Source organism: Marinomonas sp. SBI8L (genome assembly GCF_001624705.1).
Lineage (GTDB): Bacteria > Pseudomonadota > Gammaproteobacteria > Pseudomonadales > Marinomonadaceae > Marinomonas.
On sequence record NZ_JSEO01000002.1, the window covers coordinates 230,686 to 288,356 of the forward strand.

General features: G+C 38.0%; 47 protein-coding genes (1 of these 47 running past the window's edge). 32 read left to right on the top strand and 15 right to left on the bottom strand.

The features are described from left to right. Positions 1-47: 47 nt before the first annotated feature. The gene (locus OA91_RS03130) at positions 48-803 is read right to left on the bottom strand and encodes an IclR family transcriptional regulator (protein ID WP_157196938.1); all 756 of its coding nucleotides are present in this window, start codon (positions 801-803) and stop codon (positions 48-50) included. A gap of 187 nt (positions 804-990) precedes the next feature. On the opposite strand from OA91_RS03130, the gene purU reads away from it, so the two are divergent. The 6 genes from purU to OA91_RS03160 are packed head-to-tail and all read left to right on the top strand — an operon-like array spanning position 991 to position 7,849. Beyond that, entirely contained in the window at positions 991-1,845 is an 855-nt protein-coding gene (gene purU / locus OA91_RS03135) for a formyltetrahydrofolate deformylase (RefSeq protein WP_046017441.1), read from the top strand. 18 nt (positions 1,846-1,863) lie between these two features. Beyond that, entirely contained in the window at positions 1,864-2,727 is an 864-nt protein-coding gene (gene folD / locus OA91_RS03140; RefSeq protein WP_063337118.1) for a bifunctional methylenetetrahydrofolate dehydrogenase/methenyltetrahydrofolate cyclohydrolase FolD, read from the top strand. Positions 2,728-2,772: 45 nt separating this feature from the next. Then, a complete protein-coding gene (locus OA91_RS03145) occupies positions 2,773-4,020 on the top strand; it encodes an FAD-dependent oxidoreductase (protein ID WP_063337119.1) in 1,248 nt (415 codons plus the stop codon). Positions 4,021-4,029: 9 nt separating this feature from the next. Beyond that, the gene (locus tag OA91_RS03150; protein ID WP_063337120.1) at positions 4,030-4,341 is read left to right on the top strand and encodes a sarcosine oxidase subunit delta; all 312 of its coding nucleotides are present in this window, start codon (positions 4,030-4,032) and stop codon (positions 4,339-4,341) included. Beyond that, positions 4,338-7,259, top strand: a complete 2,922-nt coding sequence (locus tag OA91_RS03155; RefSeq protein WP_063337121.1) for a 2Fe-2S iron-sulfur cluster-binding protein — start codon at positions 4,338-4,340, stop codon at positions 7,257-7,259. The genes OA91_RS03150 and OA91_RS03155 overlap by 4 nt, the downstream gene beginning before the upstream one ends. Then, a complete protein-coding gene (locus tag OA91_RS03160; RefSeq protein WP_063337122.1) occupies positions 7,259-7,849 on the top strand; it encodes a sarcosine oxidase subunit gamma in 591 nt (196 codons plus the stop codon). The genes OA91_RS03155 and OA91_RS03160 overlap by 1 nt, the downstream gene beginning before the upstream one ends. A gap of 162 nt (positions 7,850-8,011) precedes the next feature. Here the strand turns inward: OA91_RS03160 and OA91_RS03165 are convergent, their stop codons facing one another. Next, positions 8,012-8,383 carry a hypothetical protein gene (locus OA91_RS03165; RefSeq protein WP_046017311.1) on the bottom strand — a complete coding sequence of 124 codons (372 nt, stop codon included), beginning with the start codon at positions 8,381-8,383 and terminating at the stop codon, positions 8,012-8,014. A 520-nt stretch (positions 8,384-8,903) separates the two neighbouring features. Between OA91_RS03165 and OA91_RS03170 the strand changes: the two genes are divergently transcribed. The 7 genes from OA91_RS03170 to OA91_RS03200 all read left to right on the top strand — a co-directional run bounded on the left by OA91_RS03170 (position 8,904) and on the right by OA91_RS03200 (position 19,848). Next, complete coding sequence (locus OA91_RS03170; RefSeq protein ID WP_063337124.1) at positions 8,904-9,218, top strand: hypothetical protein; 315 nt, start codon at positions 8,904-8,906, stop codon at positions 9,216-9,218. A 457-nt stretch (positions 9,219-9,675) separates the two neighbouring features. Further along, positions 9,676-10,362 carry a PAS domain S-box protein gene (locus OA91_RS03175; protein WP_063337125.1) on the top strand — a complete coding sequence of 229 codons (687 nt, stop codon included), beginning with the start codon at positions 9,676-9,678 and terminating at the stop codon, positions 10,360-10,362. 544 nt (positions 10,363-10,906) lie between these two features. After that, complete coding sequence (locus OA91_RS03180) at positions 10,907-14,845, top strand: protein kinase domain-containing protein (protein WP_063340092.1); 3,939 nt, start codon at positions 10,907-10,909, stop codon at positions 14,843-14,845. A gap of 2 nt (positions 14,846-14,847) precedes the next feature. After that, positions 14,848-15,381: a hypothetical protein gene (locus tag OA91_RS03185; protein WP_046017314.1), complete on the top strand. Its 534-nt coding sequence runs from the start codon at positions 14,848-14,850 to the stop codon at positions 15,379-15,381. A 17-nt stretch (positions 15,382-15,398) separates the two neighbouring features. Continuing rightward, the gene (locus tag OA91_RS03190) at positions 15,399-16,592 is read left to right on the top strand and encodes an amidohydrolase family protein (protein ID WP_063337128.1); all 1,194 of its coding nucleotides are present in this window, start codon (positions 15,399-15,401) and stop codon (positions 16,590-16,592) included. 4 nt (positions 16,593-16,596) lie between these two features. Next, positions 16,597-18,777, top strand: coding sequence for a YcaO-like family protein (locus OA91_RS03195; RefSeq protein WP_063337129.1), 2,181 nt, complete (start codon positions 16,597-16,599; stop codon positions 18,775-18,777). A gap of 99 nt (positions 18,778-18,876) precedes the next feature. Beyond that, entirely contained in the window at positions 18,877-19,848 is a 972-nt protein-coding gene (locus OA91_RS03200) for an FHA domain-containing protein (RefSeq protein WP_063337130.1), read from the top strand. Between the two features lie 53 nt (positions 19,849-19,901). Here OA91_RS03200 and OA91_RS03205 read toward each other — a convergent pair whose 3' ends face one another. The 5 genes from OA91_RS03205 to bhcA all read right to left on the bottom strand — a co-directional run bounded on the left by OA91_RS03205 (position 19,902) and on the right by bhcA (position 25,466). Beyond that, complete coding sequence (locus OA91_RS03205) at positions 19,902-20,762, bottom strand: isocitrate lyase/PEP mutase family protein (protein ID WP_063337131.1); 861 nt, start codon at positions 20,760-20,762, stop codon at positions 19,902-19,904. 212 nt (positions 20,763-20,974) lie between these two features. Next, positions 20,975-21,961 carry an iminosuccinate reductase BhcD gene (bhcD, locus tag OA91_RS03210; protein WP_063337132.1) on the bottom strand — a complete coding sequence of 329 codons (987 nt, stop codon included), beginning with the start codon at positions 21,959-21,961 and terminating at the stop codon, positions 20,975-20,977. A 67-nt stretch (positions 21,962-22,028) separates the two neighbouring features. Continuing rightward, the gene (bhcC, locus tag OA91_RS03215; RefSeq protein WP_063337133.1) at positions 22,029-23,177 is read right to left on the bottom strand and encodes a 3-hydroxy-D-aspartate aldolase BhcC; all 1,149 of its coding nucleotides are present in this window, start codon (positions 23,175-23,177) and stop codon (positions 22,029-22,031) included. Positions 23,178-23,273: 96 nt separating this feature from the next. Further along, entirely contained in the window at positions 23,274-24,245 is a 972-nt protein-coding gene (bhcB, locus tag OA91_RS03220; RefSeq protein ID WP_046017320.1) for a beta-hydroxyaspartate dehydratase BhcB, read from the bottom strand. Between the two features lie 39 nt (positions 24,246-24,284). Beyond that, on the bottom strand, positions 24,285-25,466 hold the full coding sequence (bhcA, locus tag OA91_RS03225; RefSeq protein WP_063337134.1) for an L-aspartate--glyoxylate aminotransferase BhcA: 1,182 nt from the start codon (positions 25,464-25,466) through the stop codon (positions 24,285-24,287). Between the two features lie 312 nt (positions 25,467-25,778). Between bhcA and OA91_RS03230 the strand changes: the two genes are divergently transcribed. The 8 genes from OA91_RS03230 (at position 25,779) to OA91_RS03265 (ending at position 35,886) form a co-directional block, all read left to right on the top strand. Next, entirely contained in the window at positions 25,779-26,543 is a 765-nt protein-coding gene (locus tag OA91_RS03230) for an IclR family transcriptional regulator (RefSeq protein ID WP_046017322.1), read from the top strand. 140 nt (positions 26,544-26,683) lie between these two features. Then, complete coding sequence (locus OA91_RS03235) at positions 26,684-27,115, top strand: GlcG/HbpS family heme-binding protein (RefSeq protein ID WP_046017323.1); 432 nt, start codon at positions 26,684-26,686, stop codon at positions 27,113-27,115. 260 nt (positions 27,116-27,375) lie between these two features. Continuing rightward, the gene (locus tag OA91_RS03240) at positions 27,376-28,440 is read left to right on the top strand and encodes a linear amide C-N hydrolase (protein ID WP_082827762.1); all 1,065 of its coding nucleotides are present in this window, start codon (positions 27,376-27,378) and stop codon (positions 28,438-28,440) included. Between the two features lie 377 nt (positions 28,441-28,817). Beyond that, on the top strand, positions 28,818-29,627 hold the full coding sequence (locus OA91_RS03245; protein ID WP_157203782.1) for a pentapeptide repeat-containing protein: 810 nt from the start codon (positions 28,818-28,820) through the stop codon (positions 29,625-29,627). A gap of 186 nt (positions 29,628-29,813) precedes the next feature. Next, positions 29,814-31,085 carry an O-acetylhomoserine aminocarboxypropyltransferase/cysteine synthase family protein gene (locus tag OA91_RS03250; RefSeq protein ID WP_063337136.1) on the top strand — a complete coding sequence of 424 codons (1,272 nt, stop codon included), beginning with the start codon at positions 29,814-29,816 and terminating at the stop codon, positions 31,083-31,085. 378 nt (positions 31,086-31,463) lie between these two features. After that, positions 31,464-33,347 (top strand): methyl-accepting chemotaxis protein, encoded by a 1,884-nt coding sequence (locus tag OA91_RS03255; protein WP_063337137.1) that lies wholly within the window; start codon positions 31,464-31,466, stop codon positions 33,345-33,347. 481 nt (positions 33,348-33,828) lie between these two features. Then, positions 33,829-34,194, top strand: coding sequence for a VOC family protein (locus OA91_RS03260; RefSeq protein WP_046017328.1), 366 nt, complete (start codon positions 33,829-33,831; stop codon positions 34,192-34,194). 303 nt (positions 34,195-34,497) lie between these two features. Next, complete coding sequence (locus tag OA91_RS03265; RefSeq protein ID WP_063337138.1) at positions 34,498-35,886, top strand: hypothetical protein; 1,389 nt, start codon at positions 34,498-34,500, stop codon at positions 35,884-35,886. Between the two features lie 59 nt (positions 35,887-35,945). Here the strand turns inward: OA91_RS03265 and OA91_RS03270 are convergent, their stop codons facing one another. The 4 genes from OA91_RS03270 to OA91_RS03285 all read right to left on the bottom strand — a co-directional run bounded on the left by OA91_RS03270 (position 35,946) and on the right by OA91_RS03285 (position 39,381). Then, positions 35,946-36,863, bottom strand: a complete 918-nt coding sequence (locus tag OA91_RS03270) for a DMT family transporter (protein WP_063337139.1) — start codon at positions 36,861-36,863, stop codon at positions 35,946-35,948. Between the two features lie 126 nt (positions 36,864-36,989). Beyond that, entirely contained in the window at positions 36,990-37,700 is a 711-nt protein-coding gene (locus OA91_RS03275; RefSeq protein ID WP_063337140.1) for an AraC family transcriptional regulator, read from the bottom strand. 88 nt (positions 37,701-37,788) lie between these two features. Continuing rightward, positions 37,789-38,979, bottom strand: a complete 1,191-nt coding sequence (locus OA91_RS03280) for a hypothetical protein (protein ID WP_063337141.1) — start codon at positions 38,977-38,979, stop codon at positions 37,789-37,791. Positions 38,980-39,057: 78 nt separating this feature from the next. Further along, the gene (locus OA91_RS03285; RefSeq protein ID WP_063337142.1) at positions 39,058-39,381 is read right to left on the bottom strand and encodes a hypothetical protein; all 324 of its coding nucleotides are present in this window, start codon (positions 39,379-39,381) and stop codon (positions 39,058-39,060) included. A gap of 104 nt (positions 39,382-39,485) precedes the next feature. On the opposite strand from OA91_RS03285, the gene OA91_RS03290 reads away from it, so the two are divergent. The 4 genes from OA91_RS03290 (at position 39,486) to OA91_RS03305 (ending at position 42,636) form a co-directional block, all read left to right on the top strand. Further along, positions 39,486-40,217 (top strand): helix-turn-helix transcriptional regulator, encoded by a 732-nt coding sequence (locus tag OA91_RS03290; protein WP_063337143.1) that lies wholly within the window; start codon positions 39,486-39,488, stop codon positions 40,215-40,217. Positions 40,218-40,374: 157 nt separating this feature from the next. After that, complete coding sequence (locus OA91_RS03295) at positions 40,375-41,484, top strand: hypothetical protein (protein ID WP_063337144.1); 1,110 nt, start codon at positions 40,375-40,377, stop codon at positions 41,482-41,484. Positions 41,485-41,674: 190 nt separating this feature from the next. Continuing rightward, positions 41,675-42,241: a flavodoxin family protein gene (locus OA91_RS03300; RefSeq protein ID WP_063337145.1), complete on the top strand. Its 567-nt coding sequence runs from the start codon at positions 41,675-41,677 to the stop codon at positions 42,239-42,241. A gap of 38 nt (positions 42,242-42,279) precedes the next feature. Beyond that, on the top strand, positions 42,280-42,636 hold the full coding sequence (locus tag OA91_RS03305) for a DUF5329 family protein (RefSeq protein ID WP_197477726.1): 357 nt from the start codon (positions 42,280-42,282) through the stop codon (positions 42,634-42,636). A gap of 238 nt (positions 42,637-42,874) precedes the next feature. On the opposite strand, the gene OA91_RS03310 is transcribed toward OA91_RS03305, so the two are convergent. Both OA91_RS03310 and OA91_RS03315 read right to left on the bottom strand, forming a co-directional pair. Then, the gene (locus OA91_RS03310) at positions 42,875-44,860 is read right to left on the bottom strand and encodes a methyl-accepting chemotaxis protein (RefSeq protein ID WP_063337147.1); all 1,986 of its coding nucleotides are present in this window, start codon (positions 44,858-44,860) and stop codon (positions 42,875-42,877) included. Between the two features lie 338 nt (positions 44,861-45,198). Further along, positions 45,199-46,674, bottom strand: coding sequence for an HD domain-containing phosphohydrolase (locus OA91_RS03315; RefSeq protein ID WP_063337148.1), 1,476 nt, complete (start codon positions 46,672-46,674; stop codon positions 45,199-45,201). A 349-nt stretch (positions 46,675-47,023) separates the two neighbouring features. On the opposite strand from OA91_RS03315, the gene OA91_RS03320 reads away from it, so the two are divergent. The 6 genes from OA91_RS03320 (at position 47,024) to OA91_RS03345 (ending at position 53,173) form a co-directional block, all read left to right on the top strand. Then, entirely contained in the window at positions 47,024-47,383 is a 360-nt protein-coding gene (locus OA91_RS03320) for a nuclear transport factor 2 family protein (protein WP_063337149.1), read from the top strand. Positions 47,384-47,492: 109 nt separating this feature from the next. After that, on the top strand, positions 47,493-48,698 hold the full coding sequence (locus tag OA91_RS03325) for a bifunctional alpha/beta hydrolase/OsmC family protein (RefSeq protein ID WP_063337150.1): 1,206 nt from the start codon (positions 47,493-47,495) through the stop codon (positions 48,696-48,698). 92 nt (positions 48,699-48,790) lie between these two features. After that, positions 48,791-49,804 (top strand): helix-turn-helix transcriptional regulator, encoded by a 1,014-nt coding sequence (locus OA91_RS03330; protein ID WP_063337151.1) that lies wholly within the window; start codon positions 48,791-48,793, stop codon positions 49,802-49,804. Between the two features lie 122 nt (positions 49,805-49,926). Then, positions 49,927-50,322, top strand: a complete 396-nt coding sequence (locus tag OA91_RS03335) for a RidA family protein (protein WP_063337152.1) — start codon at positions 49,927-49,929, stop codon at positions 50,320-50,322. 827 nt (positions 50,323-51,149) lie between these two features. Further along, positions 51,150-52,085 carry a hypothetical protein gene (locus OA91_RS03340; protein WP_063337153.1) on the top strand — a complete coding sequence of 312 codons (936 nt, stop codon included), beginning with the start codon at positions 51,150-51,152 and terminating at the stop codon, positions 52,083-52,085. A gap of 629 nt (positions 52,086-52,714) precedes the next feature. Next, positions 52,715-53,173, top strand: a complete 459-nt coding sequence (locus OA91_RS03345) for a DUF302 domain-containing protein (protein ID WP_063337154.1) — start codon at positions 52,715-52,717, stop codon at positions 53,171-53,173. A gap of 87 nt (positions 53,174-53,260) precedes the next feature. On the opposite strand, the gene OA91_RS03350 is transcribed toward OA91_RS03345, so the two are convergent. Beyond that, positions 53,261-55,306: an MFS transporter gene (locus tag OA91_RS03350; protein WP_063337155.1), complete on the bottom strand. Its 2,046-nt coding sequence runs from the start codon at positions 55,304-55,306 to the stop codon at positions 53,261-53,263. 407 nt (positions 55,307-55,713) lie between these two features. Here OA91_RS03350 and OA91_RS03355 point away from each other — a divergent pair, with 407 nt between their 5' ends. Next, positions 55,714-57,000 (top strand): DEAD/DEAH box helicase, encoded by a 1,287-nt coding sequence (locus OA91_RS03355; protein WP_063337156.1) that lies wholly within the window; start codon positions 55,714-55,716, stop codon positions 56,998-57,000. A 68-nt stretch (positions 57,001-57,068) separates the two neighbouring features. Here OA91_RS03355 and OA91_RS03360 read toward each other — a convergent pair whose 3' ends face one another. Further along, positions 57,069-57,671, bottom strand: the final stretch of a protein-coding gene (locus OA91_RS03360) for a methyl-accepting chemotaxis protein (protein ID WP_063337157.1). Its footprint extends 1,287 nt past the window's final position; 603 of the gene's 1,890 nt are visible here — the last part of the coding sequence; the start codon falls outside the window, past its right edge; the stop codon is at positions 57,069-57,071.

Genomic DNA, 57,671 nt, shown 5'->3' on the forward strand with positions numbered 1-57,671 from the left:
TAAGAGTTATACAAATGATTAATAAGGAGTGGGTTAGAAGGATAGAGCTAAGACGCTAGCCTAGATATGGCGCTAGCTGTTGCGAGTAATTGTTCTTTTGCATTTTCAAACTGGTCTTGGTTGTTCATGATCTGATCGGCACCTGAGATATTAATTGCCGCTATTGTCTGGCCAAGGTAGTTGGTAATAGGCGCTGCAATGGCTGTGGCATTATCAGAACGATTACTGGAGAAACCTTGCCCCCATTCTACTTTTAAAAGTTTTTTAAGCTCAGGTAGGGACTGCGGATGTGGTCCTGGATAAATATCAAGCTGAAGCGTTTGATACATCGCATTTAGTTCAATATCACTAAGCTGCTGTAATAAAACACGACCCATAGCATTAGTATGACAAGGTAGTCTTGAGCCAAGAGGAATATTAACAGATAAGCGTTGAGATGCCTGAGCGCGATAAATGTAAATGGTTTCTAAGCCATCACGAATACCAAGGTGACAAGAAATAGAGGCATTGTCTCTAAGTTCATTGATGTATGGTGATGCGATATCAACTAAATCTCTGCCAGCTAGGAATGCAAAGCCACGGGAGACAACTTGTGGTCCTAGTTCATAGGCATTTCTCGTTACCTTCTTTAAATAGCCCATATCTAACAGTGTTTGCACAATACGGTAGGTTGAGGAAGCACTAACACCAAGATGTTCAGCAAAATCTTGCGTATTTAATACTCTTTTATCTCTATTAAACATCTCAATGATCTGTAGTCCTCGAGATAATGCTGGTACGTGGTATTCAGGGCTATTACTCATAGTTAATTCCATATTTGATCAAAAATTTCATATATAAATTACTTTTTGCATTTTATGCCATTTTTAGAGTTTTTACTTTCAAAAATGATTTATTTAAATATATTTGAATCTAATGGAATTGAAAAGCATGATTTTTGTGTTTTTAAATTCATATTTGAATAAAAGCTTTATATGTGGGGATATTGTTGTGGCTAAAGAGTTCGTATTAAAAGCATCTTGTGATGCAGCTAGCGGTATTGTGGCTGCTGTTTCAACTTACTTAGCAGATCATGGTTGTTACATTGCAGAAATGCACCAGTTTGACGATGAAGATAGTCAGCATTTTTATATGCGCGCTGTTTGTCGAATTGAAGGTGATGACAACACGATTGCATCAATTCGAGATGGTTTTAATGAGCAGGTTTCTCGATTCAATATGGATTGGGAAATCGTTGGTAGTGATGAGCCGGTTAAAGTGCTGATCATGGTGAGTAAATTTGACCACTGCTTGGACGATCTTTTATATCGCCATCGTAAAGGCGAGTTGCCAATGGAAATTACTGCGATAGTGTCGAACCATAAAGATCTGAGACCTATGGCAGAGCGTGAAGGAATTCGTTTTGTTCACTTACCTGTTAATAAAGAAAATAAAGCGAAGCAAGAAGCGGCTTTATTAGACATTATTTCTGAAACAGAGACAGATCTCGTTGTATTAGCCCGTTACATGCAAATTCTATCTGATTCGCTTTGTCAGAAACTAAACGGTAAAGCGATCAACATCCACCATTCATTCCTACCAGGCTTCAAAGGTGCTAAACCATATCACCAAGCACATGAGCGTGGCGTTAAGCTTATTGGTGCAACTGCACACTATGTCACATCAGATCTAGATGAAGGTCCAATCATCGAACAATCTGTACAACCTGTTGATCATACTTATTCTCCAGAGCGCCTTGTAGCAGTTGGTCGTGATACTGAAACAGTTGCACTTGCAAATGCGGTAAGAATGCATCTTGAACATCGTGTTTTCATGTATGGCAATAAATCTATTGTTTTCAAATAGGCTTGTGGGGTAGGTGTTATGACAGTTCGGATTGATGGTAAAGCCCTGGCCGATGAAATTGTTGAAAAAGTAGCGCTCGATGTTGTTGCTTTTAAACGTGACCATAAGGTTACGCCTGGATTAGCTGTTGTGCTGGTGGGTGAAGATCCTGCAAGTGCAGTGTATGTACGAAATAAAGTAAAGAGAGCCAATCAGGCTGGCTTAAACTCAACAGAGCACTATTTGGCAAAGGATACCAGTCAAGAAGAGCTGGATAACCTAATTAGCCAGCTTAATAAGGATGAAAGTGTTCATGGTATTTTGGTACAGCTGCCTTTACCAAAACATCTAGATGAAAGCCATGTTATTGAAGCAATTTCACCGGCTAAAGATGTAGATGGTTTCCATCCGCAGAATGTCGGTAATTTAGTGACTGGTCAGAAGTCACTTATTCCATGTACCCCTTTAGGTTGCATGATCATGCTTAATCGCGAAATTGATGATTTATCTGGAAAAAATGCGGTGGTAATTGGCCGTTCAAATATTGTTGGTAAACCAATGGCAAGTTTGCTTTTACAGGCGAATTGTACGGTAACGACAGTCCACTCTAAAACTCAAGATATTGAGTTGGTTTGCCGTAATGCTGACATTTTGGTTGCCGCAGTAGGTCAAGCTCTTCTTGTAAAAAAAGAATGGGTTAAGCCTGGTGCAGTGATTATTGATGTAGGGATAAATTCAGTTGTGGTAGAGGGTAAGAGACGTTTGTTAGGGGATGTTGATTACGATCAAGTCTCAAACATAGCGGGAGCGATTACACCTGTGCCCGGTGGTGTCGGGCCAATGACTATTGCATGTCTGATGCAAAATACTTTAACCGCAGCTCAGCACCAATTAGGTGTTTAAAAAGACTGATGTTAATTCGATTTTTTCTTTAACGAGGATTTTTTCATGCCTTTTTCCTTGCTGAAATATGGTTTAAAAAACGATTATCCATTTGAAAATGATGTGGATTTACCTGCACCAACAGATTTAAAAAAACATTATGACGTTGTCATAATTGGCGGTGGTGGTCATGGTGTTGCAACTGCTTATTATCTTGCTAAGTATCACGGTATTACAAATATCGCGATTTTAGAAAAAGGATATCTAGGTGGCGGTAATACGGCACGTAATACGGCGGTTATTCGATCTAATTATCTAACCTCAGAAGGGGTGAAGTTTTATACCGAATCAGTTGATCTATTTAAACAGCTATCGAACGAGTTTGACTTTAATATCATGTATTCATCTCGTGGTCAGTTAACACTTGCCCATACCGATGCTGCGGTAAGATCTTTTAGGCAGCGAACTGAAGTGAATACACATTTTGGTGGCAAAACTGAGCTGGTTGATCCACAGCAAATCAAAGAGCTTGTACCCACTTTGAATATGAATCCAGCTGATATGCCCGTCTTGGCTGGCTTATGGCATATCGATGGTGCGACAGCTCGCCATGATGCTGTGGCTTGGGGTTATGCAAAAGGTGCGACTCAAAGAGGTGTTGAATTGCACCAACTCACTGAAGTTGTGGATGTTATTACTGAGAATAACAAGGTTACTGGCGTTAAAACTAACCGAGGCACAGTGAATTGCGGTTGCGTTGTGCAAGCGGTAGCAGGGCATAGCTCAATTGTTGCTGCAATGGCAGGCATTAAAATGCCAATTACCACTTATCCCCTGCAGGCTATGGTAACTCAACCGGTTAAACCATTTCTTGACCCGCTAGTTAGTTCCTCTGCATTGCACTGCTATGTTCAGCAAACTGGACGGGGTGAAATTGTTTTTGGTGGTGGTTCAGATCCGTATCCTCTTTATAACACTCGCTCTACCTTAGATTTGAAAGAAAGCTTGTTGGCTAGTGCGATTGAAATGTTCCCTTTCATGGCGAATTTGAAGCTTATGCGTCAATGGGCGGGTATCACAGACATGACATCAGACTACAGCCCTATTATGGGGTTAAGTCCTGTTGATAATTACTACCTAGATGCAGGTTGGGGGACTTGGGGTTTCAAGTCGACACCTATTTGTGGAAAAACAATGGCAGAACTGGTCGCAAGTGGTGGCAAAGTGCCTGATTTAATTAAGCCATTTTCTATGGATAGGTTCGATGTTTTCCGTCAGGTAAATGAAATGGGCGCAACGGCTGCTAGCCATTAAGGGGTTATTATGAAAATTATGAATTGCCCACTAAACGGACCACGAAATATCAGTGAGTTTGTTTATGGTGGAGAAGTTAAGCCTATGCCTGACATGGTTAATTGTTCAGATAAAGAATGGGCTGAATACGTTTTCTATTACGACAATACGATACGTATCGTACAAGAGTGGTGGTTTCATTCCCCATCTGGGTATTGGTTTATTGCGGAAAGACACACTGCAAGTGATGAGATTTTGAAAACTTATGATCCTTCTGAAATCTTCAAAGAGAGGGTTGATTTCGAGATGAAGGCTAAGCCAGCTCAGGAGGTTGTATCATGAGAGGCTATAACAGATTACCAAATTCAACAGGTTTATTTATTAATCCTGAGAAGCCTGTCAACTTTACTTTTGAGGGTAAAACCTATCAAGGCGTAGAAGGTGACACAATAGCCAGTGCTTTGATTGCTAATGATCAATGGCTAATGTCTCGCTCATTCAAATACCACCGCCCGCGTGGGCCGTTAACAATGGCAGGGCAAGATGCTAATACACTCGTTCAGTTAGAAAATGAGCCAAATGTACTAGCCGATAGATCAAGCATTGTTAATGATATGAATGTTTTAGGCCAGAACTATAATGGTTCCCTAGAACATGATAAGGATGACAAGCTGGGATATGCCGGCCGCTTTATGCCTGTTGGTTTCTATTACCGTGCTTTTTATAAGCCAAAAGGTGTTTGGGATAAGTGGGAGCCCGTCATCCGTAAAAAAGCGGGTTTAGGTTATGCTGATTTAAGTTTTACACCTACTTATCATGATAAAGCGTATCTGTTTTGTGATCTTGCAGTTATTGGTGCTGGTCCTGCAGGTTTAGCTGCAGCCTTGAAAGCAGCTGATGCTGGTGCAAATGTATTGCTTGTTGATGAGAACCCAATTATTGGTGGTGCTCTAACTTATCATAGGTTTGATATTCCTGGTAAAAAAGCACAAAGCCTAAGAGAAGAACTAACAGAAAAAGTTCTTAACCATGCCAATATTCAAACACTGACGAATGCGACTTGTAATGCTTGGTTTGCTGATAATTACTTACCAGTAATTCAGGGCAATCGCATGTATAAAGTGCGAGCTAAACAATGTGTGATTGCTTCAGGCGCTTTTGAACAGCATGTAGTATTCCGTAATAACGATGTACCTGGCGTTGTGATGTCTAGTGCAGCAATGAGACTGATGTCTCAATATGCTGTTAAACCTGGTAATAAAGCGGTTGTATTAACGGGTAATGATGATGGTTACTACTGTGCTCTAGAGCTTGCTAAGAATGGTGTCGATGTTTCACTAATCATTGATATGCGTAAAGAGGGCGCTTCATCAGAGTTACAAAGTGCTGTTGCGAGTATTGGTTTAGAAGTGCGTCTAAATTCGACTGTCTATGAAGCACTTCCAAGCTCAGATAAAAAGCATTTATCTGGTGTGATGGTTCATGACATTAGTGGTAAGGGAAGCGTATCCCAAAAAGGTGTTAAAGTAGACTGTGACTTATTATGTATGTCGTCTGGCTACATGCCTGTATACCAGCTTTTATGCCAAGCCGGTGCTAAGTTAAGTTATAACGATGACTCAGCTTTATTCTCCCTAACAAACTTACCTGATAACTGCCAAATTGCTGGATCTGTAAATGGTATACATGATCTCGATGCAGTTGTAAGAGATGGTGAGCTTGCGGCTCACTATAGTTTGTTATCTTTAGGCTTGGAAACAGTAGAACCACAACCGGTTCACTGCAAGGTTAAAACTAATTTTGAATGGCCAATTTTCAAACATCCAAAGGGTAAAGACTTTGTTGATTTTGACGAAGACCTTCAAGCTAAGGATATTGTTAACGCGACACGATTAGGCTACAGGGATATTCAGTTAGTTAAGCGCTTTTCAACCGTTGGTATGGGGCCGTCCCAAGGTAGGCACTCAGCACTACCAACAGCTCGCTTGGTTGCTGATGCAACGAATAGAACTGTTACTGAGACAGGTGTTACCACAGCAAGACCACCATTTGTGCCTGAAAAGTTGGCGAATATTGCTGGTCGAATTTTCAACCCGCATAAATATACGCCTATGCATAAGCGCCACCTAGAGCTTGGTGCTCATATGATACCGGCTGGTGTGTGGCGTAGACCTGCTTACTATGGTTCACCTGCTGAACGTGATGATGTCATTCAACGTGAATCTGTGATGGTCCGTAATGCTGTTGGCATGATAGATGTGAGTACCCTGGGTGGGTTAGAGGTTAGAGGTCCTGATGCGGCTGAATTTGTAAACAGAATATATACCTTTGCTTTCTTAAAACAGCCTGTAGGTAAGACGCGCTATGCAGTCTTAACTAACGAGCAAGGAGTCGTGATTGATGATGGTGTTGCCTGTCGTATAGAAGATGATCACTATTATATTACAGCGACAACGAGTGGTGTTGATGCAGTTTATCGTGAAATGACGAAGTGGAATGCTCAATGGCGCTTAGATGTAGATATCGCAAATGTAACCTCTGCATTCTCTGCTGTGAACGTGGCGGGTCCATTGTCTAGAAAAGTACTTGAGAAAGTCTGCTCAGACGTTGATCTTTCTAACGAAGGTTTTCCTTATCTTGGTTATCGTGAAGGCACGATACAAGGTGTGCCAGTGAGACTATTGAGAGTGGGTTTTGTCGGGGAGCTTGGTTATGAGATTCATATGCCTAGTCTATTTGGTGAAACACTTTGGGATCTCCTAATGGAAGCGGGTAAAGAGTTTGATATGAAACCTTTCGGGGTTGAGACTCAGCGACTTTTGAGATTAGAGAAGGGGCATATTATTGTCAGTCAAGACACGGATGGTATGTCTCATCCTGGAGAGTTGTCATTAGACTGGGCAATAAGTCGTAAGAAACCATTTTTTATCGGTAATCGTTCAGTTGATATCGTAATGGCTCGCGAACAAACCCGTAAACTGGTTGGTTTTAAATTAGATGCTAAATCAAGCAGACCTAAAGAAGGCCACATAGTGTTGGCTTCAAATACACAAGTAGACTGTGCTATTACGGGTAATGTTACCTCATCTGAATTCTCAACGACTTTAAATGCGAATATCGGTATGGCCTTTGTTGGCATCAATCAGCAAGAAATTGGTTCTAAGTTCCCAATTCGTGTTGATAATGGTGAGCTTGTTATGGCTGAGGTTGTGCCTTTACCTTTTTATGATGTAGATAATGCCCGTCAGGAGGTGCTGTAATGGATTTCTATAACCTAAGCTCGGCTGTAGAGCTTCGTCGCAGTCAATTGGCTGTTGGCTCACCTGAATTAATAAACTCAAAAATCAGTATGCATGATCATACCTTATTCTCGAGAGTCGGTTTTAGAGGAAGGGGTGTAGCGTCTTTTCTGAGAGAGCAAGGTATCAGTGTACCTAATGTTCCAAATCAATCTGTTGTAACTGCAGCTGGCGTGCTTGTATTGCGCCTCAGCAACACAGAGTTCTGGCTAATTGATACAGATAAATCACAGCATGAGTTTATTGAAGCATTAGAACTTGCATCAAAGGGTGTTACTAATGTTTATCGTTTATATTGTCAGCATAGTCACGGATGTTTTTTGGTTAAAGGCAAAAATACACCGAATATGTTTGCCAAAGTGTGTGGGGTTGATTTGAGCGAGAAAGTATTTGAATGTTCAAGTATTGCTCAAACTTCTGTCGCCAGAGTTAACGCAATTATCGCTAAGCAAGTTATATTAGATGAAGAAGGGTATTTTGTTCTATCGGATATCGCTGGCTCACAACACTTGTGGAATGCTATTTCTGATGCGAGTGCGGAATTTAATTAATGCTACAGGGTTGATGCGAGTAGCTACTTAAGCGCAGACACTATCAGAAAACTGTATAAACAAAAGCCTGATTAATAATTATTGATCAGGCTTTTTTTATTATATAAGTTAGCCTTAACAAGGCTGTTAACTAGACTAACTCATTTTAAAAAACTGAAAACATTACTTGTTTGTGTGTTCTCTGATATCGGTAAAATCAAGTTTATGAGACTTCATTAAAGCTACTATTTCCTTAGCCTTATCTCTCTTAGAGTTAATTAAATCGACAGACTCAACAAAAATAGACTTAAGTTTATCAATTGCTGCTTGTGTGTAATGTTCAGCGATGAATTTAATTAGTTTGTTTTGCTCTTCTCTTGAAAGCTTACTTACATCAAAAAGTACAGTTTGAGCGATTAATCTTAAAGGTTGTGTTTTTAAGTGAGGGTCGGAATAAGAATTATCAGTTTTAGATTTGTTACCAGCTTTATCAAGTAACTTTATAAAGAGTGTGTAATTGGCATAATTATCAATCGATTTTGATAAATGCAACACTGTAGACTCGTAAGAATGCAATCGTAATACGCTTTCAAAAAGGTGTATTAAATTTGAATGGTTCAATGATCTAGCCCTTTCACTTTTAGTGAGAATTCCATTAATGGTTACATTATTAAATAGCTGCTTTGATGAATTAAGTTATTTCAAAGAGCATTAACTGGATTATCCTTAAGCAATAAGTTGTCTATCCATAAAACAATATACTTACTGAAGTTGTTAAGTGCGTGCAGAAGAAGCTACCTGAGGCCTCTCACACTATTTTAATAGAGTTTTAATAAAATGCCATCAAGTAGAGCCTACTTAGCGAAAAGAAGCTTTAAGAGGCTTTTGCTGCACGAAAATTTCACAATATCTCAATTTGACACGCTAAATATTTGATATATGTTAAAATTCTATTGCTTTCAGGTCAAACTAAAATATATAAATCAATGAGTTAGTTGTCACTAACATGATGTGGCTTGATATCTTAGTTTGGACTATAACTAAAGTATGTGTATTAGATTGTTGAGGTACATATATGTCAAAAGTCGTCCAGATCAATCCAAATAATAGCTATAATTGGTTTTACTTTAGCCAAAGTCTTGCCACATTGCTTGCCAAGCAAAATTTTTCTATTGAATTTCAGGCTTTAATGCTCAAAAGAATGGAGTCAGCATTCAATGAATTTGATTTCAGCTATAGCATGAATATGAATTTACCCGCCGAACATATAGATCAAGTGACTGAGCAAGTTGATACTTTAGCCAAACTATTACAGCAAAGGACAACAAGGCTTTTAATAAGTCGATTAAGCTTTGAAATTGAATTAGCGCAATCGCAAGGGTATCAATAGGTCACATTTCTAAATTGTTGATGAACTCCCTTAAGTGTCGGTTGTGGACTATCAAGAAAACAATATAAGATCATTTTATCTATCATAAGGGCCAAATGAAAAGGGTGCCTTTATCAGTATCATTAAGGATGTTTGTAGCACTAAAGTAGTGTAGAGAAAATAAAGCGATTCTCTTATAAATATACGCTAGATATTAACTGAGCCAGAAAGCAGGAGGCTATAAGCTGGTCTACCCATATGGGTTATATCTAGGAGATTTTTTGATAAATATGAACGAAGGAGCGTGCGTGAAAGTTAAACAAGTTTTGTAAGTGACTGAATTGATGTAATAAATTTTGGATATAAATGTAAATTATCAGAAAAATATTACACTTGTTTGGTGTAATAACTAAAGTTTTGCAGTAAAATATTGTAAATTGAAAAGGATTTTTAGTTACAACTTATGCAGGAACCTCGAATGACTCAAGCTATTCAAGAGCAAATTACTTTCGGCAAGGATGTCGAGTTAATTACAATCACTGACCTTGATGGTTTTATTACCTACACGAATGATGAATACCAAAAAGTACTCGGTTATCACTCAGAAGAATTGATTGGATTAAAGGTAAATAGTTTAGATCATGCTGATATGCCAAAAATTGCTAGTTTGAATCTAAAATCAAAGAAAAAGCAAAGAAAAAGTTGGACTGCAGCTGTCAAAAAACAACACCTTAATGGAAGCTTTTATTGGGTTAAAGAAGTGTTAACCCCAATTTATGAGAATTCTAGTGTTGTTGCTTATCAATCTGTCTGTAGAGGGTTATCTGCGATCGAGCAGGCAAACGCAGAAGCAATTTACAGTGAAGTAAGGATTAGAAATTCAGTAGTTTACAGCTGGGAAAATTTTTATTGTAGGCTAGCATTATACGCTGCCGCTTCAATTTTAGTTTTTTCTGCTGGTTTGTTTTCTTCATTATTATTTTCTTTATTTATGCTTATGCCTTTTATTATTTATTATGGAGAAGTAATAAAATCGGAAACTTTTTTCGAGAGTACAACAGGTAGTTTTGAGGACATAACACGCTCTATATTTAATAAAAAGATGGAAGGTCATCAAAATATCCAAGAAAACTCAAACGACTTGGCAATAGGTTCCTCTTGCTAGTCACATAAAATACATCATGATTAGTTAGATTTACTTTAAGTCAACAGATTCAAAACCGCCGATAAGAGCTCTTCTTATCGGCGGTTTTTTGTTTTCAGCTAGGTATTACTGGGATAAACTCTGTGATCAAAGTGGGCCTCGCTAAGCATGAAGTCTAGCTTTGTGAAAGGTGCAAACGCACGTCATTGATGCACATCACTTTATAAGTTAATTTGCTTATATTATCGAAAAAAATTGTTAATCTGTTTAGGTCTTTTGCATACACATAGATGTTACAACTAATAACAGAATTTTTGTTGTCAGTATTTCAATGTGAATTATTTTGTAACTTTATTCATTTTTATGTTTTTTTTATTTAAAGTAATCTTTAATCTTATGATTCAAATGACGTTTTTGTGCAAATATATGCAAATGGGTTGACTTTTCTTGCACATTTCGAGTCTCATAGGGAAATTGAGTTAACTATTAAAACTATAAGCACATGAATGTGGTTGAGTAAAAAATTACGATTTAACCACTGAATGTGATGATTAAGGATGATCAGGTGACATTAGATTCGTCTATCAAAAACCGCTTTCACTCTAGCAATTACCAATTGATCGAAATGATAGGTCAAGGTGGTTTTGGTATGGTGTTTAAAGCAAGGCAAATTAGCACTGATCAGACCGTAGCAATAAAATTTCTAACTCTTTCCTCTGAGTTTGATAGTGAAAAAAAGCAAAGATACCTTGAGCGATTTCAAAGAGAGACGGCTTTAAGTAGTCGTTTACAGCATCCAAACATTGTTCGCCTTTTAGATAAAGGAGTTTGTGATGAAGATTTGGTGTATGCCGTATTTGAATATGTTGATGGAAAATCACTAAAAGAACTTCTTTCTGAAAAAGGTGCACTGCTTCCTGCGGATACTGCCAACTTAATGGGCCAGGTACTCGACGCTTTATCTCATGCCCATGAGCAAGGTGTTATACATAGAGATTTAAAACCAGCCAACATTATGCTTAGTAAAGTTGGTACAAAAGAACATATTAAAATCTTGGATTTTGGTATTGGTACTCTCAGTAATGAAGTGCGACAGCACGACTATAAATCTATCACCCTAACTAACGAGACTTTAGGTACCCCTTCTTACAGTGCTCCAGAACAATTGCGTGGTGAGTCACCCTCTATTAAAAGTGATATTTATGTTTGGGGGTTAGTATTTATTGAATGCTTGACTGGTGAGCCTGCAATAACTGGAAACAGTCTCGCTTCAATATTTCATAAGCAATTAAGCCTTTCGAATGTTCCTATACCAACAGCAGTAGCTGGTCATCCTGTAGCAAACTTATTAAGACGAGTGCTTAATAAAAAAGTAAATGAGAGGGCTGGAGATGCTGGACTTATTTACAATGACTTAAAGCAGATTAACATAAACTCTTTGGTTGGAGATTTGTCATTAAAGCAAAACTCTAATGACAACGAATACGTTAATGAATTTAATCAATATGGTGATAAAAACAAAGAGTTTGCAATTAGCAATTCTATATGTACTGATGATTTTAATAAAGAAAGTGTTGCACTAGCTTTACAAGAAACCCAAATCAATACTGCTATTGAAATTAGCTCCAGTATTATTGAGCAAAAACAAATTTCTGTTTTATGTGTCACTTTGACATTAAGCGGCATATTGCATTTTGACAGTAGTGAATCAGATTTAGAGTTATTGGATGTTATACATAGAGATAGTCGTTCTCAAGCGATCGATATAGCAATTCGTTATGGGGCTTATCATGCTGGAACGCTTGGTGATACTTTGTTGTTTTATTTTGGTTATCCATCTGTAAGTGATAATGACAGTCGTCTTTGCGCTCGAGCTGCTCTTGATATAACAAGTAATATTAACCAAAGAAACTCATTATTAAAGCAAAGTGAAAAGCTTGAAATTGTAGCTAGAATGGGAATGCATACTGGTATTGTTAGTCATTATTCAGATGCAATGCCAGAGGGGGCGGCTATAAATATAGCAATGGAACTTTCTAGATTAGCAAGACCCAAACAGGTGCTTTGCTCGCAAACAAGCAGAAGGTTACTTGAAGGATATATTGAATTTAAGATGGCTCTTAATACATCTTTAGGGGTTAATAGTTCTCAGGCTGTACACCAATTGATTGGTGAAAGGCTTAATGAGGCTTTTGGCTTTTTAAGAAGTACACGAACTGCTAATGCTTTTGTAGGGCGTGATGAGGAGTTAGAGGAGCTAAAAAGTTTTTTTAATGGATTACATTCTTCGAAAGCTTCTTATGTGCATATATATGGTGAAGCTGGAATTGGTAAGTCAAGGTTGATTTATGAGGTTAGAGGTTTAGCAAATAGCTTTCAACATTACTTATCTCAATGCTTACCAGAAAACCAGCATAACGGACTATATCCAATTTTAACAATAATAAAAAATAAATATAACATTCAGGATGTATCAAGTGAGTATCATGATAAAAACTTTCTTGAAGCAGTGAAGGTTGCATTGAAAGAGAGTGATGAAATTGATTCTGATATTTCTATTCCGATTCTTCTAACTTGGTTGAATATGCCAATACCTGAAGAAATGTCAATAGCACCTTTGGCTGCTGAAGTTCAAAAAGATATTTTATTTAAAGTATTAACATTTTTGTTATTAAAACCTAGTGAAGGTAGTAATGAGAAAATATTATTCTTTATAGAGGATGTTCACTGGTCAGATCCAATTAGCATAGAGTTTTTTTCGATTTTTTATAAAAATAAAATGTTTGATAGGAAAAAACATTTTGTTATTTTTACTTCCAGAACAAGAGCTTCCGAAAAAATAAGTATGAGTGATTGTTGCTTGATTGAACTAGTCGGCTTGAATGCTGATAAGAGTAAACTATTTATTAATGAATTTTTTAATAGAGATAGTATATCGGCTAGGGTTTATGAAGCTATTATTAGGAGGACTGATGGTATTCCTTTTTATATGGAAGAGCTTATTAGTATGATGCTTAATAAAAATATAGTTCATCACTTTAATGGTGTTGTTGATTTTGTTAGTGATAGAGCTATTAGTTATATACCTGATACATTGTTAGATTCTTTGCAAACTAAGATTGACAGCTTGTTATACTCAAAAGATACTGCTCAAGTGGCCGCCGTTATAGGTCGAGAATTTGATTATAAACTTCTTTTAAATGTATCAAATAAAAATAGCTTTGAATTGCAGCGAGATTTAAATGAATTAGTTGCTAAAGATTTGCTATATAAGCAGCGTATTATTGAAGGTGATGTTTATATTTTTAAACATGCTTTAGTAAGAGATGCAGTTTATGGTGGTTTAAATGCAACGAATAAAAAAAGCATACATAATGCTATTGCTAATTCGATTGAAAAAGATAAAAGTAATGATGATGTAAATAATTTGCTGTCATTTCATTATTCATCAGCTGAAAATTATGAAAAATCTGCAGTTTATGCAAATGCTTCAGCAGTTGCTTGTATGCAGAGAAGTCAATATGAACAAGCTATTCATTATTCAAAAGTGGCCTATGACTCGGCGTGTCATTATGACTCAACTTATGAATTCAAGGTTGAAATTAATCAAATTTTAACAACTGCAACAATGATGACCCTAGGTTGGGGCGGAGAAGAGGTTGAAAAGCTAGTTTCAAGGTCGCAAAAACTAATTGAAAATCTTTCAGAAAAATCAAATGATTTAAAAGCAAGAACTTATCTTAGTCTAGCTACTTATAATAACGTGCGTGGTAATCATAATAAAGTTTATGGGATTATTCGACTGGCATTAAGTATTAATGAACTTGATACTGGTTTAAAGTCTGCTCTATATGCACTAAAGGCACATTGTTTATGGTGTCAAGGGAAGTTTGATAAGGCACTTAGTTATACAGAAAGAGCAAGGAGCTTATATGATGATAAATTGCATTATGACCACGCAGAGAAGTTTGGGCATGACACAAAAGTTTTTGCATTAAGTTTAGAAGCATTAATTTATGCTAGTTCATCGATGCATGAAATAGCTGAAAAAACTATTCAAAACTCTATAAAATATGCAGAAGAAATAAATAGTGTTCACAGTTTATGTATGTCAAAGTTTTATTGGTGTTGTTGTTTATACTTAAATAAAAATTTTGATAAATTAAAAAGTACCTCAGAAGAGATTTTATCAATTTGTGAGCTGAATAATTTAGCAAATTGGGATGGGGTGACGAATATTATGTTCTCCTTAATCAGCGGTGATGCAGATAAGGCAGAAGATAGTTTGCGAGATTTGCTTAAGGCTGGAGCATCTCAAATGCAGGGTTTTTGGAATTCTATAATTGCTGAAGTTGAAATTGAAAATGGTAATGAAATTAAAGCTATTTCAAGGTTAGAGGCTTCAATTCAGCAATCAAGAGAAGTAGAGGATTATTTTTTTGTTGAATTACAACAAAAGATAATGTGTAAGTTAAATCACAATAAATGGAATAGAAGGAATTAATTATGTCAGGATTTAATATTGATAACACTAGCGGAATGCCTCATGGTGATGAGCCATTATTGCCTGCCTTAGATATTATTTATAGCTGGCGCTCAACATGGTTAAGAGCTATTGCTGTTGCTTGGTCTGATGATAACTTTAAGTCAGTACTGCTTGAAGACTCTCAAAAGGCGTTTGCAATGCTAGGCTTTACTGGTGAGTCTGAAAACGTAAGTTTGTGGAACTTGTTGCATATCAAAGTTGTAGAGTCTCCAACAGATGCTTCTAATCCTGATGCAGGTGTTGTGCAGGTAGAAATCCCAGTAAACCATCATATTTATTCACCTAAATATGAAGACGTTATGACGAAGGTAAATGGCACGGATAAAGTTGTTCAAAAAATCGAAGAAAATGGTTGGAAGGAGTCTGTTGTAAATGGTGCATTAAAAATGTATCTAATTCTTCAGCTACCACCTAAGCCGTTAACTGACTCTAAAGATCTAGCGCTCATTGATTATGATGCTGCAGGTAAAATATACCCATTTACAGCATCATAAGTTAATAGGCTTGATTTATGAAATATATATTGATTGACTCGGATAGACATGTAGTTGAACCATCCGCTGTATGGAAAAATGTAGATGGTTATGAGGTTAATTATGTTCATGATACATATGAAAAAATGGGAGAGAGAGCTGAAAGGTTAGGACCTGATGCAGCAATTCAATTACCTCCAGATATTTATATTGGTAAATTTCTTATTTTAAATAGCTGGGGTGAAAATGAAAGATTAGCTTCAGCTTACAAGAGTAAGAATATACAGAAAAAGCTAGGTTCAGGCATGACACCTGAAAAGCAGATCTTATCTATGAATGATAGTGATATCGAGCAGGCTGCAATATTTCCTAGTTTTGCAATGTATATAGTTAATCATGAAAAAATACCTCCTAGAGTTTCATTGGAATATGCTTGTTCTTATAATAAGTGGTTATATGAATATTGTTCCATTAGCCCCAAAAGGCTAAGAGCTGTTGGAGTAATTAGCCGTCACGAACCATCAAACATGGTAGAGCAATTGGAGAAAGTTATAAGCAATGGCTGGACTTCAATCACCTTGAGACCAGAAGTGATTTGTGGCCGTACATTAGGGCATGAAGATTATAATGATTTCTGGGCTGCATGTGAAAAGCATAATATTGCTGTAGCCTTTCATGGAGGAACTAATCTTCATGCGCCAACGGCTGGAACGGATAGGTTTACTTCTCGTTTCGCTATGCATGCTTGTTCGCACCCAATGGAGGCTCAAATGGCATTTGTCTCTTTACTTGAGTCAGGTGTATTAGAGCGACACCCAAGATTGAAGTTTGCCTTTTTGGAAGCGGGTGCATCCTGGGTGCCTCATTGGTTGTGGCGACTGGATAATATTTGTTATCCAGAATTCCCTACTTTAGTTGAAGAAAATATTAAGATGCTGCCATCCGAATATTTTAAACGTCAATGTTGGGTTGGAATTGAGCTTGGTGAGCCATGTTTAAGAGAGGTTATTGATGTAATAGGTCATGACAAACTTTTGTATGGTAGTGACTTTCCTCATCCTGATCATTTGCAATTTACGACTGAAGATATAGCTCAACAACTCGAAGAGCTGACTGAGATTGAATTGCAAGCAGTGTTAGAGCAAAACGCTAAAGATTTTTATGGCTTTGAAGACATAAAAAATGAAGAGGTTTTGTTTAAATCTGAAGATCAACTGGCTGAGGTAAACTAGTTACATGGAAAAATCGTCTAGTGTTTATCATTGGCATGGTCAATTTAATGTCTATGTGTTGAAAAACAAAGATGTCTTGCTGCTGTCCTCTGGGCAGCAGCTTTTATTGCCACAAGAGCAGTTCCCTTTTGTTGATGAGATTGATGGAAAAAAAACGCTTGATGACATCTTGGTAACTAAGATAAATTTGGATGAGAGAGCGTCGCTTTTCTTATATCAAATAAACAAACTAGTTGAACTCAACGTAATTAATAAGAGTGCTGGAAATAATGTATATCAAAAGCCTTCATTTGTGGGTGAGCCAATTTCCAGGCTGATTCAAAGTTCAGAATCAAATATAACCTTTAGCTCCTTAAGTCTGTGTAATGACGCAGTAATAAAGCAAATTGAGCAAAGCCTAACTGCTAGCCTAAATCAAGGTTACAATACTGATAAAGACTTGCAGCTAATAGTTGTTGATGATTTATTAGATAAACGAATCGAAGATTGCATTAAATCTGACAATTTTCTTGTGCTTAAAGTCTCAGGCGAAGCAATTAGTGTAACCTCTATCTTTAGTAAGCATGAGGTCTCTTTATTTATCAAGCTACAAGGTCAGCTTCTAGAGAATCAACCTGTACGTAAAACTCTAGAGCTTTGTTATCCGACTGATAGTCATGCTTATCCTTTTGAATTTCTTGAGCAGCTTAACAGTAAGTGTATAGATGCTATAGACAGGCTATTAGAAGAACAGTTCTTTGCATTTGCTAAGTGCGACAATAAAGCAATATCAATTTATAGGCCTAATACTGATTCGTTTGAATCTCATGTTATTAATAATGCTTTAGGCAACAATGTTGAATTTTCAAATCAGATTGATAGTCCTATAGAGTTAGAGTCGTGCATTAGTCGATTTAATATCGATGGCGGTTCTAGGAGTGTTACAGCAACACAAACGGTAGAAAAATTAATGCCGTTAGTCAGTCCTATTACAGGTGTAATTAATCATCTCGAGGTGATAGGTGAAAACCCGAGCTCGCCGATAAAAATTTATCGTACTGGATTTTTTAAAACACCAAATAAAGCTGAATTAACTGAGTTTGATCGAAATAGCTTTGTTCAGATATGTTTAGGTAAAGGTGTAAGTCACGATCAATCTAAAGCGAGTGCCTTATCTGAGGCAATTGAAAGATATGCTGCCCTTTATCAGTCTGATGTGGATTTATTGGAATTAAAACACTCAGAGCTTTTAGATAAGGGGTTTAGAGCAGTTAATTTTCAGTCTTTAGTGCCATATAGTGCCGACCAGTATCATAAATTTAATCAAGCTGATCATCCGGACTCCAAGCTTAAGCAGGCTGCGAAACCTTACAGGGATGAATTGATACATTGGTTACCAACTTGGTCTCTGACACTATCAGAGCAGGTATATGTGCCGCTTTCCCAATGTTTCAGTAATATTCCTTTTTCAGATGATGAATTTGGTCGTTGGCATTCAAATGGTTGTGCGGCTGGAAACACGTTAGAAGAGGCTATTTTACAAGCGCTTTTTGAGTTGATAGAAAGAGATGCAACTGCAATTTGGTGGTATAACAAGTTAGTTTGTCCAAGGTATGATCTCGATAAGTTAGATCCAGACAACTTACAGAAGCTTGATAAGTGTTTGAGTCCTGATAGTGAAGTTGGCCACGACTACTGGGTTTTGGACTTAACGTCTGACTTAGGAATACCCGTTATGGGGGCTTTCGGCAGAGATAAGGTGACAGGCGGCTTAGTAATGGGCTTTGGCTGTCATTTGATCCCAGAAATGGCGGCTCAAAGAGCTTTGACAGAGCTTTGCCAGTTGATTCCGATTAGAGATCAAAATGCAGCACCTTTTGACTTTGATTTAATTGAAGTGGGAGAGCACCTCGAAGGTTCAAGTGAGTTAAAATCTAATACCTATGCTATTAAGCCTAGTTCAGATATTAAAGATGATATTTCGGCTGTCGTCTCGCAGTTAAAGCTAAATGGTATGGAGGTGATGGTGTTAAATTATAGTCGTGCTCATATTCCATTATTTACTGCGAAGGTATTTGTACCAGGTTTGTGTCACATTTGGCCCCAGTTAGCGAATGAACGTTTGTATCAAGCGCCAATAAAAATGGGGTATTTTGCGGTTGCGAACACAGAGCAATCAATTAATCAGCAAGCCTTGTATATATAAATTTTACTTATAGGTTTGTTTAAAACTGTAATTATCTGTAATGGTGTCAGTGTATGGGCGTTGGTACAGTAAAATAACTTAAGGATGAGGGGAAAGGGTATGGCAATTCTAATTAACGGCAGTACAGGTGAGAAAGTCATCATACAGCCTCAACATATTTTTGGTCGTCACCCAACGACTGAAACAGAATTGACTCAGCCTGAAGCGTCACGCACCCATGCAGTTGCGATTTGGGATGGCGAAGGCTGGGTGCTTCAAGATATGAGTACAAACGGTACTTTTATTAATGGATCTAAAATTGTTCGAGGTGAAAAAACACGAATCAATTTAGATGACGAAATTCAGTTTGGCGGCTTAGAGGTTTCATCTTGGTATGTTAAAAACCTTGAGCCACCAGCTAGTATGTTATTGCCTGTTACTAAAGGCCTGCCTATTATCTATTTGAATGGCATTAATGTGCTTCCATCAGAAGAAAACCCAGAAGTAGCTATTTATCAAAATTCTCGTGGCATGTGGATGTGTGAGAATGACACTGGCCCTTATGAGCTTAAAATGGGCGATAAAGTCGGTAGCTATGACAAACAATGGAAGTTTGTAGATGGTGAAACAAGTATAGAAACAAGCTTTATGGCTGACAATATTGCTCAAGCGCCTAAGAAGATCGCATTTAACTTTGATGTTAGCCAAAATGAAGAGCATGTTTCTATCAAACTAATGCTTGATGATAAAGAGGTTGATCTCGGTTTAAGGAATCACCATTACTTAGTTTTGATGCTGGCCCGCAAATTTAAAGAAGATCAATCGTATGGTATGAATTTGTCTGAGTGTGGATGGTTAGATAAAGACCTTCTTTGCAAAATGTTAGGACAGAATGAAAATCATATAAACATTCAAATTTATCGATTCAGAAAGCAATTTTTAGAAGCATACCCATTGCCTGAGCAAATGCCTCAAGTAATAGAAAGAAGAACAGGGGAGATTCGTTTTTTCTCTACTGATATTCAAATTATCGGCGGTATGAAGTTGCGTGAGCTTGATGAATATACAAATAAAAATGTATTTTTGAACTAGTATCTTTAAAGAATATAAAGGGCTTTAAGTTTATTGCTTAAAGCCCTTTTTTATTAGTTTGGATAAATGTATTGCTGGGTTAGTTTAGTTTTTTGTTCAGAGTCACTTAATCTTTTTATTAAGGCTTTAGCGTCTACTTCTTCATCTTTGTAGTTGTCGCCTTGATGTAACTTGAGCAAAGAAAGGTAACTTGCTTTAACAGACTCTTCATATGACTTATGGCCGCTTAAGCGAATTCGAACGCCTAGTTTTATAAGTTCTTCGGCTTCTCCGAGGTCAGGGTTTCCATAACTGATGAGCATAATAGGTAGGTGAGTAACGTCACTTATTTGTCTAAGGGTCTTATTGTCAGTGACACCAAATATACAAATTCCATCAATTCCTGTTTTACTGTAAGCCTTGATGCGTTCAAGCATGTCTGCGTTGTCACCCTCATTTAATGCATGGGTTCTTGCGAAAATCGATAGATTCTTATCTTTTCTTGCAGATACTGCTGCTTCAAGTTTAAGTTTGGCTTCTTCAAGGCTAATTTGACTAAGAGCGGGTTCTTTATAGCGGCAAGGTAGAATGGTATCTTCGATTGTTACCAGTGATGCACCAGCATATTCAAGCTCTTCAATTGTTCGCATCACGTTTAGTGCATTTCCATATCCATTATCCCCATCAACAATAACGGGTAAGTCAGAAGCTTGGCATACGCGTTTAGCATGTGCTGCCAGCTCTGTTAGTGTTAATAGATTTATATCTGGTGCTCCTAGTGCGATAAGAGAAGCAACTGACCCTCCTAGGATGCCAAGTTTAAAACCAATCTCCTGCGCCATCCTAGCAGATAGAGGGTCATAGACTGATGCGCAAACCATAATTTCAGGTGTTGTTAGTTGCTTTTTTAAATTTGTTCTGGCGATGTTTTGCATGTTATAACCTAGGAATTGATATATTTAGAATAAATAAAATAATTAATTTATTAATGATGTTTTTAAGAAAAAAATGCCCACTTAGGGAGTGGGCATAATCGCTACAAAATTCGACGCACAGTAGCCAAGGGAAATAAAACTGGATAAACAGTTTTGTGTGAGACTAAGCATAGGATTATGCTCAATGGAGCTCACAAATGATTCATAGAAACCTATAAATCAATAAAGTTAGCTTTACCTTTTGCTTCGGCTAAATCAGCAGCAGCTGAGGCAACAGCTAAATCTTGAAGACCAACACCTGTCCCATCGAACAAGGTGATTTCATCTTCAGAAGTACGACCTTGGTGGGTGCCATTAATGACTTCACCAATTGGTGTAATATCACTTATTTGAATCAATCCAGATTCGATAGCATGCTGAGCTTCACCTAGAGAGATAGATTGAGCTACCTCATCCGTAAATACAGTTGCAGCTGCTAATAAGTCTGCATCAACTTCCTGTTTACCTTTAGTATCTGTCCCCATACACGCAATATGAGTACCTGGCTTAATCCAATTTTTTTGCATAAGTGATTCAAAAGCAGAGGTAATAGTGATGATAACGTCTGCTTGCGCACCTAGCTCTTCACGGCTTACCGCTTCGAATGGTAGGCCTAGTTCAACACATACTTTCTCAAGATTAGGTAGCATGTCAGGGTGGAAATTCCAAGCGACGACTTTTTCAAAATCACGTTGCTCAACCGCTGCACGTAATTGGAATGTTGATTGATGGCCTGCACCAACCATACCTAAAACTTTAGAATCTTTACGGGCAAGATGAGCAATAGATACCGCAGAAGATGCCGCAGTACGAACAGCTGTTAAATAATTACCACCCACAAGAGACTTAATTTTACCTGTGTCTGGATCAAACAAAATTACGGTAGATTGGTGATTTGTAATACCTTGCTGTGCATTACCAGGCCAATAACCACCTGCTTTAACGCCAAGCACCATGCCGTCGCGATCGAAACCAGATTTAAAGCCGTATAAAGCATCGGCATGACCGATAGCTTCACGAACAACAGGAAAGTTGTAGGCTGAATTTTTTGCCATGGCAGCAAACACATTCTCGACAGCTGTAAAAGCTTCAGGGCGGCCGACAACTGCTTGGCATGTTTCTTCTGAAACGATTGATACACCTTTATTTTCAGTGCTCATAGTGATTCTCCAAGTAATTTATAGAACTCGCTAGCAGGTAGGATGCTAGCGAGTATGGCTAGCCGTATTAGTAAGCTTTACCACGTGCAGAAACAGGCCATAGTGTTTCAACTTTACCGTTACGAATACCAACATAGTAATCGTGAACGTTACAGGTCGGATCACAATGTCCAGGAACAAGCTTAAGTTTCTCATTCACTTTTAGGGCATTGTTAGGATCAGAAATTACACCATGTTCATCAGAGCATTTGATGTATTCAACATCATCACGGCCAAAGATGTAAGGAAGGCCACTATCAACAGATTGAGCTTTAAGGCCCGCATCACAGATTGCCTTGTCGGTTTTAGTGTGGCTCATTACAGATGTTAAGATGAAAAGTGAGTTTTCGAATTCAGAGATACGCTCGCCATTTTCATCATGTATACGCTGGTAGTCAGCATCCATGAATGCATAAGAACCACACTGTAATTCGTTAAACACACCAGAGTTACCTTCAAAGTAGTAAGAACCTGTACCGCCACCACCAACGATGTCGCACTCTAGGCCTTCAGCTTTAAGCATCTCCATTGAGCGAGCTACCATTTCAACAGCAATATCGATTTTTTCTTTACGGTCTGCATAGCTTTCCATATGTTGCATAGCGCCTTGGTATGCTTGAATACCAGAGAACTTAAGACCCGGTGTCGCAGCAATAGCTTTAGCGATATCAACTACAGGTTGACCTGCTTGAACACCACAGCGGCCGGCACCACAATCGATTTCTACTAGACATTCGATTTGTGTGTCGTGTTTAGCAACGGCAGCAGCAAGTTCTGCAACGTTTTCAATATCATCAACACAACAAATAGTACGAGCGCCTAGTTTAGGCATACGGGCTAGACGGTCTATTTTAGCTGGATCACGTACTTGGTTTGATACCAATACATCTTTAATACCACCGCGAGCAAATACTTCAGCTTCTGAAACTTTTTGACAGCAAACACCACAGCTATCGCCTAGCTTTTCTTGAAGTAGAGCGATATCTACAGATTTGTGCATTTTACCGTGTACACGGTGACGAACACCCATGTCTTTGGCGTATTGCCCCATGGTTTTAATATTTTTTTCTAGTGCGTCAAGATCAACAACTAGGCAAGGTGTTTGAATATCTGCTACGTCCATGCCTGGCAATGCAGGAACATCAAAACCAACTTCTAAATTATCTAATGTCGTCATTTTATTCCCCTATAGGAGTTAAGTAATGGTTTAACCTAGGCTTAAGCTGATGAGCGGAAAGCGCCTAGGTTAAAACAATTTTTTATTTGAATTGAATTAGTTATTAAGCCAAGGAAGCTTGTCTAGGTCGACGTTACCACCTGTGATAATGACACCAACTCGCTTACCTTTAAAAATTTCTGGGTTTTTCAAAATAGTGGCTAATGGCACAGCACTGCTTGGTTCGATTACAATTTTCATTGTTTTCCAAACCAACTTCATAGCATCTACAATTTCTTCTTCTGTTGCTGTTAAAATGTCGGTCACATGGTTACTGACAAAGTGCCAAGTTAAATCTTTTAAAGGTACTTTTAGACCATCTGCCACCGTGTTTGGTGCATCATCTGCAATGATATGGCCAGCTTTAAAAGAGCGGGCTGCATCATCCGCATTCAGAGGTTCAGCTGCATAGATTTTAACGTTAGGTGCCATGTTCGAAATGGTTAAACATGTACCTGAGATCATTCCGCCACCGCCGATAGGTGCAATGACTGCATCAAGGTTTTCAACCTGACTTAGCATCTCTTTTGAGCAGGTTGCTTGCCCCGCAATTACTCTTGGATCATTGTAAGGGTGAACAAAGTCAGCACCTGATTGAGCAACTACTTCAGCAAATGTCGCCTCTCGTGAGCTAGTCGATGGTTCACACTCGACAATGGTTCCACCGTAGCCAATTACCGCATCTTTTTTAGCTTGAGGCGCTGTTCTAGGCATAACCACAGTGACAGGAATGCCGCGTTGTCCTGCTGCATAAGACAAAGACAGTGCATGGTTGCCAGAGGAGTGTGTTGCAACACCAATTTTGGCTTCTTCGTCTGTCAAACCAAATACTGCATTAGAGGCACCACGTACTTTAAATGCCGCTGCTTTTTGTAAGTTTTCGCATTTAAAGAATAGTTCTGCACCTGTTTGTTCGTTTAAACGTTGGGATGTCAGAATAGGTGTTTCATGTATATATGGTTTGATTCTTTCATGAGCGGCAATAACGTCGTCATAAGTTGGAATCACTAAATTTTCTTCAGAACTCATGCTTAACCTCGCAATTCATCGGATTAAAGACCAACGCGGTTAGGCGTTGGCTTTTTTAGCTGTTTTACGAAAATACTCTTGTGCTGCAGCAACACCTGTACCTAATTGGATCGGGTAATCAAGATCGGCCATAGCCATCTCAATAGTCGCCAATCCAGAAAGAACCATTACATCTGTTAAAGAACCAAGGTGACCAATACGGAAAGCTTTACCATTCATTTCACCAAGGCCAATACCAAAAGATACGCCGTACTTATCAAATGCATGTGCAGTTAATTCGTTACTGTCAAAGCCTTCTGGAACATAGATGGCACTTACACTGTCAGACGCAAGTTCTGGTGTATTAGCGCATAACTTAAGGCCCCAAGCTGCAACAGCTTGACGAACGCCTTCTGCTAAACGGAAGTGACGCGCATAAACGTTTTCAAGACCTTCATCAAACAACATGTCTAAGCTTTCTTTCATGCCGAAGATTAACTGTAGTGGCGGTGTATAAGGGAAGCCGCCATTCGCATTCGCACCCATCATGTCTCTGAAATCAAAGAAGGTACGAGGTAGATTAGCTGTTTCCATTGCTGCCAATGCTTTTTGGCTAACACCTAAGATCGCCATGCCAGTAGTCAGCATGAAACCTTTTTGCGAACCTGAAATCGCAATATCAACTTCCCAGGCATCCATTTCAAATGGCATAGAGGCTAGTGAACTAACGCAGTCAACAAATAACATTGCAGGGTGATTTACATTGTTCATCGCTTTGCGAACCGCTGCAATATCACTGCGTACACCTGTTGCTGTCTCGTTATGAGTTACTAGAACCGCTTTAATGTCGTGATTGCTATCTTCGTTTAATGCTGCTTCAAAAAGGTCTGCTGGTGCACCGTCGCCCCAAGGGCATTCGATTACAACAACTTCAAGTCCATGGCGTTGACAAAGGTCGATCCAACGGTGAGAAAACATACCGTAACGAGCGATAAGAACCTTGTCACCAGCAGATAATGTATTGCTGATAGCGGCTTCCCAACCACCTGTGCCTGTTGAAGGGAATGTGATGACTTCGCCTGTTGTTGTGCCAAATACTTTTTTGCAACCTTCAAGTACTGGAGTCAGTGTTTCCACAAAGTTTGGTGATCTGTGGTCCTGAGTCTGAATGTGCATCGCATTTAATAAGCGATTAGGAATGTTAGTCGGGCCAGGAATGAAAACCGGGTTCTGTTCGGACATAGGAAATAACTCCATAAGGTTCATGTAAAAAATTTAAACAGCGTAAAAATATAACGATGTTTCTTGGTATGCATTTACCTTATAAATTTAATTCTACGACCGCAATGTGATGTGGTTTCATAATATGAAAACGAGGTTTTTTTAAGTCTAAATTTTTTAACTAATTGTTTTTTAAGAATTATTTTTGAATAAATGTTAAAAACACTGTTTTCATAATGTGAAAGTGCAATTTTTTCATTCGTTATATGGTTTTTATATTTTTTTACCCTTATATTCTTAAGCATTGTTCAGTTTTAGAGAATGGTAAGTCTTATGAATAAAGTTAAACCAGAATCACGCATACAGGTGATCGATAGAGCGGCTTTATTGCTTGATGCAATTTCACGTTACACCAAGCCAGTAAAGCTAAAAGTATTGAGTGCAGACACAAATCTGCATCCTTCAACGGCATATCGGATTCTTCACTCTTTAATTGATAACAAGTTTGTAGACCGTGATGCTGGTGGAGAATACAGATTAGGGCAAAGGTTGTTACAACTGAGTAATCGACAACATTCAGAGGTAGATCTTCGTGCTGTTGCTATGCCTTACATGGAAAAACTTAGAGATAAAGTAGGCGAAACGATTAATCTGACTATTCGAGAGGGTGACGTGGTTATTTATCTCGAAAAAGTGACGCCTAATCGCATGATGCATGTTCAACAGGTTGTGGGTTCACGTGCCCCTTTACATGTAACAGGGGTTGGAAAGCTTATGCTTGGTATGAGTGGAGAAGAGGGGATTCGCAGTTACGAACAAAGAACGAACCTTCCTGCATATACCAGAAATACCTTTTCATCTTATGACGCTTTATATGATGAATGCATGTCTTGCATTGATAGGGGCTACGCTTTTGACAATGAAGAGGCAGAAATAGACGTAGGCTGTATTGGTGTTCTTTTATACGACAGGTCTGGTGGTATCACGGCAGGTTTATCTTTGTCAGCACCGATTGATCGAAGAAAAGATGAATGGATTGCTGATTTAGTTGAGGCAGGCAAGGCCATTTCAGCTGAACTTGGCTATTCAGCAGAATAATATTATTCATCGCGGCTTACACTGCTAAATGGCTTAACCATGTTTAGTGTCGGCCGTCTGAAGCCTCTAGTTTGAATACATACTTTTTATTTGAGACCAACACACTTTTTTTCTTTTTTTTGTATTTAGGAGTAGAAGCTATGCTATCGGTTAATCGATTGAGTCAATCTGATGCAAATGTATTAATTGCTGGAGCGGTTAATAAAGCCAAAGAAATTGGTGTGCCAATGTGTATTGCTGTCACTGATGAATCTGGTAATTTAATTGCATTTGAAAGAATGGATGGAGGGAAAATTCATAGTATCACCTTAGCGCAAGACAAAGCCTTTACCGCAGCCTCTGCGCGCAAAGGGACCCACGAATATAATGAAGCCTGTATTCCTGGTGCTGATAACCATTTATTTGGTATTCACACAGGGTTAGGAGGAAGATTGTGTATAGTGGGAGGTGGTTTGCCTGTCAGTGTTAATGGAGAAGTTGTTGGTGGTATTGGGGTGAGCTCTGGCGCACCAAGCCAAGATTTAAGTTGTGCTAAAGCAGGAATTGAAAGCTTTAATCATTCTTGCCTGTAATATTGGCTGTAATAAAAGAAAAGCGAGCCCTGCAATAGTGCTCGCTTTTTTTTGAATGTTTTTTAAGCGAGCCTACAGTTTTTAGAATAACGCTCACTTTTGCAATATGATGCATTAAAATTGCGTTATTTTACTGTTTTATAAAGATAAAATTCATCAAATAAAAATGTAATATCCGGTAATATTTTTTGTAATCTTAGGGATGTAGTCTCGGATTTATCGATTTTGTAAGCAAAATCTAATAAATTAAAGGACTGCTTATGTGTACTCGCGTATTCAATAATTCTACCAACGATTTCCTCACAACCGCTCGAAATATGGACTGGGAAACTCCATTAACTACTCGTTTATTTTGCTTCAATAAAGGCTTGAGTAAGGTAGGTTGTAATAAAGTAACTAGCAAAACACTTAGATGGGAATCTCAATATTCGTCAGTGGTATCTATGATAGGCGAAGGCAGTGAAAAAATTGCGAGTGAAGGGATAAATAGTGAAGGTTTAGTAGCCAATGCGTTATTTAATACCAGTGCTAGTTATCTTTCTAGTTATGCATCATTTGATAAGCAACTTGAAGTGACTCGCTGGGTACAATATGTATTAGATACTTGTAAGTATGTCAGTGAAGCAGTTGATAAATTTGCAGATGACAGTGAAATCAAAATTCAGTTAATTAATAAAAAAATGCCTGATAGTAATCAGGATGCCTTATTACACCTAGCTGTATCGGATATTTATGGCGACTCAGCTGTTATTGAAGTTAAAAATGGCATTTTTAATGTTTATCAAAGTGACAACTTTAAGGTGATGACTAATCAGCCAGATTATGAAACACAAATCCTTTTAAATATGACTACTAGGTGGCAATGGAGTGATGAAAACCCAACACCTTCACAGGCAATTCCTGGTGGTCCATTCTCAGCTGATAGATTCCAGCGAGCGGCTTTCTATTTAAACAACCTAGCTGAAGCGGATTCAATGCAAGAATCAATTGCACAATCACGCTCTATTATTGCAAATGCTTCTGTTCCTTTAGGCTTTAATTTAAAAACACATGATATCTCTACCCCTGAGACTCAGTGGTCAAGTGTGAGTGATCATAACAACCAAGCCTATTACTTTTATAATAATCGTACTCAAGACGTTTGTTATTGTGTTTTAACGGATATTAACTTTGTTGATGATGTCTTACAGCTAGATCTGATTGAGAATAATGATGGTAAAGTTCAGCAGAACGTTGTCGCAGGTTTAATCAATCATAAGTTTAAATTGGGGAATGATCCTTACCAAGCTCCAGTTGAGATGTTAGATAACAAGTTTATTGCATAATCCTGCTCTTCAAGATGGTCTAGGGAAGCTACCAAATCACAGCTTCCCTAGAAGTGTTAAACAGTGTCTAAGTCACCACTTTGTTCGATATCTTTTCCTCCCTTTAATACTCCCTATCACTTCAATCATCTTAATTTCGGTTAACTAACATTACACATTTCATGGTTTTGTAACTTTTAATAAAGTTTGTACGAGTAGTATGAAAAAGTTTCCTACACTTTGCGTATGAGCAAGTGTAAGTATGTTTGTGCGAATGGAATCCAGTGTCACCATCATTCTGAAAATGATTCAAATCTGTGCTATTGGCATAATGACGAGTTAAAACAAGAAACTAATTAACTCATTTATTAGAGCAAAGGGCGAAGGATAATTTCCCTATGTCTGGCTTTCAGCTTAGAAAAGCCAATTTAGAGGGTATTAATTTAGTACATGGTGGTCATAAAGAAGGGTACAAGCTTATTCATGCAGACTTGTATCGTGCTAATTTGAAAGAAGCACACCTTTTCGGCTGTAATCTCACCGGCACATCATTAATGAAAGCGGACTTACGCTATGCCAACCTTCATTGTGCAAAATTAGATTCATGTAATCTATTAGGCGTCAGGCTTGAAGGTGCTCGCTTAGAAGGAGCGACCTGGGGAAAAGAAATTATTCAAGAAAAGATGGCCAGAGAAGCAAAAACACAAGCAGAAAAAATGGACTACTGGCAGCAATCCGAAGAAATCTATCGCAACCTTAGAAAAGCCAGCGAGCAAGCTGGGCTATTTGAAACCTCAGGTCACTTTTTTGAACGTGAGATGGTTATGCGGCGCTATTTAATGCCTATGTTTTCTTCAAAACGGTTTTACTCTAAGGTTGTTGATATTTTCTGTGGTTACGGTGAAAGACCTATACGTGTTGTGATTTTCTCACTCCTCGCAATTATAACCTTTGGACTCTTATATGCTGGCATAGGTGTTCATGATGGTGAGGAGGTACTAAAGTGGCGAGCAAATTACACCTTCTCTGAGAATATTATGCAGCTACTGACATGCCTGTATTTTAGTGTCGTGACATTCACTACCTTAGGTTATGGCGATTTAACCCCGTTTGGACTATCTCGCTTTTTGGCGGCTATTGAAGCGTTTATTGGCAGCTTTACCCTGGCTTTGTTCGTTGTTGTATTCGTAAAAAAAATGACGCGTTAAATTATCGTTTAACTTTCCTCAATTTAGTTAATGCATTTATCTATTTTTACCAAAGTAAATTAAATATATTTCATTTCATCTTGTACCGTCTAACATTCCCTCATTTTGCTTTAGTATGATAATCTCGAAATTATCATACTAACTGATTGTTTTTAAAAATAAGCTAACTGACTTTTTGAGGCACAAATGAAACTGGAATCTATTGCGCTACACCATGGTTATGAATCTGAAGCGACTACTAAATCTGCAGCAGTCCCTATTTATCAAACAACATCTTATACCTTTGATGATACTCAACACGGGGCAGATCTATTTGATTTAGCTGTGCCTGGTAATATCTATACAAGAATTATGAATCCAACCACCAATGTTTTAGAGCAAAGAGTTGCTGCGTTGGAAGGTGGAATTGGGGCTTTAGCGGTTGCTTCAGGTATGGCTGCTATTACTTATGCAATTCAGTGTATTTGCCAAGTAGGTTCTAATATTGTCAGTACTAGCCAGCTTTACGGTGGCACTTACAATCTATTTGCTCATACCTTCCCAAGGCAGGGTATTAATGTCCGTATGGTGAATGGCGATGATTACGAAGGCTTTGAAGCGGCTATAGATGAGAATACAAAAGCCATTTTTTGTGAGTCTATAGGGAACCCTGCAGGTAATATTATTGATATTGCTCGCTTATCTGAAATTGCTCACAAACATGGCATTCCGCTTATTGTTGATAATACAGTAGCTACCCCTGTTTTATGTCGACCTTTTGAACTTGGTGCTGATATTGTTGTTCACTCTCTAACGAAATATATTGGCGGTCATGGCACTTCAATTGGTGGCATTATTGTTGACTCTGGTAAGTTTGATTGGGTCGCAAACAAAGAACGTTTTGCTGTAATGAATGAGCCTGATCCTTCATATCATGGTGTTGTTTATGCCGAAGCATTTGCTGAGGCAGCTTATATTGGTCGTTGTCGTGTTGTACCGCTACGTAATACCGGCGCAGCGATATCTCCAATGAATGCATTCCAAATACTTCAAGGTCTTGAAACCCTGTGTCTTAGAATGGAAAGACATTGCGAGAATGCAGAGCAGCTTGCTCAATACCTATTACAACACCCTAAAGTGGATTGGGTAAATTATGCCGCATTAGAAACTAGCCCTTACCAAGCGACCTGCCAAAAAATCTGCCAAGGTAAAGCGTCTGGTATTTTAAGCTTTGGTATTAAAGGTGGTATCAAATCCGGCACTAAATTTATTGATGCATTACAAATGATTCTTAGGTTAGTAAATATAGGAGATGCTAAATCACTTGCTTGCCATCCTGCTTCAACCACTCATAGGCAGCTTGATGCTGAAGAGTTAGCCAAAGCTGGTGTGAGTGAAGACCTAGTGAGAATATCTGTAGGCATTGAAAATATTAAAGATATCATTGCTGATGTGGAGCAGGCTCTTGATGCTTGTTAAGGCGTAAAAAAAGCATTTGATAAAAAACCTGCTACGGCAGGTTTTTTTATGTCAAACAGTAAATCATAATGTAATTTTCGGATAAGAATCAGATATATAAAAATTAGAAAATGAGAGGGAATAATCGAGGTTAGAAGCCCTCAGCGTTCACTTTAATGCTTTTATCTTCAAAAATTATTTAAAACATAGGCTTACCTAAAATTTAATGCGGGGTAATCTATCAAATGACATAACTTTAATGTATAAGTATGTTGAGCTATATCAGCTTTGTGAATTGTTAAAAGTGCTAATTCAATCAATAAAGTTCACTTTAGAATCTAACTTTCTGCTGGACTAAAGCTGTTTGGGCCTTGTCTACGAAAATTAAAAGGGGGTTATATGTTGGCAAATATGAGTTTCAAACTAAAGTTAATTACCTTATTTGTATCTGCTATTTCGGGTTTTATTATACTAACGCTGGTGGCGTTAGATGGTTTGAAAATGTTGAATGAAGCAAATGCTGAACAAAAAATATTTTCAAATTTACAGCTTAAAACCGAACATGATTATGTTGGAATGATTCGACTGTCTGATCAATTGCAAGTATTGGATGAAAATACCGCTCAAAGCTTCATATCATTAATTCAAGAGCGTGAAATGGCGCTAAACCTTGAAAGCAATCAAACAGAGCAGGGCATATATTCTGATGTTATGCTGGAACAGCTGAATCAAGGTAAAGTGCTAAATCTAAATTATTATCAAGAACTAAAAGGCTTAGTTTTAGCAAAACAAGTGCTTGGCTTTAGCCAAACAACAGGTTTAAAAGCCAGTGTTACCTCCTTAAGTGAGCAAATTCATGGTCAAATAAAGTCGGTAAGTTTTGTCCTCGCAAAATTTGATTTGATGAATAAAAAAGCGACAAACTACCAACTTGATTCTTCAGCTGAAAATCTCGAAATATTTATCAAATCCTATGATGATTACTTTGCTCGATTAAAGAACTTTGGTCTATTAAAAAAGTTTGGTGAATTACCACCAATTTACTTACAAGCTGTTAAAGATTACGGTGCTGCGAATAATCAATTAGAAAATTTGAGTGCTAGCTTTTCTGCTACAAAAAAAGCACTTGATGAACAAAGAGATAAGATTTCTATCATGTTAGCTGAGCAGGTTAAAAGAGCTGAAAAAGTATCTGCACAAGAATCTCAAATGGCGAGCTTTAGTTTAATTATTGCCAGTTTAGTGATCGCTGCATTTGCCTCAATTATTCTTTTTGCCATAGTGAAAAGTGTTAAATCAAACCTAAGGCATTTAAGTATCGATTTAGCAAAAGTTCAAGCTGGTGATTTAACTGCTAGAGCAAAAATAAACAAGAAGCGAAATGATGAATTTGATGCTTTGGCGACTTCATTAAATGGAATGACTGATGGGCTAGGTAACGTGATATCAAATGTTGTGCTAACTAGCCAAGATGTAAATGCTATGGTCAAAGAGTTAGATAATGCTGTTGCACACATTAGTGACAGCAATGGTTCAATAAGTAATCAAACAAGCACCTTGGCTACCGCCACTGAAGAAATATCCCAAAGTGTTTCAAGTGTGTTTAGTGTGACGCAAGATATGAAAGAGCAAGTGCAGCAGACTTATGAATCTGCACAGAATGGATCAAAAACCATTAAAGAAGTACTCGGTAATCTCGGTGAGACAGTGTCTATTGTGGGAGAGACAAGTGCGCAGCTTGACGAGCTAGGCAAGCTTTCAGCTGATATAGATGGTGTAATAGGCATGATCAATGAATTAGCTGGTCAAACCAATTTGTTAGCGCTTAATGCAGCAATTGAAGCAGCTAGGGCAGGTGATGCTGGACGAGGCTTCTCTGTTGTCGCTGATGAAGTGCGCTCACTTGCGAGTAAAACGGTTGATGCGACTTCTCAGATATCTTCCATTGTTGGCAGTATTCAAACCGCAACAAAAGCCGCAATTGATAAAATGGCGAGTAGCCAAGAAAACCTTGATGCCATAGAAAAGTTTAGTGAACAAGCAGAAATAGCTATGCATGATATCGAATCAAGCGCTCATAAAGGCTCTAGTGCAAGCATTGAAATGGCCGCTTCAATTGAACAAGTGGCGCAAACTACCACAACCATGAGCCAAGATATGGAGCAAATTGCAACTCAGTTAAAAAATGATACTGGTGCAATTAATCGTATTGAAGATAATGCTCGTAATATTAGCGGCAAGGTAAGTTATTTAGCTGAACAAGCCGAAGTATTTACTGTTTAAGATGTGCTCATTTAAGTCTAACTCGTTGTAATATTTGGTAATACTAATGATAAGTCATAATGTTTACCCTAATCATGTACAAACAAGTTAATTGTCTTTGTACGATCGAACATTTAAATAGCTCGCCTGTGAGTTGCATGGAAAGCTCAATGAGTATGGAAATTAAATGTCTGATGGATGCAGTGGAGTTAATTAGGTTACGCCTAATTAGGTTTAAATTGTTTATATGTTGATTTGGTTGATTTACTTTTTAGGCACCTACTTAGGTGCCTTTTTTTATGTCTAAAAAATGTGAACTAATAGAAATGAGTTTAAATGTGCAAATATATAAATAGTATTGGTAATCATTATCGTTTGCGTTATTCTAAAATCCAATCGGTAATATAAATCAATTCAGGATGATGGCGCTTTATTAATTATAGAGTGAGCATGAGCTTTATTGATGTTCATTACTACTCTCAAGTTTATTAAGGAAGCTAACATGGCAAATTTATCTGTTATCGCTCTCAAAACCTTTGTTCCCTCAAAAAACTACACACAATCAAAAGCCTTTTATTCTGAGATCGGTTTTACAAAAGCATCTGATACTCAAGGTGTGGCTTTTTATCATTTAGGTGACGTTAGCTTCTTGTTACAAGATTTTTATGAAAAGACATTAGCTGAAAACCTAGTAATGCATTTATTAGTTGAAGATATAGGTGCATGGCATCAAAACTTAATTGAGTCAGGTGTTGTAGAAAAATATGATACTAAAATCACTGATATCACAGAACAAGAGTGGGGCATGTTAGATTTTATTATGCTGGACCCAAGCGGTGTTATGTGGCGCATTGCTCAGAACTGTTAGAAAAATGAAGGAAACGTTAAGAGTCCTTCGTTAATTTATTACCTTCAAAGGGCTTCATTTAATAATAAATAAAAAGTCTAATATTTAGGTTTTCTAAGTATTGGTTAATGAGACTTTTTTGCCTTGTTAAGGCCAGGCCTCAATTAAAAAGGTAAAAAATACCCTCTCAGTTTTACAAATTACAATGATTGATTAATTAATGAAATGGCCAAGAAATAACCAAAAATATAGTATGTCCAACTTATATATAAAATTGATTGATAACGCGTTATCGAATGAAGGTAAAAAAATAAGGAACATACAATGGTTAAACGATTTAACGCCTTTTTAGTGTTTTATTTTTGTATATTTTGCATGTCATTATCAGCCGAAACGCTTGAAGAGTGGGGGATAAGAAGTCTTTCACTACAAAATAGCCTAGATAATGATGCACCGCTCAATCAGTCAACTTGGCCAGGTACGCACAACTCGAACTCTAATAATGACGACGATGATATTCATAGTTCTGTTTTAAATCAAAGTCGAGGATTAAAGGAGCAGCTTGATGAAGGTGTAAGATCTCTTGTACTTGATGTTCATTATACTTGGAGTGAGGTGCGTGTTTGCCACAACAATGTTGATATGTGGGGAGCCTGTATTGAAAACTTTACTGGCAGTCGTAAGTTTGAAAATGCATTATCAGATATTATTGAATGGATTCAAAATAATCCAAATAATGTGATTCTGTTGAAGCTTGAGATGATGGCAAGCGCTGAAGACAACATAAATAAAGTGATTAAAAAAGTTGATGAATTTGATGACTTTTATTTTATGCCAAATTCTCTAAATGATGTGAGTTTCCCTGACCTGAATGGCAAGGGTTGTAAGGATCTCCCTTCAAACTTAACAAAATCTAAAGTGCATGCTTCAGGTAAAAATATCATCCTCTATACAGATAAATGCTATGAGAATACTAAGACCAGTGATCGCATTTTTTCATTAGGTGATGTTGAAAATGCTAAAGATGAATCTGACATTATTAATAAAGATAAGTCTTTGATTATTCGTGTTAAAGACGGTGCTACTAAATCTGGCAACTCTGATCCGAGCATGTTGCCGAGTAACATTGTCAATTATATGGATGAAGGGATCAATATCATCGAGACATATGGTTATGGTGCAACAGGTTCACAATGGAAGAAACAAGGGGAATACCCTATATCAGCTGATGATTTAGTTTGGAGCTGGGATAAATATGAGCCATTAAGTACTGTAATTGATGGTACTGCTGCAGTGCTTTCTAGTGAAACTGATAAATTTCAAACGGAACAAAGCGCCCATTTACTCAGACCCGCTTGTCGTAAATTGGTAGAAGAAGACGGTACCAGAGCGGAATTAAATTGGATCGTTGCGCCAGATATGGTGAGTTTTGATCAAGCTGAAAGTGCTTGCTTGAGCGCAGGAAACAATGAATATTATTTTGCGACTCCAAGAAATAAAATGGAGTTAAATGCATTAATTAGTTATCGCAATAAATACAATGCAACGGATGAAGCCATATGGCTCAATTATCAAAAAGTCTTTGGCGTTTGGATGGCTGACATAGGAGAGGCTGATGATCAGATGAGTCTTCTTTGTCAAAACCAAACGGCTAAGGTTTGTAGCCAACTAGATCATTATCAAAACCTCATTAATGACAGTACTGACTTTTAGTTAGTTGCACCCTAACTTAGTGATTTAATCAAACTAAGTTAGGGTGACATTTCAGGTAGTTAACTCAATATTCTTCTCTTCTTCAACTTCATGATTAAAAAGCCACTGAAATTAGAAATACAGGCACCCACTAAAATCATCACAACAGCGATAATAATATTGATTGTCCAAGTACTTAACCCGAGTGAGGATAAAATAATGGCGGTGAATAATGGAGAGCAATAGCTTAAAGAAGATAAAAGTAATTGATTGCCTGATTTAAGAGACAGTTGCCACAAATAAAATGCACCACCAACAGGGCCAAGTCCTAATAAGGTTGCACCTAACAATTGCTGAGAGCTGAACTGCCATTGACTCGTTTCAAGCATAAAATGTGATGCCAAAGAAAGAATACTAACAAATATTGAGAAGTAACCAATTTCATGAATACTTTGTGATAGAGACTCCTTTTGCTTATTTTTACCTTGTTTGTTTTTAGCACGATTTGAAAAATACCAGGAGTATGATGACCAAATTAAGGCACAGCAAAATGCTAATAAATAGCCTGCTAAATCGTTCCAATTAAAACTGAACATTTTGGAGGGTGAAAGAATAAAGCTAATGCCGATAAATCCTGTTATACCGCCAATAATTGCCTGAATTTGTTTATCTTTTGTTGCCACAAAAATTGCAAACAACAGAGGCCATAAATAAGCAATTAAACTGACTTCTAACGGCTGAGCATACTTTAGTGCCATGAAATAGCAAAAGTGGAATCCGTATAGCCCGAATATGCCCACCAGCCAATCCTTTAGAGTAAGTTCCGTTTTGATTAGCTTGAAGTTTCCTGTTACAAGCTTGTATAAAACAAAAATGAGACTTGAGATAAAGAAACACATAAATAGCAGCTGAAAGGCTGGTATTTCTTTGGTATAGGTACCTAATAGAGCTAAAACGCCCCACATCATGATTGCAATAAAACCATATAAAGTTGCCATAGTGCTTACTTCTATTACCTTGATTGAAGTGCTTATGGTATAGCTTCAAGATTATTAGAATGTGCTGAAAAGACGTATATCTAGACTGAAAGGACGCAATTCGATCTTTTGAAAAAAACTGAGTTTTTATGGCGACAAGGCGCTTGGTGTTTGACCAAAATAATCTTTAAATTTACGGCTGAAAGCGGAAGCATTCTGGTAACCAACTTTTTCTGCAACAAGTTGTACTGGCATATCTGAATGAACTAATAGTGACTTAGCTTTTTCCATTCTAAGGCCGGTGATATAAGTTTGAACCGTCATGTTTGTATTTTCTTTAAACACCTTTTTAAACTGGGTAAGACTTAAATGGGCGAGTTTACTAAGGTGTTCTAAGGTATGTTCTAAAGCAATGTCTTGGTTAATATACTGAATCGCTTTCTCAATTCGTTTGTCATAATTCTTAAAACATACCTGCTGGGCTAGTAATTGTTCAAAAAGACTCAGACTACTTTTTTCTATTTCGGCATCAACAGAATGTTCTAACTGCAAATCAACATAATTCAAAAATGCGGATAATGGTTTTGAAATAGTAAAGACGGCTGAACTGGTCTGCATCAAGTTTTCAGGTAGATGATGTAAATCTGCAACAATAAATCTGGCATTTTCGTGAGCTTTAAAGCCATGAATCTCATTTACCTTAATAATCAGACACTGTCCAATTTCAACAAAACCATTATGCCTATTAGTATTGATATCTAATGAACCGCGAAGGGGAAATACCAGTTGATGATAACCATGACTATGTTGTTTTAAGGTTGGACTATAGTGCCTGATAGATAAGGTGTTTCGAAACATGCTTTGATCTTTAATGCTTAATAAACTGTGTTTTGATGAAACTACGTTTTAATCTAAGGTGCAAGTACATGAAAATGTGAAGTTAGTCCTACACAAGTTCAAACTCTTCATAACCATAGTCTTCGCCGTTAATTCTGACAGAAACTCCATGCATGCCAGGGTGATATTTACGTGTGGTAATAACCTTAAAAGAATGAGCTTTATTGAACGTTTGGCACTCTTCGTCCGCTAAAGTGACACTTTTCCATTTAAAAACCTTAGGCGATAGTTTACCGTTCGCTTTCTTATGATGAATGAGATAATCAATGACAAGTTTTTGAGGGGTATTAGAAAGGGATCTAACTGCAATCTCAAAGTTTAAATAATCTCCCACATTAATTTTTTCATCTAATACATTAAGTTGAGTAAGCTCAATTTTAGCTTTATTGATACCAAAAGCCGCTAAGGTTTTTATGTGCCCTTGTTTAATGAGAGTACGACAGGCATGTCTAACCAGTTTTTCCCTATTCTTCTTTATTTTAGAATCTAACGTATTATCTTTTAACCATTCATGAGCGGTATCGGCGACGAGCTCTGGGTGGTCTTTTGCTATATCGTTAAGGTGGTTAGCAACAGAGCGCCTTACATATTCTTCTTTATCATCTTTAAGCGCAGATAAAAGTGCCATCATAGGAGTCGGGTCATTAATAAGGGAGGGGATTTGCATTGCCCAAGGGAGTCTAGGTCTTGTGCCTTCACTTAATAGTCTGCGCACATGGTAGTCCTCATTATTGACCCATTCAGACATGATAGAGAGGGCTTTATCTTGGTCTTTTATAATGAAAGGGCGTACATCGAACTCACAGCTGAAGTAGGCTGTCATCTCTTTTAATAAATTCAGGCTTTTATCAAAATCAGTCAGTCCATGTTTAGCTACAATCGGCCCTATACACATCATAGCCCAACCACATAAACCATTTTCGTCACTTTGCTGTGAAACCTTTAGGTTAGAGTGGGGTTTTGAGTGAAGCATTCCTTTTATTATTTGGTATTTGAAAGTTAGGTCACTTGGAAGCTTTTTATGTATCTCATCAGCAATAAACTCAGCTCTTTGTTTTAGCTCTAATGCTTCAAGTTTTTTAGAAATATCAAAACAGAATGTGTCTTGATCAAGAGGTGTAATAAGCACAGGATTTGTCTTTGAAGCTTGCTGTTGAATTAAAATATCCATTTGCTTAGCTAGGTGAAAGGCAATGACTTTAACTAAATCCATCGACAGTTTATTTTTAAATGCGTCCATATATAACTCTTATTCGTTTGGGCTTATGGGTAAATGCGGAGCATATACAATGCTCCGCTATCATAAAAACGATGATACTTATGCTGGATGGCTTGATAGGGACTGATAAATTGGCATAGGGGTAGCTAGCTCTTCTTCAGTGAATGACATCAAAGCAAAAAAAGCTTGGCATACAGGGTGACTTTGCTCCTTTTCCATTATGTCATATACACTTTTTTCATCAGTAAATTGTACGATATCAAGGTATTCAATATCACTTTTTTTAACAAGTTCTCTTCTCAAAATACAAGCTTCTTGATCAACAAACTCCTTTTGAAAAGTATTTGATGCTGCGAGTAAATCTGCTTCTGTCACCCCTTGGGCTAATTTGATCGGAGCGAGAATAGTCACTGGATTTGACATGATATTTTCCTTTTAAACATGGGTTGAAGTGTCATCTCATTCGCGAATTTAGAGAGTAAATTGAGTTTATCGACAAATATGACATTTAGTGTCATATTTGTTTTATGAAACGATCAAATACTTTAGAACGAATACAACGCTTGGATATCCTTAAAGCCCGGATAAAGTCGGGAGATGCCATGACTGTCGCATTAATTGCAGATGAGTTTAAAGTTAGCGCTAGAACCATAAGTCGCGATATTCAAATTTTGCGTGATCAAGGTCTACCGATTGATGCGGATAGAGGGCGAGGTGGAGGCATTCGCTTACAACAAAATTGGTCAGTGGGTCGAATTAAATTGAATTATACAGAAGCGGTTGATTTGATGATTAGTCTCGCTATAGCAGAACAAATGCAATCCCCCATTTTTATGGCCAGTTTGAAATCAATTCGTCATAAGCTAATGGCGTCCTTTTCTGCGGACATGAAACATAAGGTAACGGGTCTAAAAGAAAGGATTAGAATAGGTCAGGGCGTTTCATCTATGGTGTTAGCAACGCTTGAATCTAATAATGTGCAACTTGTCGAGCAGTTACACCAGGCCTTTTTGATGCAAACCGCCTGTGAAATCCAATATCAGGACCAAGCCGGAACACTAACAAAGCGTATTATTCAACCGCATTATTTATTATTAAGCTTTCCTGTTTGGTATGTACTTGTTTGGGACGAGCTAAGGCAGGATGTTCGTACTTTACGTTGTGACAGGATTAAACAATTAAATGTATTGGATGATGAATTTAAACTCTTTCCTCTGTCTCGTTTTGAAGCCTGCCTTGAGGGTGTTGATGCTATTTAAGCCTTAATAAAAAAATTGTGCTGATTAAAGATTGATCAAATTTGGCTCGTATTTGGCTTTCACACATTTTATTCTTTATTTAAGTAAGAAAATAAATTAAAGAAATTCAGCAAACTCACATTTCAAGAAACTGACATGATGACAAGGAATGTACACAATGATGACCAAGTTGAACCTGTATTCTTTCATGTTTTGCCTCACGCTTATTTCTCAACAAGCTTTTGCTAACGATTTAGAGCCTAATGATCAATTGGTTGTTAATAGAGGTCATATTCTTTATGTTCCTAAAACGCCTCATATAAGAGCGTTTATAGAGCCTGGAAGCTTATTGAAAAAGGTTAAAGTTGATTATCAAGACAGGTATAAAGGGCGCTCAAGAGTCATAACACAAGGTGGCATCATGGGTGAGATGAAAAGCCGTGATTTAACCCTATATGACGATATTAGTAAGCCATTAGCCTACTTGAGAAGGCCTCTTAAGTTAGGTGAGTTAAGCTTTAGTCCAAGAGATGTATTTAAATTAGACATAGTTGAAAACCCCAGAACTTATGAGGATGAATATAAAGTTATTTATCCGTCTCCATATTATAGTTTCAAAGACAATGCTTATTATGTTGCTCATGGGCATCAAGTTTATTCTGAAAAAATTTTTAATTACCACTTTAATTTGATTCAAACATTAGAACAAAAGCCTCACTTTCCTTTCTGGCCTGAACGATCAACTGAGTCAATACAATGGGGCTGTGAGGATTCAGAAGAGAATAAAACTCGTATTCACCTTGGAGCTGAAGGCAAGATAAGTACAGGGTTTTCATTGTTTAAGTTATTTAATACAGAGGCGAGTGCGACAGCTAATACAGACAAAGAAACAGTTAGAACTAAGTTGTTAAAAGATGAAAACTTTTACCATAAAGTATCAAGGTGGGTGCTATATGCATCATATGAGAAACGTATTCCCATTCTAGAAATTGCTTTAGAGAAAACTTGGCCATGTAACAATAACGGGTCTCATGAATACAACTATACATTACACTTTCAAGAGGAGATGGACATAAACCCAATCGTCATCAACCGCGTCTGGTCGAATAAAAAAGGCATGAGTGATGGTGGTGCGTCTCCTGTAGGTCTACATACTTTAGAAGACTATCGCAAGTTTGAAGAAGCGTTAAAAGACTTTAAGTTTCATCATTATATCCAAGGATATGATATGAGTTATATTTTAAAACACTTCCTCATGCGCTTTACGGTCAACTTATCCATCCCCTAATAACTTGTTTAATAAGCAAAGCCGTTTTTTAAAATAATTTTTTATTAAGCCAAATTACTTATAAAGTTGTCAGAAAATGTGGAAAGAAATCACAATCACTAAAATTTAGCTTCAGATTACCAGTTTGGATTAGGTATTTTTAAATAAGGCAATTAGGATCGAAAGGATTAATCGTGTTTAAGGTGCTGAAATGATAAAAATTGGTATTGTGTATTTCACAAATACAGACGTAACTGGCCAGCTTGTCAATGCTGCTTGTGAGGAGGTCGCTCTTCAGAGCACAAATGTTGAAGTCATCTGTCACAGAATTCTAGGTGAAGAAATTCAAGCTGGTAGATTTGTTAACACTGCAATTATGGAAGAATTAAAAAGCTGCAATGGGATAATTTTTGCATCTCCAACATACATGGGGAGTGTCGCAGCTCAGTTTAAGGCCTTTGCTGATGCAACCAGTGATTTTTGGGAGAGTCAGCAATGGTCAGGGAAAGTAGCAGCGGGTATGACCTGTGGATCAGGCCTTAATGGCGATCAAGCAACAACTTTACAATACTTTATGACCTTAGCCAGCCAACATGGCATGTTATGGGTCGGGTTAGACGCACCTTTCAGTGATGCAGATAAAGCAATCAATCGTTTAGGCTGTCAATTAGGTGTTACGGCTCAAAGTCTTGATGGCAGCCTTGATGAGGTTGATCTTAATAGCGCTAAGTATTTGGCGCGTCGAGTATTAGAGATAAGCAAGAAGTTAGCACTTTAATAAGAAATTAAATTTTTACTGTAGCGGAGGTGATGTTTTTGCGAGTAATTAAAAATGCTTTACTTTTACCTTTTGTTTTAGCGTTATCAACACAGGTGTTTGCTGTTCAAAGTGATGAAATAAAGCATTTACTAGCCTATGTTGAAGCAACTGACTGTCAATATGAAAGAAATGGTAAGCATCATAATGGCAGTGAGGCGTTAACTCACATTAGGAAAAAGTATGATTATTATCAGGATGATATCCAGTCAGCAGAAGACTTTATAAAATATGCAGCAACTAAAAGTAATCTGTCTGGCAAGCACTATAAAGTTCACTGTGATAATCAAAAATCAATCAAGAGTAGTGACTGGTTAAAAGCTGAACTAAAAGCCTATAGAAAAGCACAAAATTAGCATGATACCTTTTTTTTGGTTGTGTGTTTTTTTAAGGAGCAAAACAGTCCACAGATTCTGTGTGTATTTCTTTCAAAGGCTGTGGGCTTTTTCTTAAACGTCTTGTTGATAAAAATTCTGAGCTTATTCATATGAGGCGTTGATCAAAGAAATCCTCCCAATAACCATGTAACTAAACAAAATGCTTTACATGGTTATTGCATTGTTGAGGATGATCGAACTTTAATTTTCTTAGGGTTTAAGCTATAAATTTAGCGGCAAGTTTATTTAAATTGTCTGCAATATTCGCTTGTTCATTCGCAACATTCGAGACTTCTCTCGCGCCAGACGTGACACTTTCAGATTTAACATCAATGTCACTGATCTTATGGTTAATTTCCTCGGTTACTTTTACCTGTTCACCCGCAGTAGAGGCTATCTGCTCAATCATCAGAGTAACACTTGAAACAGACGTTACTATGCTATCTAAAGCAAGCTCAATTTGATGAGTGCCTTTAATACTGTCAGCAGCACGTTTTTGAGTAGCTGATACTTTATTGTTTGCAATATTAGTCTCACCTTGAAGCTTATTAATAATATCCTCTATTTCAATTGTGGAGTCTTGTGTCCGTTGCGCTAAGGTTCTTACTTCATCTGCAACCACGGCAAACCCTCGGCCTTGTTCGCCTGCTCGTGCGGCCTCAATTGCTGCATTTAACGCAAGTAAGTTGGTCTGTTCTGCGATCCCCTTAATAACATCGATTACTTGAGTAATATTTGATGCGGTTGAATTCAGGCCAGCGATAAGACCCTCAACTTCAGTAACTTCAGTTACAAGCTCATTAATGGTTTGTAATGCACCACTAACAATCTTTTGGCTTTCAACAGTTTTACTATTCACTTCATGTGTTGAGTTCATCGCTTCATCAGTATTTTTTGAAACTTCTAGAGTTGTTGCCGACATTTCTTCTACAGCACTAGCAACTTGTGAGGTTTCATGTCGTTGCCCTTGTAAACTATCAACATTGTTATTGATAATGTTGCTTGATTGGTGGGCAGAAGCGGATAGAGATTGGCTATTATTTTTAATTTCTGAAATAGCATGAGAGAAGGTGCTCAGCGCTTTATTTAACCCCTTAGCAACATCTCCAAGCTCATCATTGCTAAAGACTTCTGTTTGCGATGTTAAATCAAAGTCATTATTCAGGCTTTCAACTGTATTAGATAGGGCTTTAAGCTGCCTTAATAAATTCGATAAAATGCTGGTGATTATGATTGAAGTTAATACTAATACGACTAATACAATGATTATTTTTGCGATGACATCATTATTAGCAGTATTCAAGGACGATGCTATTTTATCTTTGATTTCTTTTGTCTGAAAATCTTCTATGCTCTTTAAAAGATTAATTCGTGTGGTAGCATTTTTAAACCATACTGAAGCGTCTGTATTAAATGGCCCTTGTTGGCCAATATCAGCAATAAGTTTCCTCATCTTGTCGACGGCAATAACACTTGGGTCTGATAAGGTGGTCTGGAATGCTTTGACTGCTTCTTCGGACGCTTTAACCTCAAACTGTTCTAGATAGGTGTTTTGTAATGCAACTAGGGTTGTGAATTTCTGAAAAGCCGCAGGCGAGAACTCATCTTGAACAAAGCCCCCACTTACAACGGCTCGTTCAATACCAGCACGTTCTTTCGCCTCAAGAAAATTGTAATAAGCGATAAAGTTAGTCACGGTTTCTGTAGGACTCAAAGTAGGCAGAAGGCCGTTTAAACTAATCATAACCTTGTTCTGTGATGTGTAATATCCAATGGCTTCTGGTAGCTTGATAGATAAATTATCAGCTCTATCTCGTATGTTACTCAGTTGAGATAACTTATTTTTGATATTAGCAATAATTGAATTTACTTGTGCATTATTACTATTATAACTTTTGAGATAGGCATCAAAATTTTCTTTGGCTTTATCCGTTAATTTTCGCTGAGCGTTAAGTTCTGTTTTAAACTTTGTGCCGTTACTGCCAAGAAAGACGGCACTTGCGCCTCGTTCTTTTTGTAGCTCGTGTACTAAAGCATTATTAGCAACAGTAAGGCTTAATAACTGTTTGATGTTTGATAATTGACCCTGAGACTCTACAAGTAAACTTATTTTTGCATAACTGAAATATAAACTTGCAAGAAGAGGGAAGATCACAAGAAGTATCAATTTCTTTTTAAAAGATAAGTTGTTAAGTAAGTGCATAATCCCTCGCAAATAAGTCATATAAGTAAAAATTGAATCTAATAGTAGCAGCTTAAATTGATTGACTCTGTGTATTCTTTATATGATTCATAGCTATCTAGTTAAAAATTGTAAGTTGGTTTTCATGTTTGATATCAAGAAATTGAATAAAACTAGTGCCGTTAAGTGAATACTATTTCAATGCTTTCGGGCTTAATACTCGGCTGCTAGTGGCAATGCACTTAATGAATAGAAAGTAAATAGGGGAAGTAAGCGGTTATTGAAGGTTAATGACACAGATAAATATAAAGCTAAGCTATTTAAGGCCCACTTATAAAATAGGCCTTATTGATATTGTTTTACTCCATGTCTTTTGCGTCTTTATAGACAGCTGCAATTCTTACAAATTGATCTTCAACTGCTAGAAACGCTTTAACCACTTCTGGGTCAAAGTGAGTTCCATCTCCCTCCAAAATAATACTTTTAGCTTTGTCATGACTAAACGCTGGTTTGTACACGCGTTTAGAAATCAGAGCATCATAAACATCTGCTAGTGCCATTAATCGGCCCGATAAAGGTATATCTTCTCCTGCTAGTTGATTTGGGTAGCCAGAACCATTCCATTTCTCATGATGAGTAAGGGATATCTCTTTTGCGACACGTAAGAATGAACTACTGCCAAGCTGTTTTTCGGCCGTAGAAAGTGCTTCAGCACCTATTTGTGGATGGGTTTTCATGATTTCAAACTCATCGTCCGTTAACTTACCCGGCTTTAATAAAACATTATCAGGAATCCCAACCTTACCCACATCGTGTAATGGTGCCGATTTATAAAGTAATTCGATATAGTTAGTCGTTAGAAACGATGCATATTTATCCGTTAGGCTTAAGTGCTCAGCAAGGACTTTGACATATTCTTGCGTTCTAATAATGTGAGCGCCTGTTTCATTGTCTCTTGATTCTGCTAAAGCGGATAAACTTACAATTGCTACGTCTCGCGTTGTTTTAACTTCAGACTGAGCTGTCTGTAAGCTATCAAGCATACTGTTTGTGAGTGATGCCATAGAGCCTAATTCATCATGAGAGAAGATAGGTAATCTGACATCTATATTGCCTTGAGTAACTTGTTGTAAGGAATGCTCTTGAGATAAGAGAATACGTTTGATGAGCTTGCTCCAAAGTAACATGATACTAATCGCATAACCTGCAAGCACAGCAGATAAAAAGACGAATTCTTTGATAACACTTATTTTACCACTGCCATCTAATACTCTTCCTGGGTTTTGTTCTAACCAAAAAACATCTTTTACTGCAACCATGGTTAGCATGAAGGAAAGGGTGATTAGAAGAAGCACCACAATCCAAATCATTTGTTTAACAAGGGAGCTTCTTTGGCCGACTAGGTTGAAGTCGAACTTTCCTGACTTATCCATTTCGTCCATCTGCAGCAGTTTGCTTGAAAGTTGAAGTATTGTGCCAGTAAAAAAACCAAATAAAGTCATACCAAATAGCACTTTTAAATTGCTATCTAGGGGAAAGCTATAACTGAAGTTGTAATACAGCGCGACGGGGAGGCTCGCGATAAGAAAGAGGCCGCTGTCTAACTTGGCTAACCGTGTCTCTTTTACAAATGTATGGTTTTTAAGCAAAAAGTGACGAGTTAAAAAGAGAATTGAAAATATAATACTGACATGTGTAAAAATTTCTAAAGCAGATAAACTTTCTAAAAATGGACAAACACGACTGCCGTACAAGCCAAAAATAATGCCGGCTATAATATAGAGCTTTAGTGTTAAAGAAGCATTGTAATGCGTGTTGATCGTATGTGAGCCCATATATGAGTCCGTAGTTAATAAAGTCGAATGATGAGAAATATTATTGTTTAACCAGACATGAAGTCTATCAAGCTCATTACATCGCCATTACCGTAAAATTTTAATTCAATATTAGGTAAAGACCGTGAATTCTATCCCTAGGTTCCCGGTGAGGATATAAAAAATTAACAAACTGAATACTTATTCGACTATTTAGTGAGTTTTTGTGTACTTGTTGATTGTCCAATTCAGTTTTGAATAGTCTTAAGCCAATTTCTACAAATAATAGGAAGCCATCTATAGTTAATTAAGGTCTTGCTTATTTAGTTTTAGACCCATAATGCTTTTAGTTGAAGCCTAGGAGGAAATGATGAGCTTAGCTGATGTAGTGCAGTCTGGGTGGGAAGCGTTAGCCGCAGATGATTTTGAAAACTTAGTAAATGATTATACTGATGAAATGACATTTGTAATGCCTGGACAGTCTGATCAGCTTGAGGGAAAGCATAATTTCAGAGCTGCTTTAAACCATATTGATAAAATACTGCCTCCAGGTTTTGAGATTATGGGTTTGCGGCATATCGAAGGGCAGGGAGAAGTCGTCTCACTTGTTGAGTGGCGATCAGATAAGGTTGCTGAGTCTCATTTAGTTGTTCTCTTTAAATTTGATGCTAATAAAATTTTTGAAGAGCGTTGGTTCATTGATACAGAGCAATGGAAGTCTGCTTTTTAATTTTACGATGCCTGTCTTTACGAATATTGAATCTTAAGGGAACTTTGGATGCCTTAATGGAATCACTAACTAGATAGATTTCAATGTTAAAACTAATAGGGGACGTTTGATGAGAACAAAACTAGAGTTTTCAAGCCAGGGACAAACACTTGCTGGTTTGCTTGAAAGCCCAGATCAGGCTATTCGTGCTTATGTGCTATTTGCCCACTGCTTTACTTGTGGAAAGGATATCGCTGCTGCTTCTCGCATAAGCCGCTACCTAGTACAACATGGGTTTGCTGTTTTTAGATTCGATTTCACCGGTTTGGGCAACAGCGATGGTGATTTTGCCAATACAAATTTCTCATCTAATACTCAAGATCTATTAGCAGCGGCAAGCTTCTTAGAAGAGAAATATCAGGCACCAGAGCTTCTTATTGGCCATAGTTTAGGTGGCGCTGCCGTTCTTGCTATGGCGTCAGAGCTTCCAAAAGTAAAAGCGGTGGTGACAATAGGTGCACCCCATGAAGCAGGTCATGTAATTCACAATTTTGACGCTCACTTGGAAACGATAGAAAGCTTAGGTGAAGCGAAAGTAAGCCTTGGAATGCGTGAATTTACCATTAAAAAACAGTTCTTAGATGACCTTAATAATCAAACAACAGAGCATATTCAACATCTTAATAAAGCATTACTAGTGATGCATTCCCCAGTGGATCTCACGGTAGATATAAGTGATGCTGAGAAAATTTATAAAGCGGCAAAACATCCTAAGAGCTTTGTGAGTCTTGATACCGCGGACCATTTATTATCTAAACCTGCTGATAGTGAGTATGTTGCCCAAACCATTTCGGGATGGGCAAGTCGCTATATTCCTATCGCTGAGACAAAAAGGCCAGATGTAGCTAATGGTCATGTTAGTGTGGCCGAGTTAGATCATAAATTTCAACAACAGGTCTTTAGTGATCATCATCAATGGTTTGCGGACGAACCAACTAAGGTGGGAGGACAGAACTCTGGTCCTGATCCTTATGAGCACCTTCTTGCCGCGCTAGGTACATGCACTGCTATGACTATTCGAATGTATGCTAATCATAAAAAGCTGCCACTTGAGCATGTTGAAGTTAGCTTATTCCATGATAGGAGCTATTTAGACGATGCAGACCATGCCGCAGAAAAGGGAAGTCAGATTGAAGCATTAGTCAGGAAAGTCCAGCTAGTTGGCGCTCTAACAGAAGAACAAAAGGTAAGGTTGATGGAAATCGCTGATCGATGCCCAGTTCACAGAACTCTTCATAATAATCCAAAAGTGGTGACTCATTTAATTGAAGAGTAAAAGTCTCTGGTAAACTTTTGAGGTCGTGGCATTATGTGTTCTTGCTGGTTAGGATAACCATAAGCCACTTCTTCAGATTAAATTAGAAATTCATGAATCGTTTTGATCGCGTTACGTCCCTCTTATTGTTATTACAAACCCGTTCAGTCGTAACTGCTCGCTTTTTATCTGAGCATTTTGATGTCTCTGAACGCACTATTTATCGAGATATAAGAACCTTAGAGAATGCCGGTGTCCCTATTGGGGCAGAAGCGGGTGTTGGCTATTTTATTGAACAAGGTTATCGATTACCGCCAGTCAGCTTTACACTGGACGAAGCGGCATCTCTTTTATTAGGAGAAAAGCTTTTAGTCTCAAGCCTTGATAATGATTCCTTAAAAGACTTTAAACTTGCGCTAAATAAAATCAGATCAGTTATTGATAATGCTGATAAAGATTTCTTAAGTGCTTTTGACGGTGATATTGAAGTCTTTCCGACAGGTAGTCAGTTTCCGATGGATGAGATCCAAAAAACAAGCGAACAAAATAAGGAAGAAGTAAATCAAGGAGGCATGTTAGCGAGTAGTGATAAGTGGTTAAGAGAGTGTCGTACTGTCCTGATTCGACGACAAGTTGTAGCAATTGATTATATGGCTTTGAATAGCGATCAAATAACGCTTAGGAATATCGAGCCAATTGGTTTGTTTTATTATAACTGGCATTGGCATCTCATTGCTTGGTGTCGTCTACGCCAAGGGTATCGTGACTTTAGATTAGATCGTGTCAGTGCTTTTCAACCACAATCAGAGCAATTTGCTAAACATAGTCGATTAACCTTGCAAGAGTATTTGAATGAGCAACCAGGGCGAGATGAATTAGAAGAAGTAGAGATAATATTTAGTTCTGACATTGCTCGTTTTGTGGGTGAGCAGCGTTATATGTTTGGTTTTATCAGTGAAGAAAGACATGAAAGAGGGGTGTTAATGCGATTTTTAACCCCAGTGCCAGAGTATATGGCCCGTTGGCTTTTACAGTACACCCATGATATTGAGGTAATTAGTGGCGAATCGATTAAATCAGCGCTAAAAGATTTTTCGGCGCAATTATATAAACATTGGTATTCATAAAAGCTACTGACATAGGGTTGTCAGTCATCAATGTCACTATTGTTTCAACGCAAATATAGCGTGAAGGGTGCGGATGGAAAACTTAAACATCGCATCGATCAATCAACAATAGGAGACTCATAATGCAACGTACGGCTGTTAACCCATGGAACTGGTCACAAGCACTTGGTTACAACCAAGGTGAAATTATTCAAGACGTTAAAAGACAGTTAATCTGCTCAGGACAAACCAGCGTTGATGATAAAGGCAATCCACAGCATCTTGAAGATATGCGTATGCAAATGGATTTAGCGCTAAATAATCTAGACGCTGTATTAAAAAATGCAGAGATGACACTGACCAACATTAGTAAGTTATCTATTTTCACTACAGATGTGGATGAAACGATGAAGAACTTTGATATTTTAGGCGCAAAGTTCGGGCAAGTTGGTACAACCCCAACGATGACACTAGTTGAAGTGACGCGCCTTGCGGTTCCTGGTTTGATGTTTGAAGTTGAAGCAATTGCATTCGACTAAATACAAAGTAAAGCTGGTTTCATAACAAAGTAAAGCTGGTTTCATAACAAAGTAAAACGCACGATAAATATCGTGCGTTTTTAATTAAGCATTATTTAAATTACTTACCTTACAAGCCATCACTAACTTCATTGAAAGGATCAATCTCAGGAGTAACAGACTCTATATCTTCAGCATGCTCTGGTGATTTCTAAGGAATCACGACCAAATTAGTTAATTAGTGGTAGCAGGGCCTTCATCCGTACCGTTCACAACAAATATCCAGCTCGAACCATAGTTTGTGTTAACCGCTTGCCAAACATAGTAGTAGCCAAAGCATCTTCAATTTCAATCTCAGCTCCTTACGCACGCACATCACCCCCTAAAGCTAAATGCTATTAGTTAATTGCAGTGACAGTGATTCGTTCTGGTCTATAACTGCTTTCTGCCCCACAAACTCGCTCAAGTGTCGTAATCAATAAAAGGTTTAGTTAAACCTGCCAAGGCTGTGATTGGGGTGGCGATTAATAATAACTCTATGCAGGAATGCTAGTTTAGGTTTGAGATCAAAGGGCGTGAATTTTAGCTGGAGGTAGTTAAGCGATTGGCCTGAATAATGGAGAGGATTACAGGAGTTTTATTTGGGGTACGAGTTAGAGTTATAGGGACAGTAGCGTTAAAAGAGCATGGTTCAATAATATCCAAATCAGGCGTTATTGAGCCATAAAGTGATATTGATATAGCTCGAATAAAATCCACCGCCCCATTTAGGGGTGTTTACTGGGATGTTATAGGCAATGAAAGGAAGCCTATAACAATGAATAAATTCAAATTTAAAAGGTTGAAATATGTATGCACAAATAGAGAAGTCGAAAGAATATAATAGGCGAGCGGTTGCTAATTCATCTCCACCAAAGAAAAGTAATGATAAACAAGATTATTGGTCTGTAGCTAATCGCTCTGAAGTTGTTACACAAAGAACACTCAAAGTAGCGGGGCAAGAGATAAAAGACGCAGATATAGAGGCCGCCATGCTCTCGGCAGCAAAAAAGCAATTATTACCAAAGGTATTTTATAATCGTAGTAACAGAACAAATATATACACAATTAACGAAAAAGGAAAATCGGCAAAACAGAAATTGTTAGATAAATATAGGAAAAGTGAATTAAGACTTCGGAGTAAAGATTCATTGGTATATCAAGTTAGTCAAGATATGTACCTCATTGAAGGGTCTGAAAATAGTAACGAAGACCAATTAATAGCAATCCCACATCAACATTATGAATATACAAAAGGCAATGACAACAAACCAACAGCGAAGGGGTTGGGACATTGGAACAATGATATGCGTATTTATAGGAACCTGCCAAAATTTGCATGGGATCAAGCAAAATTGGTTGGGCATGGTGGCTCTCTAGGGCAAGCACTACATTACTTTAGGCGAGATCAAAAGGAAACTGATAAAAACCAGAATAGGGTATCTTACATTGTAGAGTTCACTATACCAAGGAAACTAACGAAAGATATGATTAGAGATATAAAAGGAGGTTCGGAAGGTGAGCTCACAAATGAATCCAAATTTGGCGGAAAGAGTGAGCAGAACACCGCATTTGGTGAGACAAGTGGACTATTCAGTGTTGATATGGGTAACTCTGGTGAGCTTCTTAAAAATAATGGAGCAGTTAGCCGTGTAGTCGCGTCAACTGGGGCTTATGTACCAACGGAAAAGAAGCATGGGCGAGAGTGGACAAAAGGTTTAGCGATAAAACCAGAAGATTGGTAACCTCTAAGGTAAGTTCTTCATAAGATTTAAAATCAAGCAGTTTAGTCTTCTTCTGCATCTAAGTCCATAACAAAACCTAAAAATCATTAAAACGCTTTTTAGTCCTATTGTTATAGGCAATAGAAAAAGCCTATAACAAGGAATAAAGCCAAGTTAATGAGGCTTGAGATATGTATACATCGGCGGAGAAGAAAAAATGGTGTGTTAGGTGATTTGGTCACGTAAAAGAAAGCGTTAATTGTGCTTGCTTAGTGATCTTTGGTACTGGGTGTTAAGCTGGCACAATTAATGGTGCTTTTAAGGAATCAGAGTAAAAATAACCCGGCTAGGCCGAGCATAAAATATCAGCTCGCAGTATTTAATATGTCTATTTTAATTTGATTTAGGCACAGATCTTTCATAACTGCTTTTCACTGTGTTTAGGGTTTTATGATGGATGTATAATTTCATCTCATTCTTATATCTGTTTATAAAGATAGATCTTGCCAGTTTATACAAAAATGTTAATTATCTGCTATTAAATTAGAACTAACTTAACTAAATAGCATCCAAGGTTAAATCTGAGCTCTTTAGTGCATTCTAAATTGCATTTGAATGAGGCTAATAACAAACAAAAGGATGTTAGATCTATGATGAAATACATTTCAGCGAGCGTTTTGGCTCTCTCACTTTCTTCTGCGCTTATTGCAGATGATCATGGGGTAGGCTTAGTGAGTATTAAAAGCCAGCATACGGTGAAGCAAACAGCAGACCGTTTTGAAACTATTTTAAAGAAGAAGGGGATTAATGTATTTGCTAGGGTAGATCATGAGCAAAATGCTGAGAAGGTGGCGCTTAAGTTGGTGCCAACTCAGGTAATTATTTTCGGTAACCCTAAAGTTGGTACACCCTTAATGCAATGCTCTAAAACCGTCGCAATAGACTTGCCGCAAAAAGCCTTGTTTTGGCAAGATGATAAAGGCCAAGCTTGGGTAACTTATAATGCACCAGCTCATCTCAAAGAGAGGCATGCGATTAAAGGTTGTGATCAAGTAATCACTAAAATTTCTAATGTATTAGCAAATCTTACCCGTGCGGCGGCGAATTAACTGAAATCAGTATTTGAAAGGGTATTAATCAAAAACGCCTGTTCAAGTGACCAGGCGTTTTTAGTTTCAGGATAGTAAGGTTTATCGTTAGCTTTTAGGCTCGTCTTTTTTGTCTGAAAGTGCTTCTTTAGAGTCACTGTTTGAATCTAATGAAACATCATCTGGCGTATCTGTTGCTGATCCTTTAGAAGCTTCTTCAGATGCTTCTGACGCCAGTTTTTCAGATTCAGCGCTTTCTTCTTGATCGAGAGACGCTTCTTCTTCAGTCTCAGCTGGTTGGTTCTCTTCCGAGTCAAGGTCATCGCTCACTTCAATGAAAGGGTCAATGTCAGGAATAACTGCTTCTACCTCTTCAGCATGCTCAGGTGCTTTCTCTGCGATCATTTCAACCATATCCGTAATGGTCTGCTCCACATCACCATCATCGGCAAGACGATCGGCATAACGCATTTCTTCAAGGTTAGTTGCCGCACTCGTTGCGTAAGCTTCGGCGATCTCGACAACCACTTCTGGGTTATCTTCGATAACTGCCTCTGTTGCCGCTTCGATAATCTCCAAACTGTGTTCAGGGTCAGCTTCTGTCATCACAGTGGCAAGTTCAGCAATATCTTCAGACTCCGCTTCTTCAAAGACCATATTAACTAGGTCTGTAGTCGATTCTGGCGTCGCTGTAATAATGGTTTGAATCAATTCTTGTTGATTATCAGGGTCTTCTCTATTTACCCTTTGATATAGCTCTGTTACATCAACCCCTTCAACACCAGCCACCGCTTTAGCAATGTCTAGAATATGATCAGGGTCCGCTTTGGCTAAAATACTCACCATCTTTAAAGCAAGCTTTGGATCTATCATAGCGATATCGACAGCAGTTTGAGCCTCTGGGCTCAAAGTAACGGTATCAACATATTCAGTACGAGGGTCAAGCTCGGTACTTACCCAACCGGTTGCGCCACCTTGTGCAACGAAAGCCTCTTGTTGTTCGGTTGGAATCGAACGTCGAACTCGGCTTCGATAAACAATGAAGAAGGCAAAAACTAGCTGCATTATTGCTAAAGAGGTGAAGAAGTAGTCCACGCCAATATGCTGCATGACCAAACCAACAGTATAAGGCCCTATGATACCACCACTGGCATATATAATAATCATAGCGCCAATGGCACTACCCATTTCATTCTGCTGCAAACGGTCGAAGGTTTCAGCAATGCCTAGCGGGTACAAGCTTGACACAATGCCACTACTTAAACTGATTAACACCAGAGACACAATGAAAAGGTCAAAGTCTAAAATATAAGGCGTTATTAAGGTACAAACCATTGAGAAGAGCACGATATTAAGCATGACTTTACGACGCTCAAATCGATCGGCTAAATAGCCTATTGGAAGCTGTAAAATCACACCGCCAATGATCGCTGCACCTACAAGCAAAGATAGGTTTAATCCTGCAATACCTTTAGACCCCGCATAAACAGGTAACATGCTTAATAATGACCCTAAGACAAAGCCACAAATAAGCACAGCTGTAACACCAACTGGTGACGTTTTAATTAACTTTATTATCGGCATAGGTGCTGTATCTTCGACTTCTGGTGCTGTGGCTTTACCCATAGCAATAGGAACGACGCCACCACAAAGTAAAAGACCGGCAATGATATACAAAGTGGCATCACTGATATCTGCCAAGTTGATCATGAAAGATCCGAGGAACATGGCTAGCAAGACAACAATTTGATTGGTCGCCAAAATACGTGCACGTGTTTCGCTGGTGGCTCTTTCACTTAACCAACCATCAGAAACAATGTTTGTAGAAGCAATACAAAACCCCATGAGAATTCGCATGACAGCCCATACCCACTCATTAAGCCATAGGTAGCATATCAAGATACTAATAGCAGCAAGTGCAGCACAGGCGCTGTAAACTCGAATGTGACCGACACGAATAATCAATCGTCGCGTGTAAATGCCGCCTAACAATAAGCCCACGGAAAACATGGACATAATCATACCGATACTACCGGCGCTGGCGTTTTCTATACTCAATCTTAATGGCAATAGGATATTGATTAATCCATGGCTCAAAAAGATCACAAAACCACTGGTAAACAGTGCGAGTAAAGAAAGAAGTGTTGCAGTCATGGGCTAAGATCTCAACAGGTAATGGGCCGATGGCTTTGGTTGATGGGTTAAAATTTTGGCAAATGTACGCCCTAAAGAATCTCCGAGTCAATCATTAAATTTAACATCAGCTCAGAATAGTCTGAAAGCGACAAAATAACAGTTTCTAAAGGGGGGGAAATAGAAAAAATACGCGAAAATCTAATTGTCATATATAGATTTAGGCTTGCGAGCCAGGCTAATTTTACTATGACGTTTTTAGGTAGATTTTTGATAAATGAAGTGATTAAGAGTTAACCACATTAATAGGAAGGATACTCATAAAATGCTTTTGTAAAAAGCGATAACTTTTTGCTTAAAATTAGCTGGTGAGGCGCTAAATAAGATAGAATGCGCGCCTATTATTTTAGCTTTGAGCCCTTATCTAAATGAACACAAGTGTAGTAACTAAGTTTGCCGAATTAAATCTTATCCAACCTTTGCTTGATAGGCTGATTGAATTGGACTATCAGCAGCCAACACCAATCCAAATTGAGGCGATTCCTCATATCATTGCAGGACGAGATTTGATCGCAGGTGCCAATACAGGTTCAGGTAAGACCGCAAGTTTTGCTCTGCCTTTGCTGCAAAATACTTATCGTTCAAAACAAGATATAACAAAGAGCAAAACGAATAAGGGAAACTTTGTAACCGGTTTGATCTTAGTGCCTACCCGTGAGCTTGCCAAACAGGTTGTGGATAGTATTAAGTCTTATGCTAGCCACCTTAATGGTGATGTTAAGACTGTCTGTGTTTTTGGTGGCGTATCTATTAACCCTCAAATGCTGGCTTTACGAGGTGGTGCGGATATTTTAGTTGCAACACCTGGGCGATTGTTAGATTTAATTTCTTCAAATGCGGTGAAGTTGGATAAGGTTTCAACGTTAGTGCTTGATGAAGCTGATCGCATGCTTAGCTTAGGTTTTACAGATGAAATCAATGAAGTGTTGGCGCTTTTGCCTAAATCAAGGCAAACCTTATTGTTTTCAGCAACTTTTCCAGAGCAAGTTAAAGCATTAACCCAAACACTACTCACAGACCCTATTGAGATTCAATTACAGAGTGCAGATGCAAGTTCACTCGTACAACGTGTGTTTACCGTTAATCAAGGACAAAAAACAGCATTACTCGCTCATTTGATTAAAGAGTATCAATGGCAGCAGGTACTTATTTTTGTCAATGCAAAAAATGCTTGTGAGCACCTTGCTGACAAACTTTCAAAACGTGGTGTTTATGTTGATGTTTTCCATGGCGACAAGGGGCAGGGCGCTCGTAATAAAGTGCTGGATGCCTTTAAAGCAGGTGAAATAGATGTCTTAATTGCAACCGATATTGCCGCCCGTGGACTCGATATTGAAAAGCTTCCAGTAGTTATCAATTATGACTTACCTAGAAGCCCCTCTGACTATATGCATCGTATTGGTCGAAGTGGTCGTGCGGGTGAAGTCGGTTTAGCTTTATCTTTAATTGATCATGAAGACTATCACCACTTTAAAGTGATAGAGAAAAAGAACAAAATCCGTTTAGAAAGGGAAGAAGTAGAAGGTTTTGAAGTGGACCAAAGTCTTATTCCTAAGCTTGATAAACCGATGGCTAAACCAGAAGGAACGGGGAAGAAAAAACGTAAAAAGAGATCCGCTCAAGCTGCTGATGTATGGTTGAACGCTACTGATTAAGGTAAATCGACTCGAATTAAATAAAAAGGGAATAGAGCAAATGTCTATTCCCTTTTTTTGACATCAATTTATACAGCAAATTTACTGGTTTCTTGTTGTAAGTTTGATGATAAACGATTTAATTCATCTACTTGGCTTTCGGTTGATACTGCTTCATCTGACAGTTTATCGGCTAAGTCTCTGATATTGGTTGTACGAGTACTAATGTCATCACGAACACGGACTTGATCTTGAGTCGCAAGCGATATTTTTTGTGTCATCTGTTCAATTTCTTGTACAGATATCATAATGCCATCAATCATTTTCTGAGCTTGATCCGCCTCACTCACACTACCTGTCGCAAGTTCAGCACTGTCGCGCATGAGCTCTGCCGCTTTCATAGAGGATTGTTGCACATTGGCAATCATAGTTTGAATTTCTGTTGTCGAATCACTTGTTCGACTTGATAGGCTACGTACTTCATCTGCAACGACAGCAAAACCTCGGCCAGCTTCACCTGCTCTAGCAGCTTCTATAGCAGCGTTAAGTGCCAATAAATTGGTCTGTTCGGCGATATCATCAATGGTTGAAACGATACCCGCTATACTTTGTGCTTGAGTATTAAGTTCAGTCACAACTTCGTTGGCATCGGTTAGTTTATTCGCGAGGTAATTTATAGACTGTTGACTAGA

What these genes read in the sequence shown, in the direction of transcription:
- OA91_RS03130 (WP_157196938.1), bottom strand. Translation starts at nt 803, where the DNA reads ATGAGTAATAGCCCTGAATACCACGTACCAGCATTATCTCGAGGACTA.
- folD (WP_063337118.1), top strand. Translation starts at nt 1,864, where the DNA reads ATGACAGTTCGGATTGATGGTAAAGCCCTGGCCGATGAAATTGTTGAA.
- OA91_RS03145 (WP_063337119.1), top strand. Translation starts at nt 2,773, where the DNA reads ATGCCTTTTTCCTTGCTGAAATATGGTTTAAAAAACGATTATCCATTT.
- OA91_RS03150 (WP_063337120.1), top strand. Translation starts at nt 4,030, where the DNA reads ATGAAAATTATGAATTGCCCACTAAACGGACCACGAAATATCAGTGAG.
- OA91_RS03155 (WP_063337121.1), top strand. Translation starts at nt 4,338, where the DNA reads ATGAGAGGCTATAACAGATTACCAAATTCAACAGGTTTATTTATTAAT.
- OA91_RS03160 (WP_063337122.1), top strand. Translation starts at nt 7,259, where the DNA reads ATGGATTTCTATAACCTAAGCTCGGCTGTAGAGCTTCGTCGCAGTCAA.
- OA91_RS03170 (WP_063337124.1), top strand. Translation starts at nt 8,904, where the DNA reads ATGTCAAAAGTCGTCCAGATCAATCCAAATAATAGCTATAATTGGTTT.
- OA91_RS03175 (WP_063337125.1), top strand. Translation starts at nt 9,676, where the DNA reads ATGACTCAAGCTATTCAAGAGCAAATTACTTTCGGCAAGGATGTCGAG.
- OA91_RS03185 (WP_046017314.1), top strand. Translation starts at nt 14,848, where the DNA reads ATGTCAGGATTTAATATTGATAACACTAGCGGAATGCCTCATGGTGAT.
- OA91_RS03190 (WP_063337128.1), top strand. Translation starts at nt 15,399, where the DNA reads ATGAAATATATATTGATTGACTCGGATAGACATGTAGTTGAACCATCC.
- OA91_RS03195 (WP_063337129.1), top strand. Translation starts at nt 16,597, where the DNA reads ATGGAAAAATCGTCTAGTGTTTATCATTGGCATGGTCAATTTAATGTC.
- OA91_RS03200 (WP_063337130.1), top strand. Translation starts at nt 18,877, where the DNA reads ATGGCAATTCTAATTAACGGCAGTACAGGTGAGAAAGTCATCATACAG.
- OA91_RS03205 (WP_063337131.1), bottom strand. Translation starts at nt 20,762, where the DNA reads ATGCAAAACATCGCCAGAACAAATTTAAAAAAGCAACTAACAACACCT.
- bhcD (WP_063337132.1), bottom strand. Translation starts at nt 21,961, where the DNA reads ATGAGCACTGAAAATAAAGGTGTATCAATCGTTTCAGAAGAAACATGC.
- bhcC (WP_063337133.1), bottom strand. Translation starts at nt 23,177, where the DNA reads ATGACGACATTAGATAATTTAGAAGTTGGTTTTGATGTTCCTGCATTG.
- bhcB (WP_046017320.1), bottom strand. Translation starts at nt 24,245, where the DNA reads ATGAGTTCTGAAGAAAATTTAGTGATTCCAACTTATGACGACGTTATT.
- bhcA (WP_063337134.1), bottom strand. Translation starts at nt 25,466, where the DNA reads ATGTCCGAACAGAACCCGGTTTTCATTCCTGGCCCGACTAACATTCCT.
- OA91_RS03230 (WP_046017322.1), top strand. Translation starts at nt 25,779, where the DNA reads ATGAATAAAGTTAAACCAGAATCACGCATACAGGTGATCGATAGAGCG.
- OA91_RS03235 (WP_046017323.1), top strand. Translation starts at nt 26,684, where the DNA reads ATGCTATCGGTTAATCGATTGAGTCAATCTGATGCAAATGTATTAATT.
- OA91_RS03240 (WP_082827762.1), top strand. Translation starts at nt 27,376, where the DNA reads ATGTGTACTCGCGTATTCAATAATTCTACCAACGATTTCCTCACAACC.
- OA91_RS03245 (WP_157203782.1), top strand. Translation starts at nt 28,818, where the DNA reads ATGTCTGGCTTTCAGCTTAGAAAAGCCAATTTAGAGGGTATTAATTTA.
- OA91_RS03250 (WP_063337136.1), top strand. Translation starts at nt 29,814, where the DNA reads ATGAAACTGGAATCTATTGCGCTACACCATGGTTATGAATCTGAAGCG.
- OA91_RS03255 (WP_063337137.1), top strand. Translation starts at nt 31,464, where the DNA reads ATGTTGGCAAATATGAGTTTCAAACTAAAGTTAATTACCTTATTTGTA.
- OA91_RS03260 (WP_046017328.1), top strand. Translation starts at nt 33,829, where the DNA reads ATGGCAAATTTATCTGTTATCGCTCTCAAAACCTTTGTTCCCTCAAAA.
- OA91_RS03265 (WP_063337138.1), top strand. Translation starts at nt 34,498, where the DNA reads ATGGTTAAACGATTTAACGCCTTTTTAGTGTTTTATTTTTGTATATTT.
- OA91_RS03270 (WP_063337139.1), bottom strand. Translation starts at nt 36,863, where the DNA reads ATGGCAACTTTATATGGTTTTATTGCAATCATGATGTGGGGCGTTTTA.
- OA91_RS03275 (WP_063337140.1), bottom strand. Translation starts at nt 37,700, where the DNA reads ATGTTTCGAAACACCTTATCTATCAGGCACTATAGTCCAACCTTAAAA.
- OA91_RS03280 (WP_063337141.1), bottom strand. Translation starts at nt 38,979, where the DNA reads ATGGACGCATTTAAAAATAAACTGTCGATGGATTTAGTTAAAGTCATT.
- OA91_RS03285 (WP_063337142.1), bottom strand. Translation starts at nt 39,381, where the DNA reads ATGTCAAATCCAGTGACTATTCTCGCTCCGATCAAATTAGCCCAAGGG.
- OA91_RS03290 (WP_063337143.1), top strand. Translation starts at nt 39,486, where the DNA reads ATGAAACGATCAAATACTTTAGAACGAATACAACGCTTGGATATCCTT.
- OA91_RS03295 (WP_063337144.1), top strand. Translation starts at nt 40,375, where the DNA reads ATGATGACCAAGTTGAACCTGTATTCTTTCATGTTTTGCCTCACGCTT.
- OA91_RS03300 (WP_063337145.1), top strand. Translation starts at nt 41,675, where the DNA reads ATGATAAAAATTGGTATTGTGTATTTCACAAATACAGACGTAACTGGC.
- OA91_RS03310 (WP_063337147.1), bottom strand. Translation starts at nt 44,860, where the DNA reads ATGCACTTACTTAACAACTTATCTTTTAAAAAGAAATTGATACTTCTT.
- OA91_RS03315 (WP_063337148.1), bottom strand. Translation starts at nt 46,674, where the DNA reads ATGGGCTCACATACGATCAACACGCATTACAATGCTTCTTTAACACTA.
- OA91_RS03320 (WP_063337149.1), top strand. Translation starts at nt 47,024, where the DNA reads ATGAGCTTAGCTGATGTAGTGCAGTCTGGGTGGGAAGCGTTAGCCGCA.
- OA91_RS03325 (WP_063337150.1), top strand. Translation starts at nt 47,493, where the DNA reads ATGAGAACAAAACTAGAGTTTTCAAGCCAGGGACAAACACTTGCTGGT.
- OA91_RS03330 (WP_063337151.1), top strand. Translation starts at nt 48,791, where the DNA reads ATGAATCGTTTTGATCGCGTTACGTCCCTCTTATTGTTATTACAAACC.
- OA91_RS03335 (WP_063337152.1), top strand. Translation starts at nt 49,927, where the DNA reads ATGCAACGTACGGCTGTTAACCCATGGAACTGGTCACAAGCACTTGGT.
- OA91_RS03340 (WP_063337153.1), top strand. Translation starts at nt 51,150, where the DNA reads ATGTATGCACAAATAGAGAAGTCGAAAGAATATAATAGGCGAGCGGTT.
- OA91_RS03345 (WP_063337154.1), top strand. Translation starts at nt 52,715, where the DNA reads ATGATGAAATACATTTCAGCGAGCGTTTTGGCTCTCTCACTTTCTTCT.
- OA91_RS03350 (WP_063337155.1), bottom strand. Translation starts at nt 55,306, where the DNA reads ATGACTGCAACACTTCTTTCTTTACTCGCACTGTTTACCAGTGGTTTT.
- OA91_RS03355 (WP_063337156.1), top strand. Translation starts at nt 55,714, where the DNA reads ATGAACACAAGTGTAGTAACTAAGTTTGCCGAATTAAATCTTATCCAA.